This window comes from Bacillus sp. BML-BC051 (assembly GCF_019656175.1).
Lineage (GTDB): Bacteria > Bacillota > Bacilli > Bacillales > Bacillaceae_G > Bacillus_A > Bacillus_A mobilis.
Map to the genome: position 1 here is coordinate 57,672 of NZ_BPLI01000011.1, position 57,671 is coordinate 115,342.

A 57,671-nucleotide genomic window follows, 5' to 3' on the forward strand; every position below is an offset into this window, starting at 1 on the left:
ATTTATCTAATCCAAGTTGGAAATGAGAAAAAAATCGTGGATTTGCAACAACTGTGTTCAAGAAGTTCCTATCGTTTTCCGTTAGATTGGACATATTTAATGGTGTACTGAAATCGACTGCATGTTTTACGTTTTCATCACTGGAAAACGCATTAGCTCCCGATGCTTGTACATCATTTTTTTCTGGTTCTTGTTTCCCCTCGCCGTTTGTATAGTACTCCGTGAATTTTTCACAATCTTCTTTTGTATATGGCTTTGGGCAGTTTTCAGCAGTTGGAAACTCTGCAGAATTCGTAGTCCCCTCTGTGTCCTTTTTATCTTTTGTATCCTTCACTTCTTCCTTAGACGATAAAGACGTTTCTTTTGCTGTTTTGGATTTCGGCAGCTTCAACATGTCTTCAATGCTTTTCTCTAACGCAGGTATCTCATTTTTTTTCGACAGATAAGCATTCGCTATTTTTTTCACACCTGAATCAGCGTTATCCAATTCATGCCGATCATTCTTCACAATCGTATTGTGAATCATCAAGAGTTCTCCCATCGCATCCCATACCTTTATCTCTTCCACAGTTAGTTTTCCTTGGTCTTTTTTTTCATGATAATCAGCCAAATTTGCTAAACCTTTTTCATCTTCACTATTTGTCTTTTTTGCTTTTTGATAATCGCTGTATACTTTTGTGAAGTCTTGATAACTTTGCTCTGAAAAACCTTTTGGGATCTCATTTTTTTTCGAACAACCTGTAATAAGAACAAGAACTGCAATACAGAGTAACCATAACCAACGATATTTCACCGTCATCCCCCTTATCTTCTATTCTATTAAAATTATACTTTCAGACAATAATCTATATAATCATGTCTAACCCCTACTAAATTTTAACATATTGATACATTAACTTCCAAAGGCGATTATCGTAAAGATATGTTGGAAGAATATACAGCACAAATGGCGGGTTCAGTTTTATCATAAAGCTATAAATTCAAACGTCATCCACCATTTGGATTAGAAACTTGAAGTCTTAACCAGGGAGCAGTAAGATATGCTATGGACCTTCAAATGTATATGTAATATCTACTGTCCCATCTTGATGAATTATAATTTTTTGAATAAGCGTCCGAAACACATGGTATAAATCATGTTCTTGCTGCTGCAACTGCTCAAAAGCTTCTTTTATCGTTTTAATATCTGTTTGTATAACATCATTCTGTTGCAAGATAAACAACTCATGACTCGACTTTATTATTTCTATTTCAAGATCATTTCGTTTTTTTTCAAATTCTTCTTTATCAATAAGCTTTTCCAAATATAAATCCAGTAACGATTTTTTCTTTTGTTCGTTTGTATTCATGAGTTGTTGCAGTTTTTTTATTTTTTTCTCCCTCCCTCCTTCTACATTACTTTGAAGCTTTAAAGTAATTGATTCTCCCTTTTTCACTAACAAATCAATAATGAATTGACGAAAATCACGGTATTGGATTGGTACATGATTCACACACCCATGTTTTCCCGATCTTCTATATTGTGAACACTTTAAATACTTCCACTCTGTTCGCTCCCCGTTTTTCTTTTTCAAATGAGATTGTACAATTACCATATTCGATCCGCAAACAGCACACCTTGCTAATTCACGAAATTCATTCCATGGAGTAATTTTTGTTTTTCGCAATGTAATATTCTTCTGATTGGCTTGTTCCCATGTTTCCTCATCTACAATCGCTGGATGGTGATTAGGAAAAACAAACCACTTTTCCTTCGGATTTCGAATTTGCTTTTTCTTACCACCGACTTTGACTGAAGTATATTGATTTAAAATAAAGGTTCCTTTATAGATTGAATTTCGAAGGATTCGTTGCACAGACGTCATCTGCCATTTTTTTTTGGTTTTCGACTTTATACCTAATCGATTTAATTCATTTGTAATCTTTTTATATCCCCAACCAGTGGTATACCAACTATATATCTTTCGAACAACTTCTGATTCTTCATCATGAATGGCTAATTTCTGATTTTCGCGATTATATCCAAATGGAATCTTTCCAATATGCTCCCCCCTTCTCACCTTAACCGCCAAAGCCGCTGTAATACTAGAGGACAGGGTTCTACTATATTGGGCCGAAAATAAAGACCACAACTCAAATGCCATATCATTTTTTCCCGCTTTTACAGAATCATAGCCTTCTTCCACAGAAATAATTCGGACATTATGAGCCAGAAATACTTCACGAATTTCTAATGAGTCCTTCAAGTCCCTCGCTAAACGAGAAATTGATTTAAAAACAACCATATCAATTTCTTTTGCTTTCGCCTTTCGCAATAACAATTGAATAGCAGGACGATCTACAAATAAAGTGCCACTGATTCCTTCATCTTTGAAAACATTTTTTTCATCCCATTTAAATCCATTCCGTTCTAACCAGTTTCGGCAAATGTCAATTTGGTTTTCGACAGATGACACCTGTTCATCTCGGTCTGTTGATACACGCACATAAACCGCATAAGAATTCAAAAATCTTCACCTACTCCTGTTCTCAGCACTAAGAATTCTTTATTTCCAAATACTCTTACTAAGTTATATGACACAAAATCCACATTTATCAGCCATCTATATTAAATCCATCTCCTTAATTAATTTTCCAATTGTAATTTCCCCTTATTATATATTGATATTTCACTTTTATTCATTTATATAAATTCTTTTCATAAAAATGAACAAAAAAAAAAAAAACGAACTTTTAAAAAGTTCGTTTTTATCGATGTTTTCGCTTAGATGATGTTTCATATCTAATCCTTGTAGCTTCTGACATTAAATAATCATCATTAAGTACTTTCAAAAAGCGAGTAGCATTTCCCCTATTAATACCTATCCTTTGATTTTCTGTATCAATATCAATGCCTAATTCGTAATGTTGAATAGTCGCTGATACCTCTTCAAATCCCATATTCTGAAATGCACCGTTTCTCATGATACATGCTAACTTTCTCTTTTTTGCCCCATCTAAATCAACAAACTCCTGTAGAGCATCCATATCAACAAAATCCAGATCTTGGGTTAGCTGTTGTAAGGCGTTAGTTGCTGCTGCTTCGTACTTCTCCTCATAATCAAATATTCTTTCGAAATTATTAGGCTGAAATATTAAAATTTCACCATTCAAATATAAACTATCTATCTTGTCATCAATTTGAAATACAGGTTCTTCAGCTTTAGAAAATGTACCATCCCTAAATATTATTGCATCCTTCCAATTTCTTTTTAAAACCTTATTACGACTGTATTTCCTAAAGAATATAATATTATGTTGATTGTAACTCACCTTCACTGCATAGGCCCATATACTCTGAATAAAGTCATCATTTAATTCTATTAAATCTAAAGCCCCTTCATTCAATATTGGTGTAACAATATTTTGAGAATTAGCCACTTCTTGTGTATTTATAAACTGTAAATTTTGTCCTGTAATATCATCTATATCGTAGTACTGAACTTCAGGTTCTTTTTCAAGGCTTTTTCTCATAAATTGCAAAAACAAATCTATAAATGAATCAGATATATCCTCATTTATTTCTGGTTGATAAACGTCAAAAACTCTTTCATTATTAATTTTAGTTCTTGTAACCATAAATAAATGTGCACATTTATCTGGTGCTGTATCAACTTGTTCAATTAATTGTTGCAAATCATTAAGTGTTGCCATTTCGTCTCTCCCCTAAGTAAACTGTGTTTTCAATTTTATAAGCTTGTATAGGCATATTAGGCATAATCGTATCTTTTGTAATTAAAATGAAGGAATTATTAATTTCATATATGTTATATCCAAACAAAATCAAAATGGGATTTACATAAAACATATTAGCATTTATATATATAATCGATAAAATAACAAGCAGTAAAGTAAATGCTATTAAATCACTTATTGTATTCGTTTTAAAAGAGAAAAACGGAATTAAATAAGTAGCTATGTAGTTTAATACATCGTTATTCTTATGACTTATAATATTAATTACTCTGTTATGAGGCGTACGCTTTTTACATCTAAAAAATAATAGCATCAACATTAAATTTGGAATAACGAACAATATACACATCGCTATAGCAATATACTTACTTTGAAACAAGATATCAATATTGAAATTTTCTTTATTAACCTTCTCAAAATTAATATTCTGAATAAAAATAATAAAAAATAATGGAGAAAACGAGCTGAAAAATAAAGTAAGTTTCACCCAACCTCTCATTTTTATTCTCCTCGCATATTTATTTTTGATAAAAATTCCATAAAAACCATTATTCAGATTATAACATGTGCATTTCTTATCGAAAACAATTTCATTTCAACCCAGAAAAATTTATGATGAATTATCATGTTTTTTCAAGATGTTTAGAGCTACTATAGTTCTTTTATATTACTTCTATTGTAAGCTCTCCAACAATTGGTTTTGGAAGGTTTTCAGCATACATTGTGTATTCCCAATTAAACACTTTTCCACAAGCCTTTGGACCAAACGACACCCGTAATTCTTCACCAAACGCTTCAGTGTTTTGTTGATGTTTAATCGTACCGACCTCTGTTTCAATAACGTAATAACGTTCTTCTTTTTCCACATTTGGATAATACATGCCACTTGCTATTACCACATTAGATAAAGATTCCTGCCATGCTTGAATTCCATAAACAGGCTTTTTATGGATGCAGTCCATCACAACAACCCCATCTTCATTTGGAATTTTTATTTGAATAGATACATCTTCTAGATATTTATCACCATCATTTCGAAGGATCAGATTAAATTTATTTGAAATCTCTTCACCAATATAATACAAGTCCTCTTCAATATACGTCTCCTTTACATTTTTCAGATTTTCCTTTAGAGTATCCGTACTTCTTTGCTCATAAGGTTGGGGTTGCAAGGAACCTAATATTGAGCTATCAAAATAAACGTTATGAAACTCCCCTTCCAGTTCCCTCCTATTTAATTCTGCTTCAATCCTTTCCTTAATTTTATCAGAAGGAAATTTAACTTCTTTGTTTCCATCTATGATTATTTTTTTCTCTAGATCACCATTAAAGCCCACTGAAATTTTCCCATTAAAATAATAATTTGAGCGAGATGCTAGTAACTCATCTAAATCTCGTCTTGTTAATCGATCTTGCTGACTTCCTCTTCTAATGTAACAATCTCCTTTTTTTAAACCCTGAAAATCTTTTTTCATCATATAGGGAGGATTGTTACAAGGGCCAATCTCAAATACACCTAATAAGTTCCCATCTACTTTAATAGGAGAATATGAAATCTCAATAGAGGGTTCGATGTTTTCTCGAATAACTTGCTCATAAGTTGCTTGGTCTATAAAACTTTCTCTAGGGATAGAATGAAATTCTTTCTCTCCATCCGTCTTATCTTTGACACCAACAACAATATATTTTGTACCGTCAATTGGTGCATTTGCCATTGACATAATATCTTTAATAAAATCTTTATTTTTTTCTTTTTGATATTGTTCTCTTTTAAAATCTAATCTTGTACCTTCACGTTCATATTTTACTAACCATTCAATATTCTCCAAACCATTTTCTCCTTTGTATTGAATTCTCTCTGTTACATGTATAATCTTTCCATTAAATAACTAAACAACATTATAAACTATAAAAAAAACTACATATAGTATTTTTCTTATTTTTAAAACACTCTATAAAACAAAATTGAAGATTAAATTCTAGAGTGACTTCTCATTTCTTAAATCGTTTCCGCCTCTTTAAAATCCCATATTATTGAAGAACGTTGTATAGCCGATTAGTTATATTGGTTCAATATTTGATTTAATTTTTCTTTTGTACATCCAATTAAACCAACAGGCTTTTTATAGTTGCTTCTTTACTATATGTGATAAAGTAGTCAGAAAAAAGTAAATATCACGTTTCGAAATACTACCTCGTAAAAATCCTGTACCGTCCTCTCTTTTATGTAACCCCACATTTAACCATGCGATCAGTTGATATTTTTCAACTCCTTTTTTGTTAACTTAACATACAAATGCGTCTTTATATTTTTACTCACGTTATATTACAGCTTTGATATCACAAAAGTTAAATAACAAACGCTATATTACTTATATAAAAAAACATAAACCTCAAAATACTATCTATTTTTTTACTACCTTGTTAATTTTACGAAAAATTTTCTACTAACCTTTGAAAACGGATCAATTTACACTTCACCTTAGCACCGAATGATAAAAAGCACATTCACCCTTTCACCGATAGTTACAAAATCTAAATATTCTTTATTTAATAACAAAAGGACAAACCTTATGTACCATAAGGTTTGTCCCACTTTTTTTGAAAAAACACTCGGTGAAGGAGTAGGAGTGGGATACCATTCCTACTCCTTCACCGATACAAATTTCCCCTTAAACTATCCACTTCATCTTTCTACCGAGAATAACATTCTTTGAAACTGACAAAATTCTAAAACTTCCCTCTTTATTGAACAGAATATATGTCACTTGCAAACCTTGATTGTACACGTCCTTCTAAATCCTCAGCTGGATTGTACTTTCTTTGATATGTAGGTGAACAATTTGATTTAAAAATCATTAAATCAATCGGAAAACCAACTGGATTTACTCCATAATCTGATGAATAATTGCTTGTCCAACCTACAATATCTCTCATTACAAATTGAGCCCACAAATCCAATTCGATATTATTCGAGGGACTTATGGAATCCTTAAGGCGCGCTTTGGCAATCTGATAAAACCTATCCTCCTCGAATCCATCTGTAACAATCTGATTAGCACTGTAATCTTTGATTTCAAAAGATCCTAATGTGTCATCCCACTTTAGTTGCCGTATAAAACCACTACCACTTTCATGACCAAAAATAATTAAATTCAAGTCAATTTGTTTAATATTTGATAGTAACCCACTATATATCTGGACTGCAAGTTTCGTTACTTCTTCTTTTTTTGTATTCGGACCAACTTCGGTCTGAAGCTTTAATCTCGCTTCATCACTCGGTGTCCCACAACTAGCGAACCCCATTGATTCATTAAGCTTAAAAATCTTACTTACTTCAACACACGCCCAATATTCTTCTGTCCCAGGTTGTTTTAAAATCCGTTGAGTATCAGCTACTAAAAAAGCTCCATCTTTTAAGCAATATCCTACTAACGCGGTCATAAAAAACATTCCTCCTACCTTTTTTATCATATCAACAATAACAAATATTTCGAATAATTAAAACGAAAAGGATTTCTACATACTTATTAGAACAAATGAAATAGGGAGGTGAAAACACTCTATGTTTGATACAGAAGAATTTTATTTGAAGGAAGTCGAAAAAAATAAGCATTTAATGCATTATGAAAAATTATTAATAGTATTATCAAAAAGCGGATACTCCAAAGCCAAATTCAAATTAGGTCAAGCAAGGCAAGAATTAGTTATTTCTATTACTTTAGAATATTTAGGTTCAGGTTTATCTTTTATAGATTTGATTAACGAAGCAAATTTAGGATTGATGCGCGGAATTGAGGAAATAAATAAACTTTCTGACAATGATGAATTAGATGAACATCTGAAACCTTTTATCCATTTATCCCTTCAAAAAGCACTTTCTCATTTGAAGAAGCAATAATTACTTATCTAACCCTAACCAGGATTATGATTTTACTGGAGATGTAAAAAAGAAGACCACTCTCTCATACTAAAGAAAGCGGTCTTCTTACCTTTATCTATTTATTGATAGTTCTCTGCCAAACGATTTTCATTAATATTTCAAAATAAAGTATTTCATTCCTATCCTAAACTGATTTTCAGTATATATGCTGTATTCATATCTTTATCAATCGTAATTTTATCAACTATATGTACCAAAAAATGACGAATTCTTTTTATATCTAATTTTAAACTAGAAAATTCTAATGCAAGCTCTTTTAATACATTTTGTTGTAAAACCTTCCGATTAAAGCTCACTTCTTGTATATGTTCTATTTCCAATTGCTTTTGCTTAATTATCTCTTCTGACTCCTTGATCTCGTGTAACAAGTGAATACGATAATCCAGCATTACATCCAATAAAGGATCGATGTCAGGATTATCTTCGGATAGCCTTTTCTTCTGATTATATAAAGCATCTATTTCGCGCTCAGATTCTTTAACCAAAACCAGACATTTTTCTATTTGTTTTGTTAGACGCTTCGTTTCTTTTTGAGTGTTTCTCATCTGATCATCTACATTTTTCTCTATTTCAACAATCAGTCCTGTGTATGATTTAGAAATCACTTTATCTTTAATTTCTGCAACAATGCTATTGAAAATTGAATCATGAAGTTCACCCATTATATGCGACATTTTACAGGATTTATTTGGACAGATATATTTCTTGTGCCCATACTTCTTTCCATTTTTTCCTTTTGTCTCTTGATTTTTTGGCATAAGAGGCAAATCACAACTTTTACAATGGATTAAATCTCGAAGAATATATTCTGTTTTTAATTTTTTAGGAGGAATTTCTCCATTACGCTTTTGTTCAAACAAACGAATCGTTGTTAACCATTCTGCCTTAGACATGATTGGTGGAATTTCTTCACACCGTTCCATTTCCCACTTCGAAAAATCTTCAACACTATTTCCAGCTCCAGGCTTGATACGCTTATTAGTAACATATCCTGCATAATATGGATTTGTCAAAATACGTTTCACTGCTTCTTTCTTCCAATGCTGACAGTTTGTCTTTTCTTTTTGTTCATTTAACATATTTGCAATAGCAGAAAATCCATCCCCTTTGTGATACATCTCATATATTTTTAATACAACATCCTTTTCATCCTCTACAATTGAAAGTTCTTTTGTTTTTTCATCTTCTTTATATCCGTATGGAATGGGCCCTCCCATCCTCTTCCCATCCGCAGTTCTTTGTTTATATGCATCTCTTGTACGGTGACTAATTCGTTCTACTTCATACCGTGTTGCACCATCCCGAATTAACTGTGTAATCGAATCCCGTTCTGTATATATTTCCGAAGTACTCGTTAATATAACATCCGTATTCTTTTGCTTCATAATCAATCGTATTTGCATGTGTTCCAATTCTGAACGTGCAAGACGATCGTCCGCATATACAATAACAAAATCGTACTTCCCCTGTTCAACACCTTCTATAAGCTTCATCATTTGTGGGCGTTGCGTTATCTTCTTCTTAAATGCCGATTCACCAGGGTCTATATATTCCTGAACAATTTCACATTCGTAATTTTCAATAAACTTATATACATGATGACGTTGCATATCAATAGTCTGTTTATCCGATGAAACCCTCGCATAAAAAGCTCCTTTTTTCCCTTTCCCTAATACTTCACGAATTGTTTTCACATGTATACACCTCTTGATAGTTTAAAAATGGATTCTTAAAAATAATTTCATAACCATGTTTGTCTATCATTACCGTAAAAATTAAATCTCGAAATAACTCAATACTCTTATAATCTGGTAATGAATCTAACACTACTTCCTTATGAATGTCATCCTTTAAATCTTTTAATTGATCAGGAATCTTTTTTAATACATGTAACTTCGCTTCCAATTCCTCCTTCATTTGCTTGTACTCTTGTACTTTTCTATGTGAATCAAGCATTTGATTCTGCAATAGTATATTTTCCTTTTCCTTCAACCAATTTTGCACTTTTTTGTGTACATTCTTGTTCATTCTATTTAAACGCTGTGTATATTCCTGTGATTTTTGTTTCGCCTTTTGGACATTCTCCTTGTAATATCGTTCAAATAAACGATCCATCTCTTTTTCTTGCAAGGTAAGAAAAAACTGTTTCATCTTATCGAATGTTTGCTCTTCTATATAATCTTTATCAATGTACAACGCGTGTTCATTACACTGATACCCCATTAACAAAATACCTTTTCTCTTTTTACGAACTCCTTCTAATGGCTTCTTACAATATGAACATTGCAGGAGTCCTTCCATACGATACAGAATATCTTCCTCAGATGGATCTTCTTCTTTATTTCTAGGACCAAGTTTATTTAAAACTCGATTTAACTTTTCTTGTACAGCATCCCATTCTTGTGGTTCAATGATCATAATTTCATCTAACTGCTGTTCTTGCTCTACACCTTTTAATCGAACACAATATGTACCCATATAAAATGGATTTTCTAATGTCCGTCTAATATCTTGCGTTTCCCAAAGGCTTCCTTTTCGTTTTTTAAAACCTTCTGCATCCAACTTGTGTTTAATTTGTTTCAAAGATGTACACGCATCATCTAAAAATTCATTAAAGATAAACTTGATAATATTCACTTCATTTTCTATCATTTCAATCTCTTTTGTTTTTTTATTATTTTTGAAACCATACGGGAGGCTACTCACCGCTCTCCCTGCATCAAACTTACTCTGACGCATAGCATCAAAACGTTTGTTGATTTGTTCACCTTCATGCTGAGCAAATCCCGCCATAATCAACTCAAGATATCGATTCATGGGTGTATATTCCATTGCAGGTTCGCCAACTGTTGTAAAGTGAACCTTAATTTCCTTTTCCTGCAATAGTTCATAAATTCCCATGTACTCAATTACATTCCTAGCTAAACGATCTCGTTTATACAAAATTAAATTTTCAATTTCATCGTTACGAATTGCTTCTAATAACTTACATAAACCTGGTCGTTCATACATCTTTTTGGTCCGAGCCGATACATATGGATCTTCAAACTCATAATCCAATTTAAAGTAACGTTCTTTACAATATGCTCTCGCAAAATATCGTTGCATTGTAACAGAATGTTCCTGCTTTTTAGAAGAACTACGATAGTACGAAACCGTTTTTTTCAAAGTAACCAGTCCTTCCATCTTTTGGTGCTTATAATGTATGCGTGTCCACCTGATTTTTAGAATCATTTTGTTTCATTATTTCTACACACATTTCTGCGTATAATTGAAACCATTTCTCTGCTGCATTAGGATCATGAATATACGATATAGCACGAAGTTGAATTTGTTTTTGTTTAGCCACTTGGTTCATCTCCTTACCGAAATAAATAAAATGGGGGAATTACATTGATTACACAATTAGGGCAAACCATTCGAAACTTACGAAAACAAAAAAATATTACTCTAAACGATTTTGCGGATAAACTTGATATTTCCGCAGGCTACCTTAGCAATTTAGAAACAGGAAAAACAGATACTATCTCACTTCAATTGCTTGTAAAACTCAACGAAGAATTTAATTTATTCCCTTCACTTAATCAAACCACTTCTCCCTATCACGAATTACATTTCCGCTTAGATCGTATGTGCCAATTGTTAAAATCACTGCATGATACTGATCCAAGACTAGCAGATTATTTCGTTTCTCATGTTGAAGAAGGGTTAGAGTTATACAAAAGAAATAAATTACACAATGGTTAATATTGTCAAACAATCTTCATTTTATTCATTTAAATAAATAAGTTTCATTTAAATGAATAAAATCAAATAGAAAAAGAGAACCTGTCAATTAAACAGGTTCTCTTTTTTGTGCCTATCCAAGGAGGGTCTTTATGCATTGGAAACAACTTGATATCCCATTTGAAAATCATCCGCACTGCGCGAACATGCTGTACCTAGCAAAACATGTAAACATCCATCCTTTACTCGGTTATCATTTGTTTGTTCATGGTATTCAAACCGAAGAACAATTATGGTCGTTCTTATATCCTGATCCTTCACAATTCCACAATCCTTTTCTACTCAATGATATGAAGCGAGCAGTCGATCGTATTTTAAAGGCTATTCAGCAAAAAGAAAGCATTTATATTTTTGGTGACTACGATTGCGACGGAATTACTTCTTCAACGATTTTAAAACAAGCACTAGAAAAGCTCGGTGCCCATGTAATGACAAGGCTACCTTTACGAGAAGAAGGGTATGGATTATCACCACTTGCTGTGAATTCTCTTCCCGAAAATATAAGTTTATTAATCACCGTTGACAACGGCTCCAGTGCACATCCAGCCATAAAGCTCGCAAAAGAAAAAGGAATCGATGTGATTGTGACAGATCACCATGAAGTATTAGGAGAACATCCAGCTTGTTTCGCATTTATAAATCCTAAAAGAAAAGATAATACATATCCGTACCCGCACTTATGCGGAGCTGGTGTTGCTTTAAAATTAATACAAGCTCTTTTTCTAACATTAAAACAAGACTGGGTAAAAGAAACATGGAATTATATTGAGTATGCAACAATAGGAACAATTGCCGATGTCATGCCACTGACTGGAGAAAATAGAGCCATTTGTTGGTTTGGTCTCTATAAAATGCGAAACTGTCCAAATAAACTTTTACAATTATTTCGTGAGCAACTACAACTCAAATATATTGATAGCACTACTATTGGTTTTCTCATTGGACCCATGCTGAACTCCTGCGGACGGATATCTGACCCTAACATCGGTGCAGCTATCCTCCAAAAAGCAGAACCAACAGCAGAAGATGTTAAACTGCTTATAAATTTAAATAACAAGCGCAAGCAATTAACTACTGAGCAGTTCAAATTAGCATCTGAAATCATTGCACAACAATCATTAGAAAAAGATTCATTACTCGTTGTACAAGGAGATTTTCACAAAGGTATTATTGGCATACTAGCTTCTAAAATCTCTAGCCATTATAAAAGGCCCACAATTGTACTTACCCAAGATGGAATAGGCTCTGCAAGAAGCGGAAATGGCAGTAAGTTTTCAATTATACAAGCTATTCAATCTTGCAGTGAACTATTGAAAAAATTCGGAGGACATGCTGCTGCGGCTGGATTATCTATTGCTCCAGAAGAATCACACATCCAACAGTTTAGAGAGTGCATGCAAGAAGCAGCACAACAACAAAATACGTCCCAGCCAACTTCATATTTTATAAGTGAATTCCCAATCTATAACTTTCCGAATCATTTATTTGATGATTTGATGGCACTTGAGCCCTATGGAAACGGACATCCAAAACCTTCTTTTCGAAGCAAAAACATATTTGCATGTGGACACTCCTGCTTTGGGAAAAATAAAGAACATGTTGAATTCTTTTTTTCAAAAAAGCGAGCCTATGCTTATTCGCATGGTCACTTATTTCAAAACTGGAATCGATATAATCGGATGGATGTTTTATATACACCCCATTCTTACGAAAAACAAGATTTTCTTATCAATGATCTTCAATTAATTCAATAAAAATAACGAAGGTACACTACTTTTTCAAAAGACAGTGTACCTTCGTTATTTTGTTTCGCTCACATTATACTTACTGTTTACTATTCTTCTCACTAAATCCCCTATCTCCCTACAACACATTTTCTGGCGAAATTATATGTTGCTTTTTTAAAATCTTCCCTTGCGTATTATCTAATACCCTACGAATCACAGGATTATAAATTCGATTAATATGTTTATATTCCTTTTGACTAACAGGACAAATATAAACATCTCCTTGTTTTATAATTGCTAATTCTTCATCACCACCATTCTGGTATAGTTTCTTATAAAATATTGTGTATAGTTCTTTTATTTCTTCTTGTCCTAAGCAAAATATTTCATTAGGGAACTTCTTTTCCCATTGAACCTGTACTAATTCAAAAAATGTTTCTTCGTCTATCTTAGCGACTTCCTCTTTTCCAATAACCTCCTCATCTTTAGCTACTATTAATTCCTCATCATTTTCATGATGCATTTTCAATTCTTCATATAAAAAATTACAGTCTCCCACCAATTGCTCATACGCTTGATTCATCCATTCGTTTTGTTTCTTTACCTCCTGCAATTCATCTGATAGCACCTCTATAAATTCATATAAAAATTCAATCACATCGTTATGAACTCCAAATTCTGCTGATGAAGAATTAAGTATCCCCTCCTTATCTATCGAGCCTACATCACATTCATTTTCCATTAATACTTTTACTTGCTGCTTCACTTTTTCCATGTCTTCCACTAAGCCGTGATATCCCTCCAGTATCCCCCTCAAACCTGGTCGTTTTTTATCAGCAAACGCAAATATATCTTCTTTTCTAATTGCCCATCCCTCCTTACGATTATCAGATGCTATTGCTGGAATTTCTCCATTACGCAACCAACTCGTAAATGTTTTATAACTGACATAAATATAATGCTCCTCCAAAAACGCCATTGCTTCTTCAACATTGAGCCAATTTTTCATGTTACACCTCATTCCTCTAGTTACTTTATGAATGTAATAAGAAAGATATAACTATACAAACGTAATAAGAAAAATAGAAAATAAGACTTCATCCTCTTGAGAACAAGGTCTTATTAATGTAATCCATATATTGAAACCCCTCGTAATTTCTTCTATTCATTGTAATAAATTTTATTCATAGTCTGTTTTTTTGACTTACATCATACACTGCCCTAAAGAAACATTTGTTTTATCAAACATAAGTAAGGAAATTTTTCTTTGTTACAACATCTTGGGCAAACAATTCGTACATTACGCAAACACAAACATATTACATTGAACAAATTCGCCGCAAAGCTAAATGTTTCACCAGGATATCTCAGTAATTTAGAAACAGCAAAAACCGATACCATCACATTAGATTTACTGCAGAAATTGCAAGAAGAGTTGAATCTGTTTCCTGCTCTCACCCAGGAAACAGATTCACAACATCATGAACTTGATTTTCGTTTACAACGATTACGCCAAGTGTTACAACAAGTTCATAACACAACCCCAGAATTAGCAAATTACTTTATTGCCCATGTCGAGAAAGGTTTAGAATTATACCCTTCTTCCTAAGGCTATTCTGTTCTTATTTTGAACAGTTTGTCTATCCACTATTCATTTCTATGAATAAATTTCATTAATATGAATAAAACCACACAAAAAGGGAAACTATATTTATATAGCTTCCCTTTTTCATATGTATAGGAGGAAAAACAATGGATTCTCTTTCACTTACAGAATGTGTTCAAAAATTAGGAGTAACAAGCTCCGACGTCATTATTAGATTTTTAGAAGATCAAAAACGAAATGGATTCATTTATTACAGAGAGGATTTAAATACTATCCCAAAAGATACGCAATTTGATTTATACTTCTCGGAAACAAAAGGGTTCATTAAAAATAATCATGCTTTTCCAATCCCACGCGATTTATATCACTCTTTAGAAATCGACCACTGGTCTTTTAGATGGTTAAGCTTCTTTTATCACTTGTATTATCATGAGGCTTCACCATTACCTTTTGAATGGAAAGATTGGAATTCTTATGTTGGTGAGAAATTTGTTTGGGTCTATAAATCAATTCAAAAATAACGTTCAATCACAACTTATGGAAAAGAAAAATCTCCTAATTTTTAATTAGAAGATTTTTCTCCTTGCTGTGTTTCAAAGAATTCTTGCAAAGCTTTCAAGAACGCCTCTTCTACTTTTTGTCCTCCAAAAGTTTCTTTTCCAATTTTAAGTGGAGATGTTTTTCGAACCACACAACATCACCTCACTCAAATATATGCGAATTGATTTTAAGGACAACCCTATTTCTTTTAAAAGAATCAAAGTTTTAAATATTACCTAGTTTAGATAGAAACACTTTTTTAATCATAGAATATCACTCATACCACTATCTTTCCTGAATAACAAACACAGCTTATTTATCATTCTAATTCAATTCATAATTCAATATTTTGCATGAGTATTAGTATTTTGTTACCTGTATAATAATCATTTGAACTTAAATTAATCTCAAACCCTATTTTACCAATAAAAAAATGATTCCAAAACAACGGTGTAATACATGAAAAAAGATGATATATTACTTTCATAAAATAAAAATAGCTAAGAAAGGAATGTTCAGGTTGAACTGGTTTAAGTTAGCAGACGGGGATTTCAAATTATTACCTTCATTTCTAAATGTACAATTTAAGGATGACCAAGGGGATATTTCTATATGTGATTGGATTGAAACACTTTATCAAGCAAAGCAATGTAATTACTTTTATTTAAATAGCTCAAAGTTTCATTGAATTGTATTATAATATCTCTAGAAGTTCATTATTTATTAGAGGAGATGGAAATGTGGGGAGACAAGGGGTAGAACCATCAACTGGATTCAAAGAGAAGAGCCCAAAAAAACACAAGAATACAGTTCAAGAATTTTCAGAAATTTATAATGTAGAAACGGATTTTTTCATTCCCTTACAGAAATGTAGAGAAAATTTATTGAGATTAAACGAAATCAAGCAATACATAGAGGATAATGGGTTTCTAGAAAAAGTATGGTGGGAAAATCACTTTCTAAAAATCAATGGCTTAAATACAAGGTTTCAAAGTTTAGAAAGGGAAATGGGTTTTAAAAATCAGCCATCTGGAGTTATTAACCAGCAAGAAATATATGGTCAATATGTAACTGAACATGAAATAGAAGATATCTATAGGGCTATTCATGAATATCTATCTTTAAATGCTGATATTGAGGAAAGAACAACAAAAATATTCGAAAGAATAAACGAACAATACTTAGAGGAAATATCTATTTATCAAAGTAGACTTAAAATGATGGCTTCACCTACTGCATCTGTTACATCCGAACTCGTAAAATTCAGTGCATTCTTCATTTCTTTTAAATCCAAAAATATCGAAAGAATAAGTATAGAATCTGATAAGTATGTCACTTATCAACTGAAATCTAAAGAAAACACCTCAAAATTAGATGTAATAGAAGAATTTAAAATACAAGATCGAACATATAACATTAAAGTACTATATGAACAGATGCTTCATTACGAAGCAAGTTTGTACAAATTAATAGAATGTATAACAGATGTAGAGCAAAAAGAAAAAGTATCTAAATTAAATAAACGATTATTGGTATTAACTTGGGTTTCAGTAGCCTTTGTAATAACACAGACTTTTATAGGTGTAATCAGTACATATATAAGTTTTAAAGGTCTTAAATAAAATAAAAATAACCCCACTATAGGGATTTACTACTGTTATTGATTACAAATATAGTAACGAATTCCTTAATTGTAAGCAAAATAAAAATACCTAAAACAAACACTCACGAAATGCTTGTTTTAGGTATTTTTTCCTTTAATCAAGTGTAAGCTATTACCCCGACACATGACGACCTTTCGGAAGGGTCTTTCATCTGCTAACAATATACCATTGTTTCCACATAAGGTCAATAGTTATATCTACGAATTAAAGTACCGAGAATCAACAAAATTTCTCCTAACTCTTGCGATTCTTTGTATAATTTTTTTTCTCGTCTTGCTCTTTGAAACAAATTAATCAATTCCTTCTTACGCTCTTCGCGTGCTCTAGACCCTTTTACATAATTATCATGTAGATAAAGCAACGTACAAAGATCGTGTGTTTTAACATTCGTTAAATAAGTATTTACAAGTCGCTTGGGAATTCTCGCATCAAAAAGATATTGCTTTAATTTTTGTTTTGGGTAAGGACGTCCAGTAAACTGTAATGGTTCAATAATATTTAGAAGTACAGGCCTACTATGCGCTGCAGAATCACGGATATTTTTGGAGAAATGCATAAAATCACTTGCATTTTTTAGCTCTTTATATCCAAACTTTTTTCTTTCCACATAAAATTTAATAAAGCTTGCTACCTGACCATAGGACATCAACTCTATTAAAACCCATATAGAAGGCTGATTATTATGTTTCTCATATAAATCTCTATGGTATCCTTGTGGATTTTCAGAACCCTTTAAAATATTTACTGAAGAATGAACATAGTTATCCTTACGCTGTTTTTTTTGCTCAGAAGTCAATTTGGAATCATTAATACTGTTATATTGATAATCATTATATTCTTCAACGATCATATATCCATCTTCATCACTAGCTGTAATGAGATTCATCAATTTAGTTTTTATAGCATGTTCGATATCCAATGATAATTTTAATAATAAATACCTTAAATGCATATCTATAACGGCTAAATCTTTGAGATTAGCAAAATCCAAATTTCGGTATTTATTCTCAGTATTTTTTAAAAAATTCTTCCTATAAGCTGTAATCTTATAATAATATGAGTTTTCAGCTAAATGAGTTTTAGCTTCAAGTTCACTTGTATGATCAAAAGTTATTCCTTTAAACTTCAAATAGGAGATTTGTTCCTCTACTGTTAGTTTTTCCTTATTTCGAGCTTTTTTAATCAAATTATACTGAGGATGTTGCTCATATTGGCTAAGTTTACTTTGTTCTTGCTCTAATTCTTTTTTCAAAGTCTTTAAACCTTCTAAGCCTTCTAATTTAATGCTGTTCATAGGATATTTCTCCCGTCCAAAAAGTTCATTTCTAGTGAAATTATTACATTTAGTATTCTATCTATCCATACATATATAATAATTCACAAACATCCATTTATCACTTTAGAAAATGTCTTTCTTTATTATAATCTAATAGACATTTTAGTAAAAGCCCTATATAACAACCTATTCCATCGATATTGACAAGGCATAAAACCCACATCTTATATATCCAAACTTCCGCACCATTAACCATATATTATATAATTAATTATAGTTAACTAAAGAAAGAGGAGAGAAGACAAAATGCGAAATGCCTATATTATTAATACCAATCTTACCCATAACCAAAATTGCGAACAACAAATGCTTCAACAAGAAAAATGTGCAGCATACTATTCACCTTGGAAGCACTACATTAGCCTTATTCGCCCAAATGACTTAGTTTTTTTATACAGCAATGGAAAAGGAATTATCGCAAGAGGTGTTGCTACAGGTATAGTAGAAACAGCAGATTATGAAAACAATACTGAAGAAGAACACTATATGAAATTAAGTTCATTTGTACAATTAGATACTCCAATGGAAGCTGCTGTGATTACACAAACTTTACGAGAAGTGGATTCTGAGTTTTCAATTAAATTCAACCAAACTATGATTGCACTACCTGATTTATTCGCATCACACCTTTGGCGTAGGATTACAAAAGAATACATAAATCCCTCTAGACCACAGACACACTCTCTATAATTATTCAAAAGGGAATCTCCTAATTAATCAGGAGGTTCTCTTTTGAGTAATTTAAAATGAAATACTTTGTAAATATCGGAAACTTTTTTCCATTTCATTTATATATTCTATTTTTAACTAAACATTACCCTTTCGTTTCCCAAGTTGACTTTGGGCATGAAAAATGTATGCATAAGGTGAATTAGTTAAATTCGTTCTTGCCTCCGATCTTGACTTTATATATTGATAACTAACTACTAATAAGCCTGCTGCTAACACACTATATGGTTGAGAATTATTGCTTGATAATAAAGCCCCTATCGATGTCCATAAAAGTGGATTTTTCACTTCAAGTAAGGACTTCATACTTTCTAACCTAAAGCTAATGCGATTTTCATTTAAAAGCCTCTGTATTTTAAGTAATTCCAGTTCCATTTCTCCTTTAAAATCTGTTAAAAGAAAATGACATTCATCTGGATTCTCACACTGACTTAAGTCCTGTATCCTCTTAGATAATGTTTGTCTAAAAGCTAGCAACTCTTCTCTTCTTTCTTTTTTAAATGAAAGAATCTCTTCAAAAGATGCTTCACTTGACGGTACAGGGAGACAGTTCAGTAATCTAATTTGCCCAGCAACTAGTCCAACATGACTATCTTGTGTAGAATAAATTAAAGTTTCATTTATTATTTTATCTGTTGTAGGTATGTACCCATGATATCTGCCCATATACTTTGCTAATATACCCATATAGCTGTCAGCAACCCTTTTAGGAACTTTATACCAATCTCCGCTTTCAATTTGTATTTGGTGCGTTTGTAGCAATTCTTTCATAGCATATGATACTTTTGTCTCATGAATATCAATATCTCGATGGTGTTTTGATTTTTTCATAATCTCTTTATACTCATTAGAATTAAAGTGGTCTGCAACTTCTTTTTCAAATTCTTCATCCCAAAGATGTGACTCAGGACTTAACATCTTAAACTCTTCATAATCCTTCAATAGTTCAAAATCATAATTTACGTTTCTTTGAAGCTCATAAGGAACAATTGAAGCTATCTCATCTGAATAAAGTAGAACTCTTTTTAACCATTGTGTATTTGGAAGGGACATTGTTGGATAATACAAATATTTAGCATGCATATTATATCACTCCTTTTATTTCGATAATTCCGTATATTATATACAATACATTTTTTTCTGTTTCCAGTACATGTATTTTTGCAAACCCTACACATCACATTTGAGATGTGGTTGCGTACTGTTTTTTCACTGATAAAAAGTTCACCTGCAATTTCCTTCGTTGTTTTATCTTGAACCAGTAATTCAAATACTTCTCTCTCTCTCTTTGTGAGTAACGGTTTAGATTGATACGCTTTTTCCTTCAACTGGTATAACCCTCCTTGCTTAAGCCAGAGCCGTGTGTGTGTAAGTTGGGTGTTTATTTAGTCAAGATATTGTATGAACGAAATGTGCGGGTGGTGAATGAAAATGGGCTTTATTTCACATGTTATTTTAGACTTTTATACAGTGCAGACACTCTTTGTATCCACTCACTTTTCAGTACGCCATATTTGTTCTAGTAATATGCTGACAACTGTACCTACGAACAAACCATTTCCGAATATATATTGCATCACAGACGGCAGTGATTGGAGTGCTCCAGACGGTAAAAACATAACACCGCTTCCAAATAATACAGCAACTCCTAAAATCGTTACATTCCTTTCGCTCATTGGCACTTGTTTTATATTATGAAATCCAATTCCAATTAGCTGTACGAACGAAGCCATTAAAACTGTAGATGCGACAGCGGATGGCAACGATGCTAAGTAACGAATAATACTTGGAAACAGCGACATTACGACTAGTAACATACATGCTAGTAAGAACGATTGTATATACTTTTGTTTCGTTAAACGTATAAACCCTGCCGTCGCTGGTAATGGCACGACACCTACAGTTGAAAATACAGAAGAAATGATATGCGAGATCCCTCCAACCCATGTACCATCCTTCAACTGTTTCTGTTCAATAGTCCCTTTTTGAATGGTAGCTTGATTAATCGCTATAATAGCTGCCACTGTATTAGAAACTAAAATACATACCATAACGAAACTTGATACAGCCATACCTGTATTCCATTTCGGAAGTCCCCAAGCAAATATTTGTGGAAGTTGCACAAAATGAGTTACTTGAGATGGAATCGTCACTTTTCCTGCAATTAGAAAAAGAATCCACCCACTAATTAATCCTATTAAAACCGCATAACTTTTGACAAAACCTTTTCCGAAGTTAGATAGTATAATAACGAAAAGAAATATACTAAACGCAATTATCGCTGTAAATCCATCGATTTGAGAAACGGTAGCAGTAATTCCTAGCATTCCTTTTAGAAATACACCACTTAATTGTAAACATAATAAAAGTAAAAACGTCCCTGTCACAAGCGGCGTAAATAAAAATAAAATACGTCCGATAAAACCAGTGATTCCTAATCCTATTAAAACAACACCGGAAATTATCATTCCTAATTCTAAAATTTGCAACGTACTATGTAATTGATCTTGCCCGACAGTTGCGTAGGCAAGTACAGTAAATACCCCAACCCAGGATCCAGCTGGTCCATCCGCAATTGGTAGTCTATGTCCAAGCCAACCTTGTAAAAAAGAAGATATACCAACTACAAAGAATGTACGCTGCATTAAATAAAATATTTCTTCCGTCGTAAGATGAAATAATCCGCCAACGACAATTGGTAATGCGATTGAATTCGCTAATAAAAATATAAACCATTGCAAAGTTCCCATAATATGATTTTGGTTATGTTGATTGTCCAACTTTTTCATCCTTCCTAGCTAACCTATAAGAAATATATTGTAAGCATAAAAAAGAAGAGTTCTACACTCACAATTAGAACCCTCCTCAAAACATTCAAACGATTCTTTTACACAAGATTATTTAATTCCACCTCATTCAAACTACCAACAACAATATTTCCTTTATGTACAACGAAACGCTTCTCTGTTTGACGCGCTACTGCTTCAGCGACGCATATTGCATTTGTCAAAACAAAACTCGCTTCATCTCCTACATTCGGCCATACTCGCTTCCCCTCATTGTTTAACGTTTCTTTTCCTCCCGTAATAAAGCGAAGGGCTTTTCCTAAAGACCTTTCATCACTCCACCCAAAACGTTCTGCCAATCGATTTGCCTTTTGCAGCATATCACCTGTTCCAAACGGTGACCAATGATCAGTAATACTATCATTTCCTAACGAAACTTTCACACCTTTTTTATCTAATAACGGAATCGGGATTACTTGTTTCCCAATTGGCACGGTTGAAGTAATATCAATGTTTAAAGCAGCTAGTCTTTCCGCCACTTCTTCAGCTTCTTTATCCGTAACACCACCAAGTCCAAGCGCATGACTAATTGTTACGCGACCTTGCCATCCCGCTTCGTCTGTTAGACTTGCCAATCTCTTCATCGTAAACGTTCCAAGATTATTCGCATCATGCAGATGAATATCAACATCCGCATTAAATTCTACTGCGATATCCATAATGGTATGTAATGATTTTTCAATATCATTATCCACTGTAGCTGGATCTACTCCACCGACTAGATTCGCCCCCATACGCATCGCATCTTTCACAAGTTGCACAGAATTACTGCGCAATAATCCATGTTGCGGAAAAGCAACAATTCTACCAGAAACCTGATTTTTATATGTTTCCAACGCCGCTAACGTCGCCTCCAAATTACCAAGTCCAATTACCGGATCAACATTACAATGCGTTCTTATATTCGTTGCACCATTTCGAAGCAATAACGCTAACATATTTTCCGCCCTATCTTGAGCAGTTGCTAATTGCTTCGGCAAAATTTTTTCTTCTTCATTAAAACGCGTGAAAATATTCTCTGCTGGCATACATGCCTTCCAAGGGCCACTATAATAGGTTTTATCAATGTGAATATGCATCTCTTCGAAAGCAGGCAAAATTAATAAACGATTAGCATCAAGAATTAGTACCCCTTCCTCTTGAACAGCCCCTGCTATTATTTTTTTAATTCGTCCATCTTCAATGAGTAAACTACATAACTCTGTTTCTGTTTGGGAAATTCTCCCCTCTTCATATGTATATCCCGATTCAAGCATTACATTAGTCAACCAATATACCATCATCTCTATTCCCCCACCCTTTATTAAAAGTTACCTCATACCTCTTACTATAATTTTAATATCAACTGAAAATTAAGACAATTAATACGACTGTTCCCTAAAAAAAATGTAATACAACCGCATAGTCTTCTCATAAATTTCCATATAGAATAGAAGTATATAGCTTGCTAAAAAAGGAGTGGATTGGAAGATGTCAAAAAGGTTATGTAAATCCGAAACTGATAAAATGCTATTTGGTATATGCGGTGGTTTAGGGGAATATTTTGATATTAGCTCTACCCTCATTCGCATACTTTGGGTCATTGCTGTTTTATGTTTTGGGACTGGTTTTTTAGTTTATTTCATTTGTTTATTACTTATGCCACGTTCGTACTAGTGGCATCCTGCATATACTTAATCAAAATATGAAAAATCACCTATAGAATTCTATAGGTGATTTTTTTATGAAGAATATTTCATCGTTAAATGCAATACTGCAACTTCATCTTCTTCATTTCTATAACTATGTTTCTTATTCGCTTCAAATTGAATAGAGTCAAACTCATTTAATTCGTATACATCGCTTTCTACTTGAATCGATACTTTCCCTTTCATTACTGTTACAAGCTCAATAGCACCTTCATGATGAGCTTCCGGCTCATATATACTATTCGATCTTAAACAAGCACGGTGCATTTCCATCCCCGTTTCTTTCGTATAACGGAACATCGTTTCTAAATGCCATGCTTGTCCTGCATCTACTGCAAATCCTTCTCCGCAGCGCGCAACAGCTACAGGTTCTCCAACAACCATCAATCTCGATAAAGGAATCGATAACCCCTTCGTTATTTTCCAAATGACAGCTAACGTCGGATTCGTTTCTCCTCTCTCAATCTTTCCTAATGTTAATTTACTAACTCCTGTTTTTTGGGCTAATTCTTCTAAACTTAATTTTTGTTCATTTCGAATTTGTCTTAATAGCTGACCTACTTGCTGAATGACTTCTTTCGTTTGCATATCTTCATGTTCTTTCATCTATAAAACCACCTTAAAGTATAAAATAGTTTACTTTTATCTTTTTAAAGTATATTATACTATACATAATCATCAAATTCCGAAAGGAGTGCAATACTTTATGCGCGCAATTTTATTAGGCCTTTTATCATCAGCCTTTTTTTCCGCAACCTTTATTATTAATCGAGCGATGAATGTATCTGGAACGAGCTGGGCCTGGACAGCTTCCTTCCGTTTTTTATTTGCTCTCCCTATTTTATTCCTTATCGTTTTATTTCGCAAAAACTTAAGAGGCTTATGGGAAGAATTAAAGAAACATCCATTAGCGTGGATCGGATGGGGTTCTGTTGCTGGTATTGGTTTCTATTCTTTATTAAGTTTTGCAGCTGTCTTTTCTCCAGCTTGGCTCGTTGCTGGAACTTGGCAAGTTACGATATTAGCAGGGTTACTTTTATCCCCATTATTCTTCATTAAAATAGAAACGAAATCAGGCACAAAACTTGTACGTGGAAAAATTCCACTTCGCAGTTTATATGTTGCATTATTTATTTTACTTGGTGTAATTTGTATGCAAGCAACTGCAGCAGGTCATATTACAATGACTCAGTTTATTTCAGGATTTTTACCTGTCGTAGTAGCAGCCTTCTTATATCCATTCGGCAACCGAAAAATGATGGAACTTGTTGGCGGGCGTCTCGATACGTTTCAACGCGTATTAGGAATGGCAATCGGAAGTCTTCCTATAACAATTTTACTTGGTATATACGGATTTTCTACTACTGGTATTCCAACATCAAGTCAAATGTTGCAAGGCTTTTTGTTAGCATTATGTTCTGGCGTAATTGCAACGATGACATTTTTCTTTGCTACTGACTTAGCAAAAGATAACCTCGCTCTACTTGGAGCTGTTGAAGCAACACAAGCTGGAACGATGGTCTTTACCGTACTTGGCGAAATTGTTTTCTTAAATGGTTCATTCCCTGGTGGTCTTTCCCTAATTGGAATGATTATTATTATGTTAGGAATGGTTGCAAATAGCATTTTAAACCGCTCTGTTCCAGTCGTTAAACAGAAAAAAACAGCATAAAAAAGAGTATGGTTCTATAACAAAGAACCATACTCTTTTTTATTGTCCCCCTATTTCGCCTTATCAGAATAGTATTTCATTAGCTGTTTATACTAAAACCTATGTTATAATACGTTTCATGTGCAATATTAGGAGGTAAATTATGTTAAAAAAAGCAATCGCTGAATTTATTGGTACATTTGTACTTGTATTATTCGGAACTGGAGTAGCTGTCATTGGCGGCGGAATTGAAGGAATTGGAACATTAGGAATCGCTATGGCTTTCGGTCTATCTATTGTGGCTATGGCATATAGCATCGGAACAATTTCTGGATGTCACATTAACCCAGCAGTATCAGTAGCTATGTTCATCAACAAAAGAATGAACACTATGGAACTTTGTTATTATGTATTAGCTCAAATTTTAGGTGGTTTATTAGGAACTGCAACTTTAGTAACGATTTTACGCTCTGCTAAAACACCTTTAGATAATTTAGGACAAAATGGTTTTGGAACTCTTGGTTTATCTGGAGCATTTCTAGTTGAATTTATTTTAACTTTCGTATTCGTATTAGTTATCGTTGCTGTAACAGGTAAAAAAGGAAGTTCTTCTCTAGCAGGATTAGTAATTGGTTTCACATTAGTTTTAGTTCACTTATTAGGAATTCCGTTAACTGGAACTTCTGTTAACCCAGCTCGTAGTATCGCACCAGCTTTATTCGCTGGCGGAGAAGCACTTTCTCAACTATGGGTATTCATCGTTGCACCAATTCTTGGTGGTATCGTAGCAGCTATTGTTGGTAAATTTATTTTAAATACTGAAAAATAGAATTTTCAATATTTCTGAATAAAAAAAGGCGAGCCCTCATTATGAGGTTGCTCGCTTTTTTACTCTTTCATTTTAGACTTTAAGTTTGTAACTAATTGATCTACCGTTACATTTGCAAGTACGTTTTCCATCGCTTCTTGCGCTTGCATTAAAATAATTTCTAATACTGATTGAATATTAGCTCCTACTGGACATTCAATGTTGGGATTTTCATGGAAGGAAAATAGCTGTCCTTCTTCTACAACTTCCACTGCTTTATATACATCAAGTAATGTAATTTCTTCTAAATCACGAGCAAGTGTCGTACCACCTTTACCAGCTTGTACATCAACAAGTCCTGCTCTCTTCAACATTCCTGTAATGCGACGAATCACAACTGGATTTGTATTCACACTACCAGCAATCCATTCAGAGGTACAGCGAGAGTTTCGATCTATCGCAAGTAACGTTAACATATGAACACCTACTGTAAAACGACTACTAATCCCCATCTGCACACCCTCCTTTGTATTCATTCTATTAAAAGACGACTCTTATTATTATATACTATTTTTAATTTATACATAAAGAAAAAGCATGATTCCAATAAGAAATCATACTTTTCTCTCATTATTGACGCTTTATAAACTTCGCTAAATCTTTAAATTTCACTTTATCTGAGTAATTCATTACACCGTTTACGTAAATGCGGCTTGTAACAGCACTTAATATGCCGATTGTCGTTAAAAGAACTAGCAGTGTTATCGTAATTTCTAACATACCCGTCTCACCAGCTACAAAGCGTGAGAATGTGACCATCGGGGTAAAGAATGGAACATAAGAACTTACAACAACAATCGTACTATTTGGATCACCTAGCGATTTAAGACTTATAAAAAATGCTGCCATTATTAAAATCGACACCGGTACCATTACACCTTGTAAATCCTCAGTCTTAGAAACAACCGCACCAGCCGCTGCATACATCATCGCATAGAGGAAATATCCTGTAACAAAATAAATGAGGAACATACCGATAACTTGTGCATCTAACTTTGTAAAATCAATTGGCAATCCAAATAAGGAACCATTTTCTAAATCTACCCATCCTAGTAACCAAGGAACTAGGTAACCACATGCCAATATGACAAGTTGTAATAACGCCGTTGAAACAACCGCTAAAATTTTCGCATACATCATCGTAAGCGGTTTTACTTTCGGAATCATGACCTCCATAACGCGAGAAGCTTTTTCAGAAGCAATATTCATCGCAATTGTGCTTCCGAACATGACAATAAACATATACAAAGCAAATGTAAAGAAATAGGCAATTCCGAAAGAAGCAGAACGATCTTTAATCGCTTCTTGTTTCACTGAGATTTCAGTTTGCAATTGTTGTGCAATTTCCGGTGAAACATTATGTGTAGCAATTGTTACCGCCGTATATTGCGCCTTTAAATAACTAGCCATAATTGTAGAAGTTGTTTCACTAGGGAACCCATTAAACATATACGTAACTTCTGGAACTCCATTCTTTTCAGTTACACGGAATAAACCGTCTAGCTCGCCTTCTTCTACTTGTTTATGTAGTTTATTAAAATCTTCTTTTAGACCAATTGTTAATTTAGCTGATGGTAGTAACTTATTTAACTCTTCTTTTTGTATTTTATATGTAGAACTCTCTACTACAACTGCAATTTTATCTTTATCCTTATTTTTATCATTACTTGAAGTAAAATGATTAAATGCAAAAATCCCAAACACAATTAAAAACAAAATCGCACTCGTAATTAATGATCTTTTAGATAAAAATGATTCCCTAAAATAAAATGAAAATACGTGAGAAAATTTACGCATCGTTATTTCGCCCTCTCTACAAAGATTTCGTTTAACGTCGGCTCTAACATTTTAAATTGTCGTAAGGTAACACCTTGTTCTTGCAACTGTTGCAAAATCTTTAGAGCTTCTGCATCATCTTGTACTTGCACATAAAGAAGGCCTTGTTGTTTTTCATATGATACATGTATAGCTTCTAATCCCTTCTCATTCTCTTCTGTATCTTCAATCGTTAAATTACGGAAACCATATTCTTTTTTAATATCACTTAACTGGCCTTTTACGACTGCTTCGCCTTTTTTCAAAATACATACATGTTGGCAAAAAGCCTCTACTTGTTCCATACGATGACTAGATAAAATAATGGTCTTTCCGCTCTGTACTTGTTCTTCAATAATGCTAGCTAACATTCCAGCATTAACTGGGTCTAGTCCGCTAAACGGTTCATCTAAAATGAGAAGTTCAGGATTATGAAGAAGAGCAGCAATTAATTGGATTTTTTGCTGGTTCCCTTTTGAAAGCTCTCCTGCCGTTTTAAATTTATATTCCGGTATTGCCAATCGATCTAACCAGTGATCAATAGCAAGATCTACTTCTTTTTTCGTCATTCCTTCTAATCTACCAAAATATCGCAACTGGTCTATTACTCTACTTTTTGTATATAAACCTCTCTCTTCTGGTAAATATCCAATTGTTACCCCACTAGTCCCAAATGATTTTCCATCCCATGTAATAGATCCTTCATTAGGCGTTAATAATCCGAGAAGCATTTTGATTGTCGTTGTTTTCCCTGCACCATTTCGCCCAAGTAATCCTAGCACTTCACCTTTAGGTAACGAAATTTGCAAGCCGTTAACTGCTTTTGATTCCCCAAATAGTTTCGTTAAGTTTTGAATTTGTAAACTCAAAGTATAAAGCCTCCCCTTTAATATCATTCATACTCTCTTTCAAAGACTATGTTTATATAGGATAAAATATAGTACTACGCTTCATCCTTTTAATATGTAGCACCACCTTAATCCATCATTTGTTCTATTTAGTTAAAATTGTAAATAATATCATGTTATTTGTCAATTATAATTGTCATTTCGACAATAAAAATTGTCAAAATGATTCCCAACATTTTTCTCATCTTTCTAATATAGGACATACTACTATATATACAAAAGACAATATGCAAATGTTCATACAAAAAATATTATTTTTCGATATATAATATTAACTGATTTTCTAACATCGAGGAGGATACATATGAAGATGAAGAGGGGCATTACCACTTTATTATCTGTAGCAGTTCTATCTACATCGCTTGTAGCATGTTCAGGAACACAAGAGAAAACTGTGGCGAAAGAAGAGAAGGCAAAATTAACAGACCAGCAATTAATGGCTGATTTATGGTATCAAACAGCTGGTGAGACGAAAGCACTTTACTACCAAGGATACAATATCGGTCAATTAAAGCTCGATGCAATTCTTGCAAAAGGGACAGAGAAAAAACCTGCTATCGTACTGGATTTAGATGAAACGGTTTTAGATAACAGTCCTCATCAAGCAATGAGTGTAAAGACAGGAAAAGGCTATCCTTACAAATGGGATGACTGGATTAATAAGGCTGAAGCTGAAGCCCTTCCAGGCGCAATTGATTTCTTAAAATATACCGAATCTAAAGGTGTAGATATTTACTACATCTCAAATCGTAAAACGAACCAACTAGATGCAACAATTAAAAATCTTGAGCGTGTAGGTGCTCCTCAAGCAACGAAAGAACATATATTACTACAAGATCCGAAAGAAAAAGGAAAAGAAAAACGCCGTGAACTCGTTTCGCAAACACATGATATCGTCTTATTCTTCGGCGATAACTTATCTGATTTCACTGGTTTTGATGGAAAGTCTGTAAACGATCGCAATCAAGCAGTCGCAGATTCAAAAGCACAATTTGGTGAGAAATTTATTATTTTCCCGAATCCGATGTATGGTGATTGGGAAGGCGCTTTATATGATTATGATTTCAAAAAATCAGATGCAGAAAAAGATAAAATCCGTCGCGACCACTTAAAATCATTTGATGCAAAATAAAGAGGATGGCATTCGCCATCCTCTTTTATTTTACTTTCTCTGTTAAAGGCAAGATAAATACTTCCACACGTCTATTCTTTGCCTTTCCTTCTTGTGTATCGTTTGGAGCAATCGAACGGTATTCTCCGTAACCAATCGCACTAAATTTTTCTGGTTGTAATTCTTTATTTTGCAGTAATACTTGCATAAAATTAACTGCCCGCTGCGTACTTAATTCCCAGTTTGACGCAAACTGCGCATTGGCAATAGGGACATTATCCGTATGACCCGATACTGTAATTTCACGAGGTGACGCTGAAACAAGTAAGCTAGACATCTCTTTTGCAATCCCTAAAGATTCTAATTTCACATCTGCTTTCCCCGAATCAAACAGTATATTCTCTAATATTGTCACCATTAATCCCTTTTCAGTTAATTTAGTTTGAAAAGAAGAGGATAATTGTTTCTCATTAATATATTGATCAATCTTTTTTTGTAATGCTTTCAATTCATCCATCTCTTTTTTTTCTTTCGCTCTAGCTTCTTCTTGTTTTTTTGCTTGTTCTGCCTCAAGGCTACTTGCCGATAACTCTTTCTCTTCATTCGGCTTCTGATCACTCAAAAATTCTTTATTTCCTGTTCCACCTGCTAGTTCACTTCGAAACGCTACCGCCATCTGTTTGAACTTCGCAGCATCTATACTACTCATTGCGAATAAAACGATAAACAATGCAAATAACAACGTTAACATATCAGAATAAGGGATTAACCAAGTTTCGTCGATATGCTCATCATGTTTTTTCTTTTTGCCTCTTCTATTTTTCTTACTCCGCATTTTTTTCTGCTCCTTTTTCTAGCTTTTTACGCTCAGTTGCAGAAAGTGCACCTAAAATGCGGTTCTTCATAATAAACGGATATGTACCCTCTTGTAACATTAATAAACAATCAATAATTAAACGTTTTTTCTCTAATTCAGCTGCAGATTTTTGCTTTAATTTATTTGCAAATGGATGCCATAATACATAGCCTGAAAAAATACCAAAAATCGTTGCAATAAACGCACCCGAAATAGCGTGACCTAACTTTTCAATATCAGTTAAATTGCCAAGTGCAGCTACAAGACCAATAACAGCACCTAAAACCCCTAATGTCGGTGCATATGTACCAGCTTGGGAAAAAATTGCCGCTCCTTTTGCATGCCTTTCTTCAATTGCTTCTAATTCAGCTTCTAAAATCTGCTCTAAATCTTCTGCGGATACGCCATCAATCACAAATTTCATACCACGCAAAAGAAATTCATCTTGAATTTTATCTAATTGTTGCTCTAAAGACAAAATACCGTATTTTCTACTTTCTGATGTCCAATGAACAAATAATTCTAGCAACTGTTCATAACTTAAATCCTTTTTATTTGAACCAAAAAGAACTTTAAATAATTTTGGAACCCTTTTTAGTTGATTCATCGGAAATGCTATACATACTGCAGCAAATGTACCGATAAAAATAATTAATGCTGCGGCAGGATTCAATAAGGCATTTACGTCAGCGCCCTTGACGACCATCCCTACTACTACCGCCACTACTCCTAAAATGAGTCCAATAAGTGTTGCAAAATCCATTCCCATTCACTCCTAGTCTATACAAGAAGTTCTTCATTCTCGATAATCGCTACATCTTCTTATGTATATATATTACATAAAAAATGAATTTCATGAAAGATAAGAAATGAATTATATGAAAAAATACTACAATTTCACACATTTTCTGACATTTTCTTTGCATTTCTATTACGTTACGACTCTTATATTTCTTTTTCTGTAAACTAGATTTATAATAAAAAACGATACATATTTTATTAAGAAAGGACTGTGATTACAAGGCATCATGAAAAAGATAATCATTATTTCTGCCACTACTATTGTAATCGGTATCACTTCTTTCGCTTACTTTAGTTCTAAATCACCACTGCAAAACGAGGCGAAAGCTGTCGAAAATCAACAGCATAGTAATCACCAAAAAGAAGAGATTCCTGCTTTTCCAAAAGCTGATCATAATGCAAAGAAACTAGACAATGATTTTTCCGTTGTAACAAATCCAGAGTCTAATCTTGTCTTAGTTAATAAACATCGAAAACTACCAGATGGATACACACCTGAAGACTTAACAAGACCGAACGTACCATTTACTAGTCCAAAAGATAAAGAAAAAACATTGCTGCGCAAAGATGCTGCAGATGCGCTTGAAAATATGTTTGAAGCGGCAAAGAAAGAAGGACTTGAACTTACAGCTGTATCTGGTTATCGTTCATACAAACGCCAAAAATCATTACATGATACATACGTTAGACGTCAAGGAAAAGCTGAAGCTAATTCAGTAAGTGCCATTCCTGGTACGAGTGAACATCAAACTGGTTTAGCAATGGATATTAGTTCAAAATCTGCTAAATTCCAATTAGAGCCTATCTTCGGAGAGACAGCCGAAGGAAAATGGGTTGCAGAACATGCTCATGAATTTGGCTTTGTCATTCGTTATTTAGAAGATAAAACAGAAACAACAGAATATGCATATGAACCTTGGCATTTGCGCTACGTCGGTAATCCATACGCTACATACATATATAAACATCATTTAACATTAGAAGAAGCAATGAAAGACAAAAAATAAGAGAGCAAATTGCTCTCTTATTTTTCTTTCACTCTATCATTGTAGTAATTTTTTCTTCCACTCTCCAGGCCACGGTTCGCCTTTTCCTGTTTTTTTCGATGCTTGAACCATCATTCCACGACCAACTAAACAAACTTCTCCTTCTGCATTCTTCACCATATAATGCAAATCTAAAGAAGAATTCCCAACCGCTCCCGCTTTTACATACACCTTCAACTGTTCATCAAAATATATTTGCTTAATAAAATTGCATTGTAAATCTGCAACAACGATCATTGTTTCTGAAGATTCATGCGTCCATTCTTGCATAAATCCAAGTTCTTTAAACAATGCGATACGTGCTTCTTCAAAATAAGTAAAGGCAACGACATTATTTACATGTCCAAACATATCTACTTCACCAAAACGAACTTTTACAGGATTGTAGAATGAAAAACCACTTTCCCATTGCTCAAAGTCTTCAATATAAGAAATCCTCTTCATTGTTCCCTCTCCTTTTCGCCTCATAATAAACAGAATAAACAGAAAAATAAAGTTATAAATATTGCCTCTTCTACATGAAGAGGCAATATTTATTAATAGTTATTGTCGCTACCAAAGAAATCTTTGAACGATTGAATTGTTGTATCACGGTTTAATGCCGCAATTGAAGTTGTTAATGGGATACCCTTTGGACATGATTGTACACAGTTTTGAGAGTTACCACAGTTTGCAAGCCCTCCATCTCCCATAATTGCACGTAAGCGATCTGCTTTATGCATTTCACCCGTTGGATGTGAGTTGAATAAACGAGCTTGTGATAACGGTGCTGGTCCAATAAAGTCAGATTTACTATTTACGTTTGGACATGATTCTAAGCAAACACCACATGTCATACATTTTGAAAGCTCATAAGCCCATTGACGTTTCTTCTCAGGCATTCTAGGTCCTGGTCCCAAGTCATACGTACCATCAATTGGAATCCAAGCTTTAACGCGTTTTAGAGCGTTAAACATGCGACTACGGTCAACTTGTAAGTCACGTACAACTGGGAATGTCTTCATCGGCTTTAAACGAATTGGTTGTTCTAACTGATCAATAAGAGCTGTACATGATTGACGTGGTTTTCCGTTAATCACCATCGAACATGCGCCACATACTTCCTCTAAACAGTTCATATCCCATGCAATCGGAGTCGTCTGGTTTCCTTTTGAATCAACAGGATTACGACGAATTTCCATTAGTGCCGAAATAATGTTCATATTTGGACGATATGGAATTTCAAACTCTTGGTCAAACTCTTGTGCATCTGGTCCATCTTGTCTCGTAATGATGAGGCGGATTGTTTTCTCAGACATGTTGCTTATCCCCCTTCTCTTCACCCTTAGCAGCTACATCATGTTTTGAGGAATAGTCACGTTTACGTGGTTTAATTAATGAAACATCCACTTCTTCGTAATGGAATGCTGGTGCATTTCCTTCTCCTTCAAATTTCGCCATCGTAGTTTTTAAGAAGTTTGCATCATCACGATTTGGGAATTCAGGTTTGTAATGCGCTCCGCGGCTTTCATTACGGTTATATGCGCCAATTGTAATGACACGTGCTAACTCAAACATATTTGCAAGTTGGCGTGTAAATGAAGCACCTTGGTTACTCCATCTCGCTGTATCGTTAATGTTAATGCGTTTGTAACGAGCCATTAACTCTTCAATTTTCGCATCAGTTTCTAGTAGCTTTTTATTTTCACGAACTACTGTAACGTTATCTGTCATCCATTCTCCAAGCTCTTTATGAAGAACATACGCATTTTCGTTACCATCGAGCGTTAAAATATTGTTAAATTTCTCTGTTTCGATTAATTCATTTTGTTCATATACAGTAGATGAAACAGCATCAGATGATTTAGAAAGACCTTTCATATACTCAATCGCGTTCGGTCCTGCTACCATACCACCGTAAATTGCTGATAATAGTGAGTTCGCACCAAGGCGGTTACCACCGTGCATAGAATAATCACACTCACCTGCCGCAAATAAACCTGGAATACTTGTCATCTGCTTATAATCAACCCATAACCCGCCCATTGAATAGTGAACTGCTGGGAAGATTTTCATTGGTAGTTTACGAGGATCATCACCTGTAAACTTCTCATAGATTTCAATAATTCCACCAAGTTTAATATCTAGTTCTTTCGGATCTTTATGAGAAAGATCTAAGTACACCATGTTTTCACCGTTAATACCTAGTTTTTGCTCTACGCAAACGTCAAAGATTTCACGCGTTGCAATATCACGAGGTACAAGGTTTCCGTAAGCCGGATATTTTTCTTCTAGGAAGTACCATGGCTTACCATCTTTATATGTCCAAACACGTCCACCTTCACCACGTGCAGATTCACTCATAAGACGTAATTTATCGTCTCCAGGGATTGCCGTTGGATGAATTTGAATGAACTCGCCGTTTGCATAATATGCGCCTTGTTGATATACAGCAGAAGCTGCTGTACCTGTATTTATAATAGAGTTAGTTGATTTTCCAAAGATGATACCAGGGCCCCCTGTTGCCATAATCACGGCATCAGCTTGGAAACTTTTAATCTCCATTGTTTGTAAGTCTTGTGCAACGATTCCTCGGCACACACCTTCGTCATCCACAACAGCTCGTAAGAAATCCCAACCTTCGTATTTCGTTACAAGTCCTGCTACTTCATGACGACGTACTTGCTCATCTAATGCGTATAGTAATTGCTGTCCAGTTGTCGCACCAGCAAATGCTGTACGGTGATGTTGTGTTCCACCAAAACGACGGAAATCAAGAAGTCCTTCTTCCGTACGGTTGAACATAACACCCATACGGTCCATTAAATGAATGATACCAGGTGCTGCTTCACACATTGCTTTAACTGGTGGTTGGTTCGCTAAGAAGTCCCCACCATAAATTGTATCGTCAAAGTGGATCCATGGAGAATCCCCTTCACCTTTTGTATTTACGGCACCGTTAATTCCACCTTGGGCACATACAGAATGCGAACGTTTTACTGGTACTAAAGAAAACAGTTCAACATTTACTCCTGCTTCCGCCGCTTTAATCGTTGCCATTAAGCCAGCCAAGCCACCGCCGACTACTATAAGTTTCCCTTTCATGCTCTCCCACTCCTTACTGGTTTGCTAGCTGTGGATCGATGAACGCTAATAATGCACTCACACCTACATAAGATAGACCTAAGAAAATAGCTAATGTTACATAAGTAGAGATTCTTTGTGAACGTGGAGATACTGTAATTCCCCAGCTGATGCAGAATGTCCATAGTCCATTTGCAAAGTGGAAAATTGTTGAAACAACACCGACTAAGTAGAATGCAAACATAGCTGGATTGTTTAAAATATCTGCCATCATATCATAGTTTACCTCTTTACCTAACATTGCTTGAATACGAGTTTCCCAGACGTGCCAAGAAATGAAAATCAGCGTAACGATACCTGAAATTCTTTGGAAGACGAACATCCAGTTACGGAAATAACCGTAAGAAACCGCATTGTTCTTAGCTGTAAATGCAATATATAAGCCATATATAGCATGGTACAGTATCGGTAAAAAGATGATGAAAATCTCTAGCGCGTACCGGAATGGAAGGAGCTCCATAAAGCCTGCAGCTTTGTTAAAAGCCTCTGCTCCTCGTGTTGCAAAGTTGTTTACAATTAAATGTTGCGTCAAAAAGACACCAACCGGGATGACCCCCATTAATGAGTGCCACTTACGAAACGTATACTCGCGGCCTTTCATGTCCCCATTACCCCCCTTGAATGTTTGACTGCTGTTTTCAGATTAGTTTACAACAATAATGTTTTTTCACTATTGGCATAAGAAAAACTGAAAAAATTATTCGAAATATTTCAGCATAATTTGATACCAAGTTCATTTTACTCCTATTTTTGTCGAAGCGTCAAGAAAACGTATACATAATTTGCATATAATTTGCCAATTCTTTTTTTCTTCTTATCTATTCAGATTTTCCCAAAGAAAAATCTGTTTTTATAAATGAGAAATGTTATATAATAATCCCTATAGAAAGAGGGGAATATTGTGAGTAAAAATACAATCGATACAACATCTTTAGAAGATGTTTCATTGAACGCCTTCGCTTATGAATTGCTACGTGAAGAATTACTACCTGATTTAATCGGTAACGATTTAGATGGTATTTTATACTGGTCCGGTAGAAACCTTGCAAGAAAATATCCACTAGAAACAACTGAAGAAGTCATTCAGTTCTTCGAAAAAGCTGGCTGGGGCACTTTAAGCATTATTGAACATAAGCGTCGTGAAATGCAGTTCCAACTTAAAGGCACACTCATCGCTGAACGCCAAAAACAAAACAGACATTCTTCTTATCAATTAGAAGCTGGATTCATCGCTGAACAAATTCAAAAACAACGAAACGTCGTTGCAGAGTCCTATGAAGAAAAGAAAAAACGTTCAGATTCTATTACATTTCTTGTGAAATGGGATATAAAAGATCTCATTGAAGTGTAGCATTACCTACAGTCAACTAGACATATAAGTTTAGTTGACTTTTTTGTATTTTCATTCAGTTGAATTTATTTTAAATCTTCAGAAATTATACCAGAAAATAGAAGACGTTGTAAACTACAACGTCTTCTTATCCGCTAAATAAGTATAAATCGTTTCTGCGACATTTTTCGGCATACCCGCTTCGACAAATTCCGTTACAGAAGCTTCTTTCATCTTTTTTAGCGATCCAAAATGTTTCAACAATACCTTTTTTCGTTTATCCCCAATTCCAGGAATATCATCCAGTGCTGATTGAATGACCGATTTCCCATGTAATTGACGATGGAATGTAATCGCAAATCGATGCACTTCATCTTGAATGCGCTGCAATAAATAAAATTCTTGGCTATTTCTCTCAAGCATCACAGGTTCAGGCGGGTCCCCAATAATTAAATGGGAGGTTTTATGTTTGTCATCTTTTACAAGACCTGCCATCGGAATATATAAACCGAGTTCATTTTCTAGAACATCACTTACAGCTGCCAGATGACCTTTTCCACCATCAATAATGATTAAATCTGGTAAAGGCAAACTCTCTTTCAGTGCCCTTGTATAACGGCGTCTCACAACTTCTCTCATAGACTCATAATCATCCGGTCCTTGAACCGTTTTAATTTTATATTTCCTGTATTCTTTCTTAGCTGGTTTCCCATCGATAAAAGCAATCATTGCAGAAACAGGATTCGTCCCTTGAATATTTGAGTTATCAAACGCCTCAATACGATACGGTGTTTCAATCCCAAGCTGCTTCCCTAAATGATCTACCGCTTTAATCGTTCGCTCTTCATCACGTTCAATTAAGTAGAATTTCTCTTCAAGAGCAATCTTCGCATTTTTATTCGCTAATTCTACAAGATCTTTTTTCTTGCCACGTTTCGGCTGTGTCGCTTCCACTTCTAAAAAGCGCTCTACTAGCTCTGAGTCTATACTTCCTGGAACGACAATTTCCTTCGGCTTAAAATGACTGCTGTTCTCATAAAATTGACCGATAAACGTTAAAAATCCCTCTTCTGGTTCATCGTAGATTGGAAACATAGAAACGTCACGTTCAATTAGCTTTCCTTTTCGAACGAAGAAAACTTGAACACACATCCACCCTTTATCAACTGCATACCCAAACACATCACGATCCACTAAGTCACTCATAATCATCTTTTGTTTTTCCATAATCGCATCAATATGCGCAATTTGATCGCGTAATTCTTTTGCGCGTTCAAATTCTAGTTTCTCTGAAGCTTCATACATCTTTGTTTCTAATTCTGAACGAACTTCTTTATGTCCACCATTTAAAAACTTAATAATTTCATCTACAATTTCTTTGTTTTGTTCTTCCGTCACTTCTTTCACACAAGGTGCTAAACATTGACCCATATGATAATATAAACAAACTTTATCGGGCATATTTGAGCACTTACGAAGCGGATACATACGATCTAGCAATTTTTTCGTTTCATGAGCTGATTGTGCATTCGGATAAGGGCCAAAATACTTTCCTTTATCCTTTTTTACGTTTCGCGTAATGAGTAATCGCGGCTGTTTTTCAGCTGTAATTTTAATAAAAGGATATGTCTTATCATCTTTTAATTGAATATTATATTTTGGATCATGTTTTTTTATTAAATTTAACTCTAAAATGAGAGCTTCTAGATTTGAGGAGGTTACAATATATTCAAAATCTACAATTTCTCCGACAAGCCGAAGTGTTTTTCCATCATGCGAACCAGTAAAGTACGAGCGCACACGATTTTTAAGCACTTTTGCCTTTCCGACATATATAACCGTTCCTTGCTTATCTTTCATTAAATAACAACCGGGTTGATCTGGTAAAATAGCCAACTTCTCTTTTAAATGTTCGTGCACTCGTCACCCTCCATTTCTACATGCTTAGCATTTTTATTTTCACATGAAAACATACTATGCCAAAACACCCAACATACGTTCTTTTATTGTAACGGAAAGGTGTAAAAAAGGAAAATAAAAAAAAGCTACCAAATGGCAGCCCCTTTATTTTAGAAGTGTTTAGAAACTAATTCTACTAACGCTTCTTTCGGTTTGTAACCTAACGCTTGATCAACTACTTTACCGTCTTTTAATACGAAAAGAGCTGGAATGCTCATTACTTCGAATTGACGAGCAGTTTCTTGGTTTTCATCCACGTCTACTTTTACTACTTTTACTTTTTCGCCTAGTTCTGCATCAATTTCCTCTAATACAGGAGCGATCATTTTACAAGGTCCACACCAAGGTGCCCAGAAATCTAATAATACAACACCTTCGCTAGTTTCAGCTGCGAAGCTTTGGTCATTTGCGTTTACAATTGCCATTTTATTTCCTCCTTCAAGTATATTCTACCAAGAGTATATCATTAACTTATATACGTGGCGAATAATATGTATCGTTATGTATTGTAACAAAAAAGTGTTCCTTTATACTATATAAAAATACGGATTACATACTAAAAAGATGAGAGACAGGGGATCTCTCACCTTTTTCTATATATAGGGGTACTTCACTTGGAACTCAAGGGTACTCAAATCATGAATGTACTTTTAACTTTTTAAACTCTTCTGTTAAAAGAGGTAAGACTTCAAACAAATCGCCAACAATACCATAGTCAGCTACTTTGAAGATACTTGCTTCTGGGTCTTTATTAATCGCAACGATTATTTTCGAGTTAGACATACCAGCTAAATGCTGAATCGCGCCCGAAATACCGCATGCAATATATAAGTCTGGCGTAACAACTTTACCAGTTTGACCAATTTGTAATGAGTAATCGCAATACTCAGCGTCACAAGCACCACGAGATGCTCCAACAGCGCCGCCTAATACGTCAGCTAACTCTTTTAATGGCTTGAATCCTTCTTCACTCTTCACACCGCGTCCGCCAGCGATAATAACTTTCGCTTCAGAAAGATCAACACCTTCTGCAGTTTTACGGACGACATCTTGAATGATTGTACGTAAGTCTTTCACATCTACTGTAATAGAAGATACGTCACCACTGCGAGACTCATCTTTTTCAAGCGTTGCAATATTATTTGGACGCACTGTCGCAAATAACATACCGTCTGTTACAATCTTCTTCTCAAACGCTTTACCAGAGTAGATTGGACGAGTGAAGATAACATTTCCACCTTCAACTTCTAAAGCAGTTACGTCAGAAACTAGACCAGCTTCAAGTTTCGCTGCTAATTTTGGTGATAAATCTTTACCAAGTGCTGTATGTCCAAATACAATACCCTCTGGCTTTTCTTCAGCATATACAGCTAAAAACGCTTGTGCATATCCATCAGATGTATATGATTTTAATTTATCATTTTCAACTGTCACAACGCGATCTGCACCGTAATGAATCAATTCATTTGCAAAAGAGGCAACGCTGTCTCCAACTAGAAGACCTACTACTTCACCGCCTTCTGCAATTGTTTTTGCTGCTGCTACCGCTTCAAACGAAACGTTACGTAGCGATCCATCACGAACTTCACCCATTACCAATACTTTACGAGCCATAGATTTTCCCTCCTGCATATATAATTTCGTATTTTATTAGATTACTTTCGCTTCTGTATGGAGCAACGATACAAGTTCTTTTACTTGATCTTGCAGCTCGCCTTGTAACACTTTTCCTGCATCTTTCTTAGGAGGCAAATAGATTTCAATTGTTTTTGTCTTTGCTTCCACATCTTCTTCTTCCAAATCTAAATCATCTAATTCTACTTCTTCTAGTGGCTTTTTCTTCGCTTTCATAATACCTGGAAGCGATGGATAACGCGGTTCATTTAAACCTTGTTGTGCTGTTACTAAAACTGGTAATGAAGTTTCAATCACTTCCGTATCACCTTCAACATCACGCTCAATCTTCACATTTGTACCGTCAATTTCAAGTTTTGTAATTGTCGTTACGTATGGAATATTTAACGCTTCAGCTACACGTGGACCAACTTGTCCAGATGCACCATCAATTGCAACGTTCCCACCTAAAATTAAATCTGCATCTTTATCTTTTAAATATTCAGCAAGTACTTTTGCTGTCGTGAACTGGTCACCATTTTCAACATCATCTTCAATATTAATTAATACCGCTTTATCGCAGCCCATCGCTAATGCCGTACGAAGTTCTTTCTCACTTTCTTCGCCACCGACTGTTACAACAGTAACTTCGCCACCTTGTGCGTCTCTTACTTGAATTGCTTCTTCAATCGCATATTCGTCGTAAGGGTTGATGATGAATTCCGCTTCGCCATCGTAAATTGCACCGTTTTTAATTACGATTTTTTCTTCTGTATCAAATGTTCGTTTCATGAGTACGTAGATGTTCATTCCATTTACCCCCTTGTTTTTCAGAAAGATTCTATCAATTTTAATTTTCTGTTAATTTATATTAAAAAAATAATTGAACTACCTGCCACTAAATGAAGGTTTACGCTTTTCTAAAAACGCTGCTACACCTTCTCTTCCATCTTCACCCGTAAATACTTCACCAAAGATTTGAGCTTCGCGTTGTACACCTTCATAATAATGAGACGATTTCGTCGTTTGCAATAACTCTAGTACAGCACGAGTCGTCGCTGGGCTTTTTCCAGCAATCTGTTTTGCAACTTTAAGCGTATCATCTAAAAATGTTTCTTCAGCAAAAACTCCGTTAACAAGTCCCCATTTTAATGCTTCTGCACCAGTAATCGGTGTACTTGTTAACATCATTTCACAAGCTTTCGCTTTCCCAACATAACGTGGTAATCGCTGTGTACCTGCAAATCCAGGAATTAATCCAAGTGTTAATTCAGGTAAACCAAGTTTTGCACTTTCAGTTGCAAAGCGCATGTGGCAAGACATAGCAAACTCAAGGCCGCCGCCAAGTGCCGCTCCATGAATTGCCGCGATAACTGGTTTTGAACATTTTTCAACACGCTCAAACGTAACTTGTCCAAGCTGCGCTAATTCTGTCGCTTGCTTCGCTTCAGTAACAGATGTAAATTCTTTAATATCTGCTCCCGCCGAGAAGAAGCGCCCTTCACCGTGAATAACAACAACACGAATGTTATCATCTTTCTCCACTTGATCAATTAATTCAGTAACGTCATGCATAACTTGTGAAGACATCGCGTTAGCTGGCGCATGATTTAACGTCGCCACCGCGATATGATCTTCAACTCTTACAGATAGGAATTTCAACATGATCCCTCCCATTATTGACGATAACCACAAGCTGCAATAAGTAGCCCATGTACCGTTTTTGAAAGTGCGACCAGATCATACTTACGATCGCTCATTACCCAATTGGTCACAACTTCATCTACTGTTCCAAAGATCATTTGTCTTGCCACACGAACATTTAAATCCGCTTGGAATTCACCTTGCTTTATACCTGTCTCTAAAATCTCATCCATAACTTGTAAGTAGCCTTTTAATACTTCATTTATTTTCAGGCGTAAGTCTTGATTGGACTGTCTTAGCTCTAATTGCGTAACGATAGCAAGAGGATCATTTTGTGACAACAGCAAGAAGTGCGTTTCTACCAACATGAACAATTTCGATACAGCGCTTTCAATTCCTGCTGTTTTTTGACGAATTGTTTCGACAAATTCTCCCATCTTCTCTTGGAATAAGGATATTAATATATCTTCTTTATTTTTAAAATATAAGTAAATCGTGCCATCAGCTACCCCAGCTTGCTTTGCTATTTTAGAAACTTGCGCTTGGTGGTACCCATTCTCCGCAATCACAATGACTGCCGCATCAATAATTTGATTGTATTTCGGTCTATTTTTCTTCACTTTACTGTCCCCTTCAAGAAGATGACTGAATGAATAGTCATTCATATTCTTATAATACTGACTATTTAGAAAAGTGTCAATCCCATTTTTTCAAAAAGAAAGGGCCTTAGCCCGTTTGCTCATCCTCATTCTTTCTTTTCTCTTCATCTATTAGGACACGGCGTAAAATTTTTCCGACTGTCGTTTTCGGCAGTTCATCTCTAAACTCATATACTTTAGGCACTTTATAAGCCGCTAAATATTTACGCGCAAACTGGTTTAATTCTTCCTCAGAACACTCCGCACCTTCTTTTAACACAACAAATGCTTTAACTGTCTCTCCTCGGTACGGATCGGGAATCCCAATCGTCACTACTTCTTGCACCTTTTCATGCTCATATAATACTTCTTCTACTTCACGAGGATATACATTAAAGCCACTCGCAACAATCATGTCTTTCTTACGATCTTTCACATAGAAAAATCCATCTTCATCCATGTAACCAACATCCCCTGTATGAAGCCACCCGTCTTGTAATACAGCTGCTGTTTCTTCTGGCTTATTCCAATACCCTTTCATAATTTGAGGGCCCTTTACAACAATTTCACCAATTTCACCTGGAGGTAAAGCCTCTCCAGTTTCAAGTGACATAATGTTTGCCTCTGTATCTGGCCACGGCACACCAATACTTCCTGGCACGCGTTTTTCCCACAAAAAATTCCCATGTGTAACTGGCGACGACTCCGTTAATCCATAACCTTCTACCAATTTGCCACCTGTAACTCTCTCAAACTCTTCCTGTACTTCTACAGGAAGCGGGGCAGATCCACTAATACAAGCCTCGATAGAAGAAATATCATATTCTTTTAAGAGGGGACTATTTAATAGAGCAATATAAATGGTTGGTGCCCCTGGAAATAGTGTGACTTTATGTTTTTTTATTGCTTCAAAAACCATTTTCATATCAAACTTCGGAATCAGCACCATTTTATATCCTTGCATAATACTTAAATTCATTACAGCTGTCATCCCATACACATGAAAGAACGGAAGAACACCAAGAATTACTTCTTCCCCTTCTTTACAATTATATAGCCAATGAGCTCCCATTAAAGTGTTCGAAACAAGGTTTTTATGCGTCAACATAACCCCTTTTGGAAATCCCGTTGTTCCCCCTGTATACTGCAAAAGAGCTAGATCATTTTCAGGATCACAAGGAACTTCAACATTAACATTACTTTCTCGTTCTACTGATTTCCATAGATGAATCGTTTCACTTTCCGACACATTCACAACAAGATTTGCCTGCTTTTTTTGTACAAATGGGTAAAGTAAATTTTTAGGGAAGGGTAAAAAGTCCGCAATACGGGTTACGATAATATGTTCAATTTTTGTAGCAGCTTGAACATTCGTTACTCTTGGAAACACTAAATCAAGACAAAGAATTACTTTTGCTCCCGAGTCATGAAGCTGGTATTCTAATTCTCTTTCTGTATATAGTGGATTTGTTTGTACTACGATACCTCCCGCAAGTAATGTACCATAATAACCAATTACAGATTGCGGACAGTTCGGCAACATAATAGCAACTCGATCCCCCTTTTCCACACCGAGCTTTTGAAGATAATTTGCAAATCTCTTCACCTTATCGTGGAAGTCTGAAAATGTAATATCCTTCCCTAAAAAGTGAAGCGCTTTCTTTTCTGGATAGCGAGAAGCCACCTGTTCCACGTATCCATGAAGCGGCTGAATATCATAAGAAATCGTACTTGGAATTTCCTCTGGATAACTTTTCAACCATGGTTTTTCCACCTTCATTCCCCCTTCAAATACATAAAAAATAAATGAATGTTCATTCATGATGGTTGTTTTCATTATATTATAGTCGCCATAACGTTACAATCATAATATTCTGACTTTTATATAACTATGCTTCACTCCATTAACTTCTTATTATATGTATAAACTCTCCTAATCTATAAAAGAAGTAAGAGAGTTATTATTTAGCTTAATCTTATTATCGTTAACACAGCTCCTGGTGTAGTTGTTGATAATGTGGCAACAGCTAACAAACCAAATAGTTGCAAACTAATAGCATCCCCCGCTGCAAGAGTTGTAATGATTGTTGCGCTAAATGATGTAGTTGCTAACGCAGGAGAATTGATCGTGCCAGCAAGTGGTGTTCCATTAATTGTAATCCGTGAACTGACTAATAATGAAGCCGTTATATTAATCGTATATGAAATATAATAATTCCCAGCATTTGCAACCGTAAATACTGTATTCCCTCCAGAAACAGTGATACCTGGGCCTATGTTTTGATTATTTGGAAGCGGGACATTCGTTCCACCTAGAAGTACCGATATCGCTGTTCCCGACGTATTATTTGCAAATGCATATGTCGCCGTGATACTTGTACCTGTTACTCCCGTTGGGCCTGTTGAACCCGTTATTCCCGTCGCTCCCGTCGGGCCTGTTGAACCCGTTATTCCTGTCGCTCCTGTTGGACCTGTTGATCCGGTTATTCCCGTCGCTCCCGTTGGGCCTGTTGATCCGGTTATTCCTGTCGCTCCTGTTGGACCCGTCGGACCTGTTGACCCGGTTATTCCCGTCGCTCCCGTTGAACCTGTTGATCCGGTTATTCCCGTCGCTCCCGTTGGGCCTGTGTCACCTGTTGCCCCCGTTGCTCCCGTTGGGCCTGTGTCACCTGTTGCCCCCGTTGCTCCCGTTGGGCCTGTGTCACCTGTTGCTCCTGTTGGACCCGTCGGACCTGTTGGGCCCAGCTTCGGAACTGTCCCATCACAACTAAAACAGCATGAATCAACATGTACACCATTTTGATTATTACACCCACAATATCCATTTATATTATTGCTCCATAAAGACATGTTGATCACTTCCTTTACGTTCAATCTTGTAAGTACAATCACCGAGTTAGAAAACACTTATCTAAATAACAGAGAAACACTTTACCTAGTGGGGGTAAACACAGATTTATTCCATGCATTCTAGTAATTATTACATGCGATTTGCTCTCTTTTCGCTTGTACTTTCGCCCCATCTCCACTGATTATTAGTTGAATCAATTGGGCGTTTACGGGCGGTCCGACTCCCCCCTAATTTCTTTTCTACAACCAAATTTTGAGGTGGGAGTCTTACTGCCCAGCATATAGCGAGATAAATACGACTATAAAATATAAAAATCCGTATAATCCATTGTTTTTCGTCGAAATTTTAAAAAAATATTGACATTAAAAATATCCTCATAGTATGATTTTGTTTGTAATTGATAATGATTTTCAATCACAAACAAAATAATTTATTTGGGGGCAGGAAATGAAAAAAATTCTTAGTATTTTTATAGTTGTTCTTCTATTCGCTGTTGGATGCGGACAGCAAAAAGAGGAGAAAAAAGAAACAAAGACAGACGACAAGAAACAAGCCATAACAATTAAACACGCTGAAGGGGAAACAAAGTTAGATAAACCAGCGAAAAAAGTTGTTGTACTTGAGTGGGTATATTCAGAAGACTTATTAGCACTTGGTGTTCAGCCAGTAGGGATGGCAGACATTAAGAATTATAATAAATGGGTAAATACAGCAACAAAACCAGGTAAAGATGTTGTAGATGTAGGGACACGTCAACAACCAAACTTAGAGGAAATTAGCCGTCTAAAACCAGATTTAATTATCACAGCTTCATTCCGTAGTAAAGCTATTAAAAACGAATTAGAGCAAATTGCACCAACAGTTATGTTTGATCCATCAACAAGCAATAACGATCACTTTGCTGAGATGACAGAAACATTTAAACAAATCGCAAAAGCAGTTGGAAAAGAAGAGGAAGGTAAAAAAGTATTAGCTGATATGGATAAAGCATTCGCTGATGCAAAAGCAAAAATTGAAAAAGCAAACTTAAAAGATAAAAACATCGCAATGGTACAAGCATTTACAGCTAAAAACGTACCAACATTCCGTATATTAACTGACAATTCCACAGCTTTACAAGTTACAAAAAAATTAGGTTTAACAAACACTTTTGAAGCTGGAAAATCTGAGCCAGATGGTTTCAAACAAACAACTGTAGAATCTTTACAAAGTGTACAAGATTCAAACTTCATTTACATTGTAGCGGATGATGATAACATTTTTGACACGCAACTAAAAGGTAACCCTGCTTGGGAAGGATTAAATTTCAAAAAAGAAGACAAAATGTATAAATTAAAAGGCGACACTTGGATTTTCGGTGGTCCTGAATCTGCAAAATCTTTAGCAACACAAGTAGCAGATGTAATGACAGCGAAGAAGTGATTCAGCGATGAATAGCTTACAACATACACTTCGAGCAAGTCTTGTATTCGGAGGAGGAGCAGCTCTCTTGCTCCTCCTTTTCTTTATTCATATCGGACAAGGTCAAGCAAATATTTCCTATAGTATGATTATCGATGCTCTTATCTCACCGAACCAATCATTAGAGCATCAAACTTTAATCATGCTTCGATTACCTAGAGCTGTAATTGCCATTTTAGCTGGCGGTGCTCTTGCTGCATCTGGGGTCATTTTACAAACGTTAACGAAGAATCCACTTGCTGAATCCAGTACAATGGGTATTCATTCTGGTGCATATTTCTTTCTCGTAGCGGCTACAATTTTCTTACCGAAAGGTTTGCAAATTAACTCACTTCTTTTCACATTTATCGGCGGTGCTATTACCGCTTTATTTGTATACCGTATTTCTGGTGGAAAAAAGGGAACCCCACTTAGAATGGCACTAGCTGGTATGGTCGTTACACTAATGCTTTCTGCCTTTACCGGAACGATGCAGCTTTTCTATGAAAATGAAACAGCTGGTTTATTTTTATGGGGAGCTGGATCTCTTATTCAAAATAACTGGGATGGCGTTCAATTCGCTTTTCCATTTATCATTATTTCTTTCCTAGTTTTACTATTTATGTCTCGTAAACTCAACATTCTCTTACTTGGTGATGATGTTGCTGTTTCTCTTGGTGAAAAAACAGCAGTAACACGTCTTATCGCCTTCATTGCTGCGATCTTTTTAACAGCAGTAATTGTAACTGTTGTTGGGCCAATTGGATTTGTTGGCTTAGTTGCACCACATTTAATGCGTCTTATTGGCTACCGTCAACACTTTACTCTCCTTCTCTCTTCTTTCTTATGGGGAGCTGTACTATTACTTGGAGCTGATGTCGTTGGTAGACTAATAGATCCAACTGGGGCTGAACTTCCTGTCGGAGCAGTCACGGCAATGATTGGATCACCTTGGCTTATTTATTTAGTGTATCGAATGATGAAATCGAAACAATATATGAATGATAACGGCGCAAATGCAGCTGGAGCTAGTTCTCGCTATTACTCTTATAAAAAGGTAATCATTATCTCTATCACACTTTGCATTGTGACGATTGCTCTTGGTGTTACAGTCGGTAGTAACGCTTATATCGAAAGTATTACAAATGTTATATCAGGACAATTAACACAATTTGATAAAAATATGATGATGAACCTTCGTTTACCAAGAATGCTCGTTGCTGCTATTGCTGGCGCATGCCTTGCAATAAGCGGGCTTGTTTTCCAAGGTATATTACGAAACCCACTCGCCGATCCTTCTATTATTGGTATTTCATCGGGAGCTGGTGTTGGTGCTTTAACTATTATGTATGTCTTTCCCGCACTTCCTGGTTTCTTCCTACCAATTGGTGCATTTATCGGCGGACTACTTGCAGTTGGAATTGTCCTCTTCTTCTCATGGAAATCAGGATTTAGCCCAACAGCCCTTGCTTTAATAGGAATTGGTATTTCAGCTCTCAGTTCAGCGATTATTCAAATCTTTATCGTTAGAGCAAATTTGAACGTTGCAGCTGCTTTAACATGGCTATCAGGTAGCACGTATGCAAGAGGATGGAATCACTTAGAAAATATCATTCTATATCCATCACTTATTCTCGTGCTTATTATCTTTTTCTTAATAAAACAACTTGATGTTCTCGTACTTGGAGACGATTTAGCAACGGGACTTGGGCAACCAGTAAATAAAACGCGCCTAGCCCTCATTGTGTTAGCAACACTACTTGCATCTGTAAATATCGCAGCTGTCGGTACGATTGCCTTTCTAGGTCTTGTTGCACCTCACTTAGCCCGAATCGTCGTTGGTATGAATCATCAAAGATTATTCGTTTGCTCAGCACTGTTTGGAGCAATCCTTCTTTCCATTGCTGATTTACTCGGACGAACAATTGCATACCCGAAAGAAATCCCTTCTGGTCTTGTCGTTGCTGTACTTGGAGCACCTTATTTCTTATGGTTGATGAGGAAAAGTGGGAAGAAGGTAAGTTAAAAAGGAAACTATCTTTTTTTCACGAATGTAACTTATGAACATAACTAGGAGGGATAACTATGTACCAAACTATTGAAGGCTTCTTGCAATCATGGACATACGAAGCAGAGTCTACTCAGAAAATGCTTGATTCATTAACCGATGCATCTTTATCACAAGAAATTGCACCTGGACATTGGACGTTAGGCAGAGTCGCTTGGCATATCGTGACGGCAATTCCTGTTATACTATCTGGCACAGGGCTAAAGTTTGAAGGAGAAACGAAAGATTATCCTGTACCAACTTCAGCTAAAACAATTGCAGATAGGTATCGTAAAGTGAATGCGGCTTTTGTTGAAGCACTTCAAAGCAAATGGACTGATAAAGACTTAGCTACTATTAATGACTTCTTTGGTCGTCCTATGCCAAATTCTATATTTTTAATGACACTTATTAATCATCAAAATCACCATCGCGGACAAATGACGGTTTTAATGCGACAAGCCGGCTTAACAGTCCCTGGCGTATATGGCCCAGCAAAAGAAGAATGGGCTGCAGCTGGCATGGAAGCTCCTAAAATGTAACAACAAAAAAAGACAAGGTGTTTACACATCTTGTCTTTTTCTGTAACTTGTTTCATGTGAAACTATTTTTTACTAAATGGTTGTTTTATGGAAAAGATAGGTTAAAATGAATACATATTATGAAGAGGAGTAACCAAATTGAATACAAAAAATAAAAAAATAGTTATGAGAACTATTTTACTAACTTCTATTATTGGGGTTATTAGCGTATCTCTTTATTTCACAAGTTATGGTACCCCTTGGGGAAAACAAACAGCAGTTACGGAATCAAAAGAATATATTACAAAATACTTTAATCTAGATGCAGAAGTCAAAAACACTTCTTACGATGCTAAAATGAATAGCTATGCAATCGCCTTTGAAACAAATAAAGACGGAGAGTTTACTATCGAATATAAAAGTCCTAATAACTTTAATATTTCTCCAGAAGTACAAGCGTATTTAAGCAAACACTCCAAATTTACAGAGTAGTAACGAAGCATACATATACAAAAAAGAGTTGGTGTAACGCCAACTCTTTTTTACGTATTCTTATCATACAGTTATATCTTCCTTCTCTATATTTTTAATTCCGTAATATGCAATCACCACTCCAATTACTGCAAGTGCTAGTTGAAGGAGAAGAAAAGTTGCTGTGGGAAACTCTGGGTTGCTATTCATTGCAATTGAGACAACGATAAGAGATGAAACAATTGTAGTTGGCACTGAACGTTTACGCATCCCGAAATATAGAGGGATTAAACTCATTCCCGCAGTTGCAATGGCTAAAGGAACCAGTTTTATTCCTTCTTGCACCAATTGATCTACTGTGAATGAATTAGGAAGAATTGAAAAATAGCTATCTATTCCAAAGAAAATTCCTACTACTAAAATGTTAGATACAATAACTGTTATAAATGTTACTATCGCTGTAATAGCCAACTTACTAGCCATCATTTTCTTTCGGTTAATAGGATAAGAAAACATAAGTAGTATTGTTTTATTTTTATATTCGCCAATTATTAACCTTGCGATTAAGACACTACCAAAAATAATAAATGTTGCTCTTACTATTGTGCTAGCCATTAACAATATCGTCTCTGGATTCCTTATTTCTGCATCACCTTCTACTTGAGCGATGATGCTCACAAAGATCATTAATGCCAGTATAACAATATTTGCAATAATTGCCCTCTTCACGTACCAACCAAGCTTAAACTTTTTCAATTCTAGCTTCATTAAATGTAGCATGATAGTCCTCCTTCCTCCTAAGACTTAATCAATATAAATGACTCCTGTTTCACTTAAAATCTTCGCTTCATTTTTCGCATCACCAATCGTTCCTACTTTTATTTTTTCTGTATTTTTACCTTTCTTAAGTCCTTTTAAATCCACTATTACGTCAGCTGAATTACTTTTAGCCATAAGCTTCAATGATGCTGGAACACCTTTATACCGTACGCCAATATCTCCTGATTTTGTTTCTACAAATAACGATTTTCCTTCTTTCATATCTTTCAGTAATACTTCACCGGATGTTGAAGTGATGTTCATATTTGAGTTACTTACATTTGTTATATAGTTATCACCAGTCATAGAATTTATATTTAATTCTTGTACTGAACTATCTTTTACAGCTAACTCTCCACTTTTCGATATGAATTCACCTTTCTCCGCTGATAGTCCTACAACCATTTCATCTCCAGACTCACTTTTTGTCACGATATTTTTCACTTCTATATCGCTTATTTTCACATCACCCGATTTATTATTTAATGTAATTTTATCTATTTCTTTCTTCGGAATAGCTATAGATATACTATTTATCTTCCGAAACGTAAAACCATTAAAAAATTGGTTCACCTTTTGTTTTTGCTTAATCACAACTTTATTTCCTTCATGTTCTATTTCGACAGGATCTACCTCTTTATCTACTCGTTGACCTTGAGCGGAAATTACTATTTTATTAGCGTCTGTACTTTTAAATTCAACATCCCAGTTTTCATTGTCCACTTCTATTTCTTTTATATGATTTATCTCAAAAGACTTTTCTTTCTTAAAATCTTTCCCCTGAGATGTCTTAAAACCAAAACCACACTAGCAATTGTCAGAAATAAAATTACAATTACTATTATTTTTTTCACCATGCATACCCCAGTTCGTCGTTGTTTTATGCTTTCTTCACGCTACATCGATCTTATCAATTTTACGATACGATAAATAACTAATAAAAATCCCTAATAAACAGAGTACAATTGGGATAAATATAAAATCATACATACTTACTTGACCGTTTCCAGGACCAACGTTACTGTTCACTAACATCCCAATTATTACTGCAGAAGTAATCGTTGTCGGTGCCGATTTCTTTCTCATCCCAAAAAATAAAGGAATTAAGCTTATACCAGATATCATAAATGCACTTATAAAGGTAGCTGGAACGGTAGCTATTATTTCCCCCATCGTAATAGATGTTTCAATTAGCCCTATCATTGGGTTCATAAAAAATATGAGCAAACTAATAGTGAACGTAGCGATAATCATGCTAATAAAACAAAAACTAAAAACAAGTGTTAATTTCGCTCTCATTAGCAGTTTCCTTTGTAGTGGATACATAAACAATAGTTGCATTGTTTTGTTCTTATACTCATCAATTACTAAACGTGATAAAATGACCGCACTAAAAATAAGAAAAGTCATCCTAATAAATAGGTTTGCTAAAGTCATATACTTTGTGAAATCAGTGAGTGCCGCATCTCCTTCACCTTTCGCTCCCAACCCCATAAGACTTACCGCAGCAAAAATTGCTATAATACAAATGGCTACCCCTTTAAAGTAACTAGATAATTGATGTTTTCTCCATTCAAGTTTCATTAATTTAAACATATAAACCACGCCTCCATTACTGACATAACTATCTCTATGCTACTAACATTCTAATTCCAGCCGTAACTACGCTTAACATCCCTATCACTAGTAAAATTAACGCCCATTTCCGCTCTGGTTTTCTATAATATAAAATCCCACTTATGAACATTACAATCAACTCACTTACTAGATTCACTAACAATCCATTAAGCATGAATGCCCTCTCCATCCATTACATTTAAGAAATATTCTTCTAAGGAACTATGTTTCTTATTAATACTTTCAATTTCTACATCGTTCATAATAAGTGCTTTTGAAATAGCTTGTTGCGTCGCTGACGTATCATACACACGAATCATGTTTCCACTCATTATTTTGTAATTTTTTATCCCGAGTTTATCTTCTAAAATATAAGCTGCACGCTTCACATCAGGAACAGTAATTTCAATGTACTCTGTTTGTTTTCCGTTAATGCTCTTCATTGAAACTTCTTTTATTAGTTTTCCATTTTGAATCACACCAATTGTATCTGCCATTAGTTCCATCTCACCTAAAATATGACTAGAAACTAATAATGTAATGCCATATTCTTTGCAAAGCATTTTAAATAAGTCTCTTAATTCTTTAATACCAATTGGATCTAAACCGTTAATTGGCTCATCTAAAATAAGTAGTTCTGGCTTTGTCATGATCGCCCTTGCAATACCAAGTCGTTGCTTCATCCCTAATGAAAAATCTTTTACTTTTTTATCATCTATACCGTGCAGTTTTACTAAATGTAAAGCATGATCAATTGCATTTTTATCGTAATAGCCCATATATTCACAATGTAATTCTAGGTTTTCCTTCGCCGTTAATTTATCATAAAAGATTGGATATTCGATAATGGTCCCCATGCGCTTTAACAATTCATAAGATGTATCTGTTAACTTCTCACCAAAAATTTCAATATCACCGCTCGTCGGTTTTATTAAATTTGTGATCATTTTCATAATCGTTGTTTTACCTGCACCATTCGGTCCTAAGAAACCGTATATCTCTCCCTTTTTCACATGCATGTTGACGCTAGAAATAACTTCTTTCCCTTTAAACACTTTCGTTAACTGATTAGTTTTTAATATATATGTCATGTCACTGTCTCCTTTCGCACTACCTTATACTTCTATAATAGACAACGGAATTCTCTTTTTTCTTACCCGTTCCTTACAAATTCCTTACGCTGAAAAAAAGCTTGTAGAATCTACTTCTCTACAAGCTAAAACAGCATCTTTTTTAATACAACTGTAAAAATTGTTTTTTCATACGGCTTACTATAAAGGTGAATTTTTCCATCCATCGCTTCCACAAGCCGTTTTGTAATCGTTAACCCTAGGCCACTTCCTTGGTACAATCTATTTCTAGAATCTTCAAGTGTGTACATACGTTCAAATACTTTATCAGCATGAGATTCGTCAATTCCTTTTCCTGTATCCCATACATCTATATACACACTCGTTTCATCATCTCTTAACGTCATACCAAGTGTCTTTCCATCGTCTCCATATGTAATCGCATTTGATATTAAATTATTCAATACTCTACCTAATACTTCTACATTTCCAAGTGCATATATATTTCTTTCTGGTATATCAATATGAACTTGAAACCCTTTCGTTGTCACTAAATCATAAAAAGATAAAATCTTCTCCCGACAAACTTCATTCATATTTACTTTTGTCATCTCGATTGCCTTGTCACCAGATTCTAATTTTGCTAAATCAAAAAACTTATGAATTAGTTCCATTACTTCTAGTGTTTTCACATGCACCTTTTCAAGTAATATTTGCTGTTCTTCTTTACTTATCGTTTTATCCTTATTTAACATTTCTGTATATCCAAGAATAACTGTTAGTGGCGTCTTTAAATCATGTGAAATATTTGAAAGCATTTTTCTCATCGAAATTTCTACTTTTGCATGATCTGCATTCGTTTTTTGTTTTGCATCTAATAGTTGATTAATTGCTACTAATAATTTTTGTAATTCTAGATCATCTGTCATAACGAGTAACTTCTCACCTGTTTGTCCATTTACAATACTTTCTAACTTTTCATATGTGTATCGTAAATTTTTACTACTATTTTTTCTCATTTTATATTGTATGTAAATGATACATAACAATATAAAAATAATACCTAGTAACAAATTGACCATATTACATCACTTCCAATTTATAGCCGATGCCCCATAACGTTTTAATATATTCTGGATTAGATGGATCACTTTCGATTTTCTCACGCAATCTTCTCATATGAACATTAATAACGTTATCGTCACCGTAATACTCTTCGTTCCAAACTAATGAATATATTTGTGCTTTTGTAAATACACGATTTTGATTTTTTACGAACAGTTTTAAAATCTCAAATTCTTTTAAAGTAAGTTTGAGAGATTTCCCGTTTTTTTCTACGGTAAAATTAATTGGATCGATTGTTAAATTGCCAATCTGAATCATCTTTTCTGTTTCTTCTGTAGCCGAGTATTTCGTAGATCTCCGAATACCTGCCTTTACACGTGCAGCTAATTCAATCATAGAAAATGGCTTACAAATGTAATCATCTGCTCCAAGTCCTAATCCAACAGCTTTATCAACATCTGTATCTTTTGCCGACATCATTAAAATCGGAACAGCACTTTTTTCTCGAATAATTCGCACAACCTCTAAGCCATCTAGCTTTGGCATCATAATATCAAGGATAATCAAATCAAATGAACCTTTTAAATATGTGTTCACGCCCTCTTCTCCATCAGACGCAATTGTTACTTGAAAGCCTTCTTTTATTAAATACTTTTCCACCATCTCTTGAATTGAGATGTCATCTTCAACTAATAAAATATGATGTGACATATGTCTATCCCCTTTTTTACAAACATTAACATTTTAATTGTATCGTAACGAATGAATACTGTGAAGAATTATATGAATTTTCAAACCAACTTCCCTTCCTTCCATAACAATGATATGATGAAATTTACGACGATAGTTCATAATTAACTTTATATAAAGGAGACTTTATCATGTCAGAAAATAAAAAAGTAAGCTTAGCTGATTTAATGCGTGAACAACTTGCAAAGAAAAAGCAAGGTAGCGGTAATGGTCAAAATGCCAAAAACCAAAGCCAAGAAACAAAAAAATTACAAAACCAACAAACGAAGAAAACAAACAACCAACGTAGACGTACAGGTGTATAAATGAACGGACAAAAACGTTCTAATATCGCACCCGGCCTTGAAGTTGATATTGTATTAAAACAAGATCAACGCACAGGCAAATTAACACGTGGAATTGTAAAAGATATTTTAACAAACTCCCCTTCCCATCCGCATGGCATTAAAGTGCGATTGCAGGACGGGCAAGTCGGTAGAGTACAAAATATCGTTCAATAAGAAAAGGAGCTCAAGTAAACTCGAGCTCCTTTTTCTTTATTAACCTTTAATTTTCTCGATGAAAACTACTTTTAAATAGTCTCCTTCTTTAAATTGATCAATGGTACGGAAATCTTCTGGTAAAGAATGTTCTTCTAATATTTTATATTTGCCATTCATTTCTTTAAATGCCGTATCGATAAAGCCTTTAAACTTTTTCATATCGAACGCACTACAATTTGTAGAAGCAACGATAATCCCATTATTTTCTGTAATGGCAATTGTTTCTTTTAATAAGTTTTTATAATCTTTCGCTGCACTAAATGTATATTTCTTTGAGCGTGCAAAGCTTGGAGGGTCAAGTACGACCATATCAAATTTCATCTTTTTCTTCGCTGCATATTTGAAGTAAAGAAAGACATCTTCTACAATAATATCCTGCGCTTCATAATCAACTTCATTTACACTAAACTGCTCAATCGTTTTACTTAAACTACGATTTGCAAGGTCAACACTCGTCGTTTTGCTCGCTCCGCCAAGCGCTGCAAATACAGAGAAAGCACCTGTATAGGAGAACATATTTAACACGGTTCTTCCCTGTGCATATGTATCACGAATTTGTTTTCGAACGTTACGCTGATCTAAAAATACACCCACCATCGCTCCGTCGTTTAAATACACCGCAAAGTTCACACCATTTTCTTTTACGATAAGCGGGAACTCGCCGCGCTCCCCTGCTACGAAATCATCGCCTTCAATGTATTTTCCTTTCATATCAAAACGCTTTTTCTCATAAATCCCTTTAAAGTTTGCTACTTTTTGAAGAGCTGCTATAATCTCATCTCTGAAAGTATAAATCCCTTCACTATACCAACTTACTACATAATAGCCATCATAATAATCGATAATTAGTCCGCCAAGACCATCACCTTCACCGTTTAGGGCGCGGAATGCTGTCGTATCACTTGATTTGTAAAATTGCTTTCGTTTATGTAAGGCAGATTTTATTTTACTTTCAAAGAAAGATTGATTAATTTGTTCACTCTCTTTTCTCGTTAAAATCCAGCCGTATCCTTTATTTTGTTTTCCATAATAGCCTTTTCCGATGAATTTGTTCTTCTCATCTACCACTTTAATGATTGTTCCTTCTTCCTGAACATCATTTAAATTTTGAATCGCATCTTTTAAAATAAGCGGATATCCACTTTTAATTTCTTTTATAAATTTCGGTTTTATTTTTATAGTAACTTCTGATCGCATATAATAACTTCCTTTCCATTTGCATGCTTTCTACTATAGGAAGCATTTAAAAAACGAGACTGAATAAACAGCCTCGTTTCACTATACCATATTATTGCTTTGCTAGTACAACTAGCTCATTCTCTCGCTTAACTGCCCCATATTTACTACATTTTGAAATGGAAATCTTACTCTCCAAAATAGTAAAAAAACTTATTTATTTCACATTTACCATTGACAATGATAATGATTTTCATTATCATTTAATGTATATGAGTTCTCGAAAATACAGGCTACATTTAATAGGAGGAATAAAACATGATTATTGTTACAAATAC

At 34.8% G+C, this 57,671-nt stretch carries 60 protein-coding genes and 2 pseudogenes (2 of these 62 cut by a window edge); 20 read left to right on the forward strand and 42 right to left on the reverse strand.

The features are described 5' to 3' along the window. The 6 genes from K5S59_RS04505 to K5S59_RS04530 all read right to left on the reverse strand — a co-directional run. A protein-coding gene (locus K5S59_RS04505) for a hypothetical protein (RefSeq protein WP_088028272.1) crosses the window boundary here: on the reverse strand, positions 1-793 show its 5' portion. Its footprint begins 443 nt before the window's first position; the window shows 793 of its 1,236 coding nt (coding positions 1-793); its start codon is at positions 791-793; its stop codon lies beyond the left edge, outside the window. 250 nt (positions 794-1,043) lie between these two features. Then, positions 1,044-2,507, reverse strand: a complete 1,464-nt coding sequence (locus K5S59_RS04510) for a recombinase family protein (RefSeq protein ID WP_088028274.1) — start codon at positions 2,505-2,507, stop codon at positions 1,044-1,046. 241 nt (positions 2,508-2,748) lie between these two features. Next, a complete protein-coding gene (locus K5S59_RS04515; RefSeq protein WP_088028276.1) occupies positions 2,749-3,693 on the reverse strand; it encodes a Kiwa anti-phage protein KwaB-like domain-containing protein in 945 nt (314 codons plus the stop codon). Then, entirely contained in the window at positions 3,680-4,234 is a 555-nt protein-coding gene (gene kwaA, locus K5S59_RS04520) for an anti-phage protein KwaA (protein ID WP_088028278.1), read from the reverse strand. Before kwaA ends, K5S59_RS04515 begins: the two co-directional genes overlap by 14 nt. 163 nt (positions 4,235-4,397) lie before the next feature. Continuing rightward, positions 4,398-5,564 carry an ATP-binding protein gene (locus K5S59_RS04525; protein ID WP_088028280.1) on the reverse strand — a complete coding sequence of 389 codons (1,167 nt, stop codon included), beginning with the start codon at positions 5,562-5,564 and terminating at the stop codon, positions 4,398-4,400. A gap of 916 nt (positions 5,565-6,480) precedes the next feature. Beyond that, positions 6,481-7,179, reverse strand: coding sequence for a hypothetical protein (locus tag K5S59_RS04530; protein WP_088028282.1), 699 nt, complete (start codon positions 7,177-7,179; stop codon positions 6,481-6,483). A gap of 121 nt (positions 7,180-7,300) precedes the next feature. On the opposite strand from K5S59_RS04530, the gene K5S59_RS04535 reads away from it, so the two are divergent. Further along, positions 7,301-7,636, forward strand: a complete 336-nt coding sequence (locus tag K5S59_RS04535; protein WP_088028284.1) for a sigma-70 family RNA polymerase sigma factor — start codon at positions 7,301-7,303, stop codon at positions 7,634-7,636. 161 nt (positions 7,637-7,797) lie between these two features. Here the strand turns inward: K5S59_RS04535 and K5S59_RS04540 are convergent, their stop codons facing one another. From K5S59_RS04540 to K5S59_RS04550, 3 genes are read right to left on the reverse strand one after another with little or no spacing between them, the layout of a single operon-like run. Then, the gene (locus K5S59_RS04540; RefSeq protein ID WP_088028286.1) at positions 7,798-9,372 is read right to left on the reverse strand and encodes a recombinase family protein; all 1,575 of its coding nucleotides are present in this window, start codon (positions 9,370-9,372) and stop codon (positions 7,798-7,800) included. Beyond that, positions 9,356-10,846, reverse strand: coding sequence for a recombinase family protein (locus tag K5S59_RS04545; RefSeq protein ID WP_236078337.1), 1,491 nt, complete (start codon positions 10,844-10,846; stop codon positions 9,356-9,358). The genes K5S59_RS04540 and K5S59_RS04545 overlap by 17 nt, the downstream gene beginning before the upstream one ends. Before the next feature lie 28 nt (positions 10,847-10,874). Continuing rightward, positions 10,875-11,027, reverse strand: coding sequence for a hypothetical protein (locus K5S59_RS04550; protein ID WP_176374194.1), 153 nt, complete (start codon positions 11,025-11,027; stop codon positions 10,875-10,877). Between the two features lie 44 nt (positions 11,028-11,071). Here K5S59_RS04550 and K5S59_RS04555 point away from each other — a divergent pair, with 44 nt between their 5' ends. Both K5S59_RS04555 and recJ read left to right on the forward strand, forming a co-directional pair. Beyond that, positions 11,072-11,425 carry a helix-turn-helix domain-containing protein gene (locus tag K5S59_RS04555; protein ID WP_088028290.1) on the forward strand — a complete coding sequence of 118 codons (354 nt, stop codon included), beginning with the start codon at positions 11,072-11,074 and terminating at the stop codon, positions 11,423-11,425. A gap of 131 nt (positions 11,426-11,556) precedes the next feature. Beyond that, the gene (gene recJ / locus K5S59_RS04560) at positions 11,557-13,218 is read left to right on the forward strand and encodes a single-stranded-DNA-specific exonuclease RecJ (RefSeq protein ID WP_088028292.1); all 1,662 of its coding nucleotides are present in this window, start codon (positions 11,557-11,559) and stop codon (positions 13,216-13,218) included. 109 nt (positions 13,219-13,327) lie between these two features. Here the strand turns inward: recJ and K5S59_RS04565 are convergent, their stop codons facing one another. Then, positions 13,328-14,200: a helix-turn-helix domain-containing protein gene (locus K5S59_RS04565; RefSeq protein ID WP_088028294.1), complete on the reverse strand. Its 873-nt coding sequence runs from the start codon at positions 14,198-14,200 to the stop codon at positions 13,328-13,330. A gap of 258 nt (positions 14,201-14,458) precedes the next feature. Between K5S59_RS04565 and K5S59_RS04570 the strand changes: the two genes are divergently transcribed. Together K5S59_RS04570 and K5S59_RS04575 are read left to right on the forward strand one after the other, a co-directional pair. Beyond that, positions 14,459-14,800, forward strand: a complete 342-nt coding sequence (locus tag K5S59_RS04570; RefSeq protein ID WP_088028295.1) for a helix-turn-helix domain-containing protein — start codon at positions 14,459-14,461, stop codon at positions 14,798-14,800. A 143-nt stretch (positions 14,801-14,943) separates the two neighbouring features. Then, entirely contained in the window at positions 14,944-15,318 is a 375-nt protein-coding gene (locus K5S59_RS04575; RefSeq protein WP_088028297.1) for a hypothetical protein, read from the forward strand. A 41-nt stretch (positions 15,319-15,359) separates the two neighbouring features. Here K5S59_RS04575 and K5S59_RS30090 read toward each other — a convergent pair whose 3' ends face one another. Next, positions 15,360-15,488 (reverse strand): hypothetical protein, encoded by a 129-nt coding sequence (locus K5S59_RS30090; RefSeq protein ID WP_258958341.1) that lies wholly within the window; start codon positions 15,486-15,488, stop codon positions 15,360-15,362. Between the two features lie 589 nt (positions 15,489-16,077). Between K5S59_RS30090 and K5S59_RS04580 the strand changes: the two genes are divergently transcribed. Then, complete coding sequence (locus K5S59_RS04580) at positions 16,078-16,959, forward strand: hypothetical protein (protein WP_088028301.1); 882 nt, start codon at positions 16,078-16,080, stop codon at positions 16,957-16,959. A gap of 226 nt (positions 16,960-17,185) precedes the next feature. Here K5S59_RS04580 and K5S59_RS04585 read toward each other — a convergent pair whose 3' ends face one another. Next, entirely contained in the window at positions 17,186-18,295 is a 1,110-nt protein-coding gene (locus tag K5S59_RS04585; protein ID WP_088028302.1) for an Abi family protein, read from the reverse strand. Positions 18,296-18,583: 288 nt separating this feature from the next. Here K5S59_RS04585 and K5S59_RS04590 point away from each other — a divergent pair, with 288 nt between their 5' ends. Beyond that, a complete protein-coding gene (locus K5S59_RS04590; protein WP_088028304.1) occupies positions 18,584-19,027 on the forward strand; it encodes a hypothetical protein in 444 nt (147 codons plus the stop codon). 117 nt (positions 19,028-19,144) lie between these two features. On the opposite strand, the gene K5S59_RS04595 is transcribed toward K5S59_RS04590, so the two are convergent. From K5S59_RS04595 to K5S59_RS04610, 4 genes and pseudogenes are all read right to left on the reverse strand, one after another. After that, entirely contained in the window at positions 19,145-20,149 is a 1,005-nt protein-coding gene (locus K5S59_RS04595; protein ID WP_088028306.1) for a DUF6236 family protein, read from the reverse strand. A 92-nt stretch (positions 20,150-20,241) separates the two neighbouring features. Then, positions 20,242-20,394: pseudogene (gene gerE, locus K5S59_RS04600) on the reverse strand (spore germination transcription factor GerE); the annotation flags it as partial. Between the two features lie 165 nt (positions 20,395-20,559). Next, entirely contained in the window at positions 20,560-21,855 is a 1,296-nt protein-coding gene (locus tag K5S59_RS04605) for a purine/pyrimidine permease (RefSeq protein WP_120450900.1), read from the reverse strand. Between the two features lie 98 nt (positions 21,856-21,953). Next, entirely contained in the window at positions 21,954-23,195 is a 1,242-nt protein-coding gene (locus tag K5S59_RS04610) for an amidohydrolase family protein (protein WP_000989914.1), read from the reverse strand. Positions 23,196-23,382: 187 nt separating this feature from the next. Here K5S59_RS04610 and K5S59_RS04615 point away from each other — a divergent pair, with 187 nt between their 5' ends. Continuing rightward, the gene (locus K5S59_RS04615; RefSeq protein ID WP_000044337.1) at positions 23,383-23,568 is read left to right on the forward strand and encodes a PspC domain-containing protein; all 186 of its coding nucleotides are present in this window, start codon (positions 23,383-23,385) and stop codon (positions 23,566-23,568) included. A 65-nt stretch (positions 23,569-23,633) separates the two neighbouring features. Here the strand turns inward: K5S59_RS04615 and K5S59_RS04620 are convergent, their stop codons facing one another. After that, positions 23,634-24,206: a helix-turn-helix domain-containing protein gene (locus K5S59_RS04620; protein WP_000658045.1), complete on the reverse strand. Its 573-nt coding sequence runs from the start codon at positions 24,204-24,206 to the stop codon at positions 23,634-23,636. 100 nt (positions 24,207-24,306) lie between these two features. Between K5S59_RS04620 and K5S59_RS04625 the strand changes: the two genes are divergently transcribed. Both K5S59_RS04625 and K5S59_RS04630 read left to right on the forward strand, forming a co-directional pair. Next, positions 24,307-25,272, forward strand: coding sequence for a DMT family transporter (locus K5S59_RS04625; RefSeq protein WP_001201657.1), 966 nt, complete (start codon positions 24,307-24,309; stop codon positions 25,270-25,272). A 142-nt stretch (positions 25,273-25,414) separates the two neighbouring features. After that, positions 25,415-26,080 carry an MIP/aquaporin family protein gene (locus tag K5S59_RS04630; protein WP_212981902.1) on the forward strand — a complete coding sequence of 222 codons (666 nt, stop codon included), beginning with the start codon at positions 25,415-25,417 and terminating at the stop codon, positions 26,078-26,080. Between the two features lie 59 nt (positions 26,081-26,139). Here the strand turns inward: K5S59_RS04630 and K5S59_RS04635 are convergent, their stop codons facing one another. The 3 genes from K5S59_RS04635 to K5S59_RS04645 form a co-directional block, all read right to left on the reverse strand. Beyond that, positions 26,140-26,571 (reverse strand): Rrf2 family transcriptional regulator, encoded by a 432-nt coding sequence (locus K5S59_RS04635; protein ID WP_000512998.1) that lies wholly within the window; start codon positions 26,569-26,571, stop codon positions 26,140-26,142. 118 nt (positions 26,572-26,689) lie between these two features. Then, the gene (locus K5S59_RS04640) at positions 26,690-27,916 is read right to left on the reverse strand and encodes an ABC transporter permease (protein ID WP_001225008.1); all 1,227 of its coding nucleotides are present in this window, start codon (positions 27,914-27,916) and stop codon (positions 26,690-26,692) included. 2 nt (positions 27,917-27,918) lie between these two features. Continuing rightward, entirely contained in the window at positions 27,919-28,803 is an 885-nt protein-coding gene (locus tag K5S59_RS04645; protein WP_000058104.1) for an ABC transporter ATP-binding protein, read from the reverse strand. 343 nt (positions 28,804-29,146) lie between these two features. Between K5S59_RS04645 and K5S59_RS04650 the strand changes: the two genes are divergently transcribed. Beyond that, positions 29,147-29,974: a 5'-nucleotidase, lipoprotein e(P4) family gene (locus K5S59_RS04650; RefSeq protein ID WP_000782775.1), complete on the forward strand. Its 828-nt coding sequence runs from the start codon at positions 29,147-29,149 to the stop codon at positions 29,972-29,974. A 25-nt stretch (positions 29,975-29,999) separates the two neighbouring features. On the opposite strand, the gene motB is transcribed toward K5S59_RS04650, so the two are convergent. Continuing rightward, positions 30,000-30,788: a flagellar motor protein MotB gene (gene motB / locus K5S59_RS04655; RefSeq protein ID WP_001256741.1), complete on the reverse strand. Its 789-nt coding sequence runs from the start codon at positions 30,786-30,788 to the stop codon at positions 30,000-30,002. After that, positions 30,778-31,572, reverse strand: a complete 795-nt coding sequence (gene motA, locus K5S59_RS04660; protein ID WP_120450901.1) for a flagellar motor stator protein MotA — start codon at positions 31,570-31,572, stop codon at positions 30,778-30,780. Before motA ends, motB begins: the two co-directional genes overlap by 11 nt. A 265-nt stretch (positions 31,573-31,837) precedes the next feature. Here motA and K5S59_RS04665 point away from each other — a divergent pair, with 265 nt between their 5' ends. After that, entirely contained in the window at positions 31,838-32,617 is a 780-nt protein-coding gene (locus K5S59_RS04665; protein WP_000720205.1) for a M15 family metallopeptidase, read from the forward strand. A 36-nt stretch (positions 32,618-32,653) separates the two neighbouring features. Here K5S59_RS04665 and K5S59_RS04670 read toward each other — a convergent pair whose 3' ends face one another. From K5S59_RS04670 to sdhC, 4 genes are all read right to left on the reverse strand, one after another. Next, positions 32,654-33,100, reverse strand: coding sequence for an acyl-CoA thioesterase (locus tag K5S59_RS04670; RefSeq protein WP_000822737.1), 447 nt, complete (start codon positions 33,098-33,100; stop codon positions 32,654-32,656). 92 nt (positions 33,101-33,192) lie between these two features. Continuing rightward, positions 33,193-33,954 (reverse strand): succinate dehydrogenase iron-sulfur subunit, encoded by a 762-nt coding sequence (gene sdhB / locus K5S59_RS04675; RefSeq protein WP_001291830.1) that lies wholly within the window; start codon positions 33,952-33,954, stop codon positions 33,193-33,195. Continuing rightward, complete coding sequence (gene sdhA, locus K5S59_RS04680; RefSeq protein ID WP_000676749.1) at positions 33,947-35,740, reverse strand: succinate dehydrogenase flavoprotein subunit; 1,794 nt, start codon at positions 35,738-35,740, stop codon at positions 33,947-33,949. The genes sdhB and sdhA overlap by 8 nt, the downstream gene beginning before the upstream one ends. Positions 35,741-35,753: 13 nt before the next feature. After that, on the reverse strand, positions 35,754-36,380 hold the full coding sequence (gene sdhC / locus K5S59_RS04685) for a succinate dehydrogenase cytochrome B558 (protein ID WP_000678354.1): 627 nt from the start codon (positions 36,378-36,380) through the stop codon (positions 35,754-35,756). Positions 36,381-36,680: 300 nt separating this feature from the next. Between sdhC and K5S59_RS04690 the strand changes: the two genes are divergently transcribed. After that, complete coding sequence (locus tag K5S59_RS04690; protein WP_000042227.1) at positions 36,681-37,130, forward strand: YslB family protein; 450 nt, start codon at positions 36,681-36,683, stop codon at positions 37,128-37,130. 114 nt (positions 37,131-37,244) lie between these two features. Here K5S59_RS04690 and uvrC read toward each other — a convergent pair whose 3' ends face one another. The 8 genes from uvrC to K5S59_RS04730 form a co-directional block, all read right to left on the reverse strand. After that, on the reverse strand, positions 37,245-39,029 hold the full coding sequence (gene uvrC, locus K5S59_RS04695) for an excinuclease ABC subunit C (RefSeq protein WP_098872318.1): 1,785 nt from the start codon (positions 39,027-39,029) through the stop codon (positions 37,245-37,247). Positions 39,030-39,178: 149 nt separating this feature from the next. Further along, positions 39,179-39,493: a thioredoxin gene (trxA, locus tag K5S59_RS04700; protein WP_001018943.1), complete on the reverse strand. Its 315-nt coding sequence runs from the start codon at positions 39,491-39,493 to the stop codon at positions 39,179-39,181. Positions 39,494-39,704: 211 nt separating this feature from the next. Beyond that, positions 39,705-40,682, reverse strand: a complete 978-nt coding sequence (etfA, locus tag K5S59_RS04705) for an electron transfer flavoprotein subunit alpha (protein ID WP_000101962.1) — start codon at positions 40,680-40,682, stop codon at positions 39,705-39,707. A gap of 36 nt (positions 40,683-40,718) precedes the next feature. Next, the gene (gene etfB, locus K5S59_RS04710) at positions 40,719-41,492 is read right to left on the reverse strand and encodes an electron transfer flavoprotein subunit beta (RefSeq protein WP_001029040.1); all 774 of its coding nucleotides are present in this window, start codon (positions 41,490-41,492) and stop codon (positions 40,719-40,721) included. Between the two features lie 78 nt (positions 41,493-41,570). Then, on the reverse strand, positions 41,571-42,347 hold the full coding sequence (locus K5S59_RS04715; RefSeq protein ID WP_000911294.1) for an enoyl-CoA hydratase: 777 nt from the start codon (positions 42,345-42,347) through the stop codon (positions 41,571-41,573). Positions 42,348-42,358: 11 nt separating this feature from the next. Continuing rightward, positions 42,359-42,946, reverse strand: coding sequence for a fatty acid metabolism transcriptional regulator FadR (locus tag K5S59_RS04720; protein ID WP_438800488.1), 588 nt, complete (start codon positions 42,944-42,946; stop codon positions 42,359-42,361). A gap of 106 nt (positions 42,947-43,052) precedes the next feature. After that, positions 43,053-44,738 (reverse strand): long-chain-fatty-acid--CoA ligase, encoded by a 1,686-nt coding sequence (locus tag K5S59_RS04725; RefSeq protein WP_000414728.1) that lies wholly within the window; start codon positions 44,736-44,738, stop codon positions 43,053-43,055. Between the two features lie 191 nt (positions 44,739-44,929). Continuing rightward, entirely contained in the window at positions 44,930-45,814 is an 885-nt protein-coding gene (locus K5S59_RS04730; RefSeq protein WP_120450903.1) for a BclA C-terminal domain-containing protein, read from the reverse strand. 448 nt (positions 45,815-46,262) lie between these two features. Here K5S59_RS04730 and K5S59_RS04735 point away from each other — a divergent pair, with 448 nt between their 5' ends. From K5S59_RS04735 to K5S59_RS04750, 4 genes are all read left to right on the forward strand, one after another. Continuing rightward, positions 46,263-47,237 (forward strand): ABC transporter substrate-binding protein, encoded by a 975-nt coding sequence (locus K5S59_RS04735; protein WP_000722827.1) that lies wholly within the window; start codon positions 46,263-46,265, stop codon positions 47,235-47,237. 7 nt (positions 47,238-47,244) lie between these two features. Next, the gene (gene fhuB, locus K5S59_RS04740) at positions 47,245-49,281 is read left to right on the forward strand and encodes a Fe(3+)-hydroxamate ABC transporter permease FhuB (RefSeq protein ID WP_001087103.1); all 2,037 of its coding nucleotides are present in this window, start codon (positions 47,245-47,247) and stop codon (positions 49,279-49,281) included. A gap of 59 nt (positions 49,282-49,340) precedes the next feature. Next, the gene (locus K5S59_RS04745; protein ID WP_120450904.1) at positions 49,341-49,844 is read left to right on the forward strand and encodes a DinB family protein; all 504 of its coding nucleotides are present in this window, start codon (positions 49,341-49,343) and stop codon (positions 49,842-49,844) included. Between the two features lie 138 nt (positions 49,845-49,982). Beyond that, positions 49,983-50,315 (forward strand): YfjL-like protein, encoded by a 333-nt coding sequence (locus K5S59_RS04750; protein WP_001093311.1) that lies wholly within the window; start codon positions 49,983-49,985, stop codon positions 50,313-50,315. A 63-nt stretch (positions 50,316-50,378) separates the two neighbouring features. On the opposite strand, the gene K5S59_RS04755 is transcribed toward K5S59_RS04750, so the two are convergent. The 7 genes and pseudogenes from K5S59_RS04755 to K5S59_RS04785 all read right to left on the reverse strand — a co-directional run bounded on the left by K5S59_RS04755 (position 50,379) and on the right by K5S59_RS04785 (position 55,576). Further along, complete coding sequence (locus K5S59_RS04755) at positions 50,379-51,074, reverse strand: ABC transporter permease (protein WP_220784040.1); 696 nt, start codon at positions 51,072-51,074, stop codon at positions 50,379-50,381. Between the two features lie 24 nt (positions 51,075-51,098). Then, positions 51,099-51,970 (reverse strand): annotated as a pseudogene (locus K5S59_RS04760) (DUF4097 family beta strand repeat-containing protein). 34 nt (positions 51,971-52,004) lie between these two features. Continuing rightward, on the reverse strand, positions 52,005-52,709 hold the full coding sequence (locus K5S59_RS04765) for an ABC transporter permease (protein WP_120450906.1): 705 nt from the start codon (positions 52,707-52,709) through the stop codon (positions 52,005-52,007). 34 nt (positions 52,710-52,743) lie between these two features. After that, positions 52,744-52,905 (reverse strand): hypothetical protein, encoded by a 162-nt coding sequence (locus tag K5S59_RS04770; protein ID WP_162937147.1) that lies wholly within the window; start codon positions 52,903-52,905, stop codon positions 52,744-52,746. Continuing rightward, positions 52,898-53,821 carry an ABC transporter ATP-binding protein gene (locus tag K5S59_RS04775; RefSeq protein WP_000221077.1) on the reverse strand — a complete coding sequence of 308 codons (924 nt, stop codon included), beginning with the start codon at positions 53,819-53,821 and terminating at the stop codon, positions 52,898-52,900. Before K5S59_RS04775 ends, K5S59_RS04770 begins: the two co-directional genes overlap by 8 nt. Before the next feature lie 125 nt (positions 53,822-53,946). Continuing rightward, positions 53,947-54,882, reverse strand: coding sequence for a HAMP domain-containing histidine kinase (locus K5S59_RS04780; RefSeq protein WP_120450907.1), 936 nt, complete (start codon positions 54,880-54,882; stop codon positions 53,947-53,949). Between the two features lies 1 nt (position 54,883). After that, positions 54,884-55,576 (reverse strand): response regulator transcription factor, encoded by a 693-nt coding sequence (locus K5S59_RS04785; RefSeq protein WP_120450908.1) that lies wholly within the window; start codon positions 55,574-55,576, stop codon positions 54,884-54,886. A 170-nt stretch (positions 55,577-55,746) separates the two neighbouring features. Between K5S59_RS04785 and K5S59_RS04790 the strand changes: the two genes are divergently transcribed. Together K5S59_RS04790 and K5S59_RS04795 are read left to right on the forward strand one after the other, a co-directional pair. Then, positions 55,747-55,920, forward strand: a complete 174-nt coding sequence (locus K5S59_RS04790; RefSeq protein ID WP_001293586.1) for a hypothetical protein — start codon at positions 55,747-55,749, stop codon at positions 55,918-55,920. Then, positions 55,921-56,115 carry a YwbE family protein gene (locus K5S59_RS04795; protein WP_001014310.1) on the forward strand — a complete coding sequence of 65 codons (195 nt, stop codon included), beginning with the start codon at positions 55,921-55,923 and terminating at the stop codon, positions 56,113-56,115. Between the two features lie 39 nt (positions 56,116-56,154). Here the strand turns inward: K5S59_RS04795 and K5S59_RS04800 are convergent, their stop codons facing one another. Then, positions 56,155-57,354 (reverse strand): class I SAM-dependent rRNA methyltransferase, encoded by a 1,200-nt coding sequence (locus K5S59_RS04800; protein ID WP_120450909.1) that lies wholly within the window; start codon positions 57,352-57,354, stop codon positions 56,155-56,157. 297 nt (positions 57,355-57,651) lie between these two features. Here K5S59_RS04800 and isdG point away from each other — a divergent pair, with 297 nt between their 5' ends. Next, positions 57,652-57,671: the 5' end (the start) of a heme oxygenase gene (isdG, locus tag K5S59_RS04805; protein ID WP_000587825.1), read on the forward strand. Its footprint extends 304 nt past the window's final position; the window shows 20 of its 324 coding nt (coding positions 1-20); its start codon is at positions 57,652-57,654; the stop codon falls past the right edge of the window.

Excerpts from the sequence above, each read along its gene's own strand:
- K5S59_RS04515 (WP_088028276.1), bottom strand. The coding sequence starts at position 3,693 with ATGGCAACACTTAATGATTTGCAACAATTAATTGAACAAGTTGATACA.
- kwaA (WP_088028278.1), bottom strand. The coding sequence starts at position 4,234 with ATGAGAGGTTGGGTGAAACTTACTTTATTTTTCAGCTCGTTTTCTCCA.
- K5S59_RS04530 (WP_088028282.1), bottom strand. The coding sequence starts at position 7,179 with ATGACCGCGTTAGTAGGATATTGCTTAAAAGATGGAGCTTTTTTAGTA.
- K5S59_RS04535 (WP_088028284.1), top strand. The coding sequence starts at position 7,301 with ATGTTTGATACAGAAGAATTTTATTTGAAGGAAGTCGAAAAAAATAAG.
- recJ (WP_088028292.1), top strand. The coding sequence starts at position 11,557 with ATGCATTGGAAACAACTTGATATCCCATTTGAAAATCATCCGCACTGC.
- K5S59_RS04565 (WP_088028294.1), bottom strand. The coding sequence starts at position 14,200 with ATGAAAAATTGGCTCAATGTTGAAGAAGCAATGGCGTTTTTGGAGGAG.
- K5S59_RS04575 (WP_088028297.1), top strand. The coding sequence starts at position 14,944 with ATGGATTCTCTTTCACTTACAGAATGTGTTCAAAAATTAGGAGTAACA.
- K5S59_RS04585 (WP_088028302.1), bottom strand. The coding sequence starts at position 18,295 with ATGAACAGCATTAAATTAGAAGGCTTAGAAGGTTTAAAGACTTTGAAA.
- K5S59_RS04590 (WP_088028304.1), top strand. The coding sequence starts at position 18,584 with ATGCGAAATGCCTATATTATTAATACCAATCTTACCCATAACCAAAAT.
- K5S59_RS04595 (WP_088028306.1), bottom strand. The coding sequence starts at position 20,149 with ATGCATGCTAAATATTTGTATTATCCAACAATGTCCCTTCCAAATACA.
- K5S59_RS04605 (WP_120450900.1), bottom strand. The coding sequence starts at position 21,855 with ATGAAAAAGTTGGACAATCAACATAACCAAAATCATATTATGGGAACT.
- K5S59_RS04610 (WP_000989914.1), bottom strand. The coding sequence starts at position 23,195 with ATGATGGTATATTGGTTGACTAATGTAATGCTTGAATCGGGATATACA.
- K5S59_RS04615 (WP_000044337.1), top strand. The coding sequence starts at position 23,383 with ATGTCAAAAAGGTTATGTAAATCCGAAACTGATAAAATGCTATTTGGT.
- K5S59_RS04620 (WP_000658045.1), bottom strand. The coding sequence starts at position 24,206 with ATGAAAGAACATGAAGATATGCAAACGAAAGAAGTCATTCAGCAAGTA.
- K5S59_RS04625 (WP_001201657.1), top strand. The coding sequence starts at position 24,307 with ATGCGCGCAATTTTATTAGGCCTTTTATCATCAGCCTTTTTTTCCGCA.
- K5S59_RS04630 (WP_212981902.1), top strand. The coding sequence starts at position 25,415 with ATGTTAAAAAAAGCAATCGCTGAATTTATTGGTACATTTGTACTTGTA.
- K5S59_RS04635 (WP_000512998.1), bottom strand. The coding sequence starts at position 26,571 with ATGGGGATTAGTAGTCGTTTTACAGTAGGTGTTCATATGTTAACGTTA.
- K5S59_RS04640 (WP_001225008.1), bottom strand. The coding sequence starts at position 27,916 with ATGCGTAAATTTTCTCACGTATTTTCATTTTATTTTAGGGAATCATTT.
- K5S59_RS04650 (WP_000782775.1), top strand. The coding sequence starts at position 29,147 with ATGAAGATGAAGAGGGGCATTACCACTTTATTATCTGTAGCAGTTCTA.
- motB (WP_001256741.1), bottom strand. The coding sequence starts at position 30,788 with ATGCGGAGTAAGAAAAATAGAAGAGGCAAAAAGAAAAAACATGATGAG.
- motA (WP_120450901.1), bottom strand. The coding sequence starts at position 31,572 with ATGGATTTTGCAACACTTATTGGACTCATTTTAGGAGTAGTGGCGGTA.
- K5S59_RS04665 (WP_000720205.1), top strand. The coding sequence starts at position 31,838 with ATGAAAAAGATAATCATTATTTCTGCCACTACTATTGTAATCGGTATC.
- K5S59_RS04670 (WP_000822737.1), bottom strand. The coding sequence starts at position 33,100 with ATGAAGAGGATTTCTTATATTGAAGACTTTGAGCAATGGGAAAGTGGT.
- sdhB (WP_001291830.1), bottom strand. The coding sequence starts at position 33,954 with ATGTCTGAGAAAACAATCCGCCTCATCATTACGAGACAAGATGGACCA.
- sdhA (WP_000676749.1), bottom strand. The coding sequence starts at position 35,740 with ATGAAAGGGAAACTTATAGTAGTCGGCGGTGGCTTGGCTGGCTTAATG.
- sdhC (WP_000678354.1), bottom strand. The coding sequence starts at position 36,380 with ATGAAAGGCCGCGAGTATACGTTTCGTAAGTGGCACTCATTAATGGGG.
- trxA (WP_001018943.1), bottom strand. The coding sequence starts at position 39,493 with ATGGCAATTGTAAACGCAAATGACCAAAGCTTCGCAGCTGAAACTAGC.
- etfA (WP_000101962.1), bottom strand. The coding sequence starts at position 40,682 with ATGGCTCGTAAAGTATTGGTAATGGGTGAAGTTCGTGATGGATCGCTA.
- etfB (WP_001029040.1), bottom strand. The coding sequence starts at position 41,492 with ATGAACATCTACGTACTCATGAAACGAACATTTGATACAGAAGAAAAA.
- K5S59_RS04715 (WP_000911294.1), bottom strand. The coding sequence starts at position 42,347 with ATGTTGAAATTCCTATCTGTAAGAGTTGAAGATCATATCGCGGTGGCG.
- K5S59_RS04730 (WP_120450903.1), bottom strand. The coding sequence starts at position 45,814 with ATGTCTTTATGGAGCAATAATATAAATGGATATTGTGGGTGTAATAAT.
- K5S59_RS04735 (WP_000722827.1), top strand. The coding sequence starts at position 46,263 with ATGAAAAAAATTCTTAGTATTTTTATAGTTGTTCTTCTATTCGCTGTT.
- fhuB (WP_001087103.1), top strand. The coding sequence starts at position 47,245 with ATGAATAGCTTACAACATACACTTCGAGCAAGTCTTGTATTCGGAGGA.
- K5S59_RS04745 (WP_120450904.1), top strand. The coding sequence starts at position 49,341 with ATGTACCAAACTATTGAAGGCTTCTTGCAATCATGGACATACGAAGCA.
- K5S59_RS04755 (WP_220784040.1), bottom strand. The coding sequence starts at position 51,074 with ATGCTACATTTAATGAAGCTAGAATTGAAAAAGTTTAAGCTTGGTTGG.
- K5S59_RS04765 (WP_120450906.1), bottom strand. The coding sequence starts at position 52,709 with ATGTTTAAATTAATGAAACTTGAATGGAGAAAACATCAATTATCTAGT.
- K5S59_RS04770 (WP_162937147.1), bottom strand. The coding sequence starts at position 52,905 with ATGCTTAATGGATTGTTAGTGAATCTAGTAAGTGAGTTGATTGTAATG.
- K5S59_RS04775 (WP_000221077.1), bottom strand. The coding sequence starts at position 53,821 with ATGACATATATATTAAAAACTAATCAGTTAACGAAAGTGTTTAAAGGG.
- K5S59_RS04780 (WP_120450907.1), bottom strand. The coding sequence starts at position 54,882 with ATGGTCAATTTGTTACTAGGTATTATTTTTATATTGTTATGTATCATT.
- K5S59_RS04785 (WP_120450908.1), bottom strand. The coding sequence starts at position 55,576 with ATGTCACATCATATTTTATTAGTTGAAGATGACATCTCAATTCAAGAG.
- K5S59_RS04790 (WP_001293586.1), top strand. The coding sequence starts at position 55,747 with ATGTCAGAAAATAAAAAAGTAAGCTTAGCTGATTTAATGCGTGAACAA.
- K5S59_RS04795 (WP_001014310.1), top strand. The coding sequence starts at position 55,921 with ATGAACGGACAAAAACGTTCTAATATCGCACCCGGCCTTGAAGTTGAT.
- K5S59_RS04800 (WP_120450909.1), bottom strand. The coding sequence starts at position 57,354 with ATGCGATCAGAAGTTACTATAAAAATAAAACCGAAATTTATAAAAGAA.